This is a genomic window from Streptomyces sp. NPDC002309, assembly GCF_053593375.1.
In genome coordinates, this window is sequence record NZ_JBSFCI010000029.1 from 1 (window position 1) to 57,671 (window position 57,671).

The 57,671-nt window shown below is 68.8% G+C and carries 45 protein-coding genes and 3 pseudogenes (1 of these 48 running past the window's edge); 21 read left to right on the forward strand and 27 right to left on the reverse strand.

Going from position 1 to position 57,671, the window contains the following annotated elements; genetic code table 11:
* Positions 1-549 precede the first annotated feature (549 nt).
* The 14 genes and pseudogenes from ACWCPM_RS23695 to ACWCPM_RS23760 form a co-directional block, all read right to left on the reverse strand.
* A complete protein-coding gene (locus ACWCPM_RS23695) occupies positions 550-1,797 on the reverse strand; it encodes a hypothetical protein (protein WP_450978243.1) in 1,248 nt (415 codons plus the stop codon).
* A 108-nt stretch (positions 1,798-1,905) separates the two neighbouring features.
* A complete protein-coding gene (locus ACWCPM_RS23700; protein ID WP_450978244.1) occupies positions 1,906-3,873 on the reverse strand; it encodes a DUF3732 domain-containing protein in 1,968 nt (655 codons plus the stop codon).
* A gap of 4 nt (positions 3,874-3,877) precedes the next feature.
* Entirely contained in the window at positions 3,878-4,354 is a 477-nt protein-coding gene (locus ACWCPM_RS23705) for a three component ABC system middle component (protein ID WP_450978245.1), read from the reverse strand.
* Positions 4,347-5,531 (reverse strand): ABC-three component system protein, encoded by a 1,185-nt coding sequence (locus ACWCPM_RS23710; protein ID WP_450978246.1) that lies wholly within the window; start codon positions 5,529-5,531, stop codon positions 4,347-4,349. The genes ACWCPM_RS23705 and ACWCPM_RS23710 overlap by 8 nt, the downstream gene beginning before the upstream one ends.
* 46 nt (positions 5,532-5,577) lie before the next feature.
* Positions 5,578-6,672 carry a TniQ family protein gene (locus ACWCPM_RS23715; protein ID WP_450978247.1) on the reverse strand — a complete coding sequence of 365 codons (1,095 nt, stop codon included), beginning with the start codon at positions 6,670-6,672 and terminating at the stop codon, positions 5,578-5,580.
* Positions 6,673-6,718: 46 nt separating this feature from the next.
* Positions 6,719-7,021, reverse strand: coding sequence for a hypothetical protein (locus tag ACWCPM_RS23720; RefSeq protein ID WP_450978323.1), 303 nt, complete (start codon positions 7,019-7,021; stop codon positions 6,719-6,721).
* Between the two features lie 124 nt (positions 7,022-7,145).
* Positions 7,146-7,544 (reverse strand): annotated as a pseudogene (locus ACWCPM_RS23725) (TniB family NTP-binding protein); the annotation flags it as partial.
* 170 nt (positions 7,545-7,714) lie between these two features.
* On the reverse strand, positions 7,715-9,811 hold the full coding sequence (locus ACWCPM_RS23730; RefSeq protein WP_450978248.1) for a transposase: 2,097 nt from the start codon (positions 9,809-9,811) through the stop codon (positions 7,715-7,717).
* Positions 9,808-10,566 (reverse strand): TnsA-like heteromeric transposase endonuclease subunit, encoded by a 759-nt coding sequence (locus ACWCPM_RS23735; RefSeq protein WP_450978249.1) that lies wholly within the window; start codon positions 10,564-10,566, stop codon positions 9,808-9,810. Before ACWCPM_RS23735 ends, ACWCPM_RS23730 begins: the two co-directional genes overlap by 4 nt.
* A gap of 224 nt (positions 10,567-10,790) precedes the next feature.
* Positions 10,791-12,251, reverse strand: a complete 1,461-nt coding sequence (locus tag ACWCPM_RS23740; RefSeq protein ID WP_450978250.1) for a Wadjet anti-phage system protein JetD domain-containing protein — start codon at positions 12,249-12,251, stop codon at positions 10,791-10,793.
* Positions 12,244-15,315 (reverse strand): hypothetical protein, encoded by a 3,072-nt coding sequence (locus ACWCPM_RS23745; RefSeq protein WP_450978251.1) that lies wholly within the window; start codon positions 15,313-15,315, stop codon positions 12,244-12,246. Before ACWCPM_RS23745 ends, ACWCPM_RS23740 begins: the two co-directional genes overlap by 8 nt.
* A gap of 110 nt (positions 15,316-15,425) precedes the next feature.
* Positions 15,426-16,052: a hypothetical protein gene (locus ACWCPM_RS23750; protein ID WP_450978252.1), complete on the reverse strand. Its 627-nt coding sequence runs from the start codon at positions 16,050-16,052 to the stop codon at positions 15,426-15,428.
* A 2-nt stretch (positions 16,053-16,054) separates the two neighbouring features.
* Entirely contained in the window at positions 16,055-16,615 is a 561-nt protein-coding gene (locus ACWCPM_RS23755) for a hypothetical protein (protein ID WP_450978253.1), read from the reverse strand.
* Entirely contained in the window at positions 16,612-17,907 is a 1,296-nt protein-coding gene (locus ACWCPM_RS23760) for a hypothetical protein (protein ID WP_450978254.1), read from the reverse strand. Before ACWCPM_RS23760 ends, ACWCPM_RS23755 begins: the two co-directional genes overlap by 4 nt.
* A gap of 245 nt (positions 17,908-18,152) precedes the next feature.
* Here ACWCPM_RS23760 and ACWCPM_RS23765 point away from each other — a divergent pair, with 245 nt between their 5' ends.
* Entirely contained in the window at positions 18,153-20,546 is a 2,394-nt protein-coding gene (locus tag ACWCPM_RS23765) for a Helicase associated domain protein (protein WP_450978255.1), read from the forward strand.
* A gap of 194 nt (positions 20,547-20,740) precedes the next feature.
* On the opposite strand, the gene ACWCPM_RS23770 is transcribed toward ACWCPM_RS23765, so the two are convergent.
* The 4 genes from ACWCPM_RS23770 to ACWCPM_RS23785 all read right to left on the reverse strand — a co-directional run bounded on the left by ACWCPM_RS23770 (position 20,741) and on the right by ACWCPM_RS23785 (position 23,934).
* Entirely contained in the window at positions 20,741-21,781 is a 1,041-nt protein-coding gene (locus ACWCPM_RS23770; protein ID WP_450978256.1) for a helix-turn-helix domain-containing protein, read from the reverse strand.
* A 16-nt stretch (positions 21,782-21,797) separates the two neighbouring features.
* On the reverse strand, positions 21,798-22,049 hold the full coding sequence (locus tag ACWCPM_RS23775) for a hypothetical protein (protein WP_450978257.1): 252 nt from the start codon (positions 22,047-22,049) through the stop codon (positions 21,798-21,800).
* A 711-nt stretch (positions 22,050-22,760) separates the two neighbouring features.
* Positions 22,761-23,660 carry a helix-turn-helix domain-containing protein gene (locus ACWCPM_RS23780; RefSeq protein WP_450978258.1) on the reverse strand — a complete coding sequence of 300 codons (900 nt, stop codon included), beginning with the start codon at positions 23,658-23,660 and terminating at the stop codon, positions 22,761-22,763.
* Between the two features lies 1 nt (position 23,661).
* Positions 23,662-23,934, reverse strand: coding sequence for a hypothetical protein (locus tag ACWCPM_RS23785; protein WP_450978259.1), 273 nt, complete (start codon positions 23,932-23,934; stop codon positions 23,662-23,664).
* 465 nt (positions 23,935-24,399) lie between these two features.
* On the opposite strand from ACWCPM_RS23785, the gene ACWCPM_RS23790 reads away from it, so the two are divergent.
* The 6 genes from ACWCPM_RS23790 to ACWCPM_RS23815 all read left to right on the forward strand — a co-directional run bounded on the left by ACWCPM_RS23790 (position 24,400) and on the right by ACWCPM_RS23815 (position 29,078).
* Positions 24,400-25,680 carry an RNA-binding domain-containing protein gene (locus tag ACWCPM_RS23790; RefSeq protein ID WP_450978260.1) on the forward strand — a complete coding sequence of 427 codons (1,281 nt, stop codon included), beginning with the start codon at positions 24,400-24,402 and terminating at the stop codon, positions 25,678-25,680.
* Between the two features lie 29 nt (positions 25,681-25,709).
* Positions 25,710-25,904 (forward strand): hypothetical protein, encoded by a 195-nt coding sequence (locus ACWCPM_RS23795; protein WP_450978261.1) that lies wholly within the window; start codon positions 25,710-25,712, stop codon positions 25,902-25,904.
* A 206-nt stretch (positions 25,905-26,110) separates the two neighbouring features.
* Positions 26,111-26,473, forward strand: a complete 363-nt coding sequence (locus ACWCPM_RS23800; RefSeq protein ID WP_450978262.1) for a hypothetical protein — start codon at positions 26,111-26,113, stop codon at positions 26,471-26,473.
* A gap of 221 nt (positions 26,474-26,694) precedes the next feature.
* Positions 26,695-26,874, forward strand: a complete 180-nt coding sequence (locus ACWCPM_RS23805; RefSeq protein ID WP_450978263.1) for a hypothetical protein — start codon at positions 26,695-26,697, stop codon at positions 26,872-26,874.
* Positions 26,871-27,563 (forward strand): hypothetical protein, encoded by a 693-nt coding sequence (locus ACWCPM_RS23810; RefSeq protein ID WP_450978264.1) that lies wholly within the window; start codon positions 26,871-26,873, stop codon positions 27,561-27,563. Before ACWCPM_RS23805 ends, ACWCPM_RS23810 begins: the two co-directional genes overlap by 4 nt.
* A gap of 138 nt (positions 27,564-27,701) precedes the next feature.
* A complete protein-coding gene (locus ACWCPM_RS23815; RefSeq protein WP_450978265.1) occupies positions 27,702-29,078 on the forward strand; it encodes a hypothetical protein in 1,377 nt (458 codons plus the stop codon).
* A gap of 241 nt (positions 29,079-29,319) precedes the next feature.
* Here ACWCPM_RS23815 and ACWCPM_RS23820 read toward each other — a convergent pair whose 3' ends face one another.
* Genes ACWCPM_RS23820 through ACWCPM_RS23830 form a run of 3 tightly spaced genes read right to left on the reverse strand, consistent with a single transcriptional unit; the run spans position 29,320 to position 31,546 of the window.
* On the reverse strand, positions 29,320-30,627 hold the full coding sequence (locus tag ACWCPM_RS23820) for a hypothetical protein (protein ID WP_450978266.1): 1,308 nt from the start codon (positions 30,625-30,627) through the stop codon (positions 29,320-29,322).
* Entirely contained in the window at positions 30,624-31,235 is a 612-nt protein-coding gene (locus tag ACWCPM_RS23825) for an RNA polymerase sigma factor (RefSeq protein ID WP_450978267.1), read from the reverse strand. Before ACWCPM_RS23825 ends, ACWCPM_RS23820 begins: the two co-directional genes overlap by 4 nt.
* Positions 31,232-31,546, reverse strand: coding sequence for a hypothetical protein (locus ACWCPM_RS23830; protein WP_450978268.1), 315 nt, complete (start codon positions 31,544-31,546; stop codon positions 31,232-31,234). The genes ACWCPM_RS23825 and ACWCPM_RS23830 overlap by 4 nt, the downstream gene beginning before the upstream one ends.
* 605 nt (positions 31,547-32,151) lie before the next feature.
* Here ACWCPM_RS23830 and ACWCPM_RS23835 point away from each other — a divergent pair.
* The 3 genes from ACWCPM_RS23835 (at position 32,152) to ACWCPM_RS23845 (ending at position 37,579) form a co-directional block, all read left to right on the forward strand.
* Positions 32,152-32,322: a hypothetical protein gene (locus ACWCPM_RS23835; protein WP_450978269.1), complete on the forward strand. Its 171-nt coding sequence runs from the start codon at positions 32,152-32,154 to the stop codon at positions 32,320-32,322.
* Positions 32,319-32,960, forward strand: coding sequence for a hypothetical protein (locus tag ACWCPM_RS23840; RefSeq protein WP_450978270.1), 642 nt, complete (start codon positions 32,319-32,321; stop codon positions 32,958-32,960). Before ACWCPM_RS23835 ends, ACWCPM_RS23840 begins: the two co-directional genes overlap by 4 nt.
* A 947-nt stretch (positions 32,961-33,907) precedes the next feature.
* The gene (locus tag ACWCPM_RS23845; RefSeq protein WP_450978271.1) at positions 33,908-37,579 is read left to right on the forward strand and encodes a tetratricopeptide repeat protein; all 3,672 of its coding nucleotides are present in this window, start codon (positions 33,908-33,910) and stop codon (positions 37,577-37,579) included.
* Between the two features lie 126 nt (positions 37,580-37,705).
* Here the strand turns inward: ACWCPM_RS23845 and ACWCPM_RS23850 are convergent, their stop codons facing one another.
* A complete protein-coding gene (locus tag ACWCPM_RS23850; RefSeq protein ID WP_450978272.1) occupies positions 37,706-38,617 on the reverse strand; it encodes a transposase family protein in 912 nt (303 codons plus the stop codon).
* A 153-nt stretch (positions 38,618-38,770) separates the two neighbouring features.
* Here ACWCPM_RS23850 and ACWCPM_RS23855 point away from each other — a divergent pair, with 153 nt between their 5' ends.
* The 3 genes and pseudogenes from ACWCPM_RS23855 to ACWCPM_RS23865 form a co-directional block, all read left to right on the forward strand.
* On the forward strand, positions 38,771-40,771 hold the full coding sequence (locus ACWCPM_RS23855; RefSeq protein ID WP_450978273.1) for an ATP-dependent nuclease: 2,001 nt from the start codon (positions 38,771-38,773) through the stop codon (positions 40,769-40,771).
* Positions 40,771-42,669 carry an ATP-dependent helicase gene (locus tag ACWCPM_RS23860; RefSeq protein WP_450978274.1) on the forward strand — a complete coding sequence of 633 codons (1,899 nt, stop codon included), beginning with the start codon at positions 40,771-40,773 and terminating at the stop codon, positions 42,667-42,669. Before ACWCPM_RS23855 ends, ACWCPM_RS23860 begins: the two co-directional genes overlap by 1 nt.
* A gap of 215 nt (positions 42,670-42,884) precedes the next feature.
* A pseudogene (locus tag ACWCPM_RS23865) lies at positions 42,885-43,043 on the forward strand (transposase family protein); the annotation flags it as partial.
* Positions 43,044-43,351: 308 nt separating this feature from the next.
* Here ACWCPM_RS23865 and ACWCPM_RS23870 read toward each other — a convergent pair.
* Positions 43,352-44,449, reverse strand: coding sequence for a hypothetical protein (locus ACWCPM_RS23870; RefSeq protein WP_450978275.1), 1,098 nt, complete (start codon positions 44,447-44,449; stop codon positions 43,352-43,354).
* Positions 44,450-45,003: 554 nt separating this feature from the next.
* Here ACWCPM_RS23870 and ACWCPM_RS23875 point away from each other — a divergent pair.
* The 3 genes and pseudogenes from ACWCPM_RS23875 to ACWCPM_RS23885 form a co-directional block, all read left to right on the forward strand.
* A pseudogene (locus tag ACWCPM_RS23875) lies at positions 45,004-45,237 on the forward strand (zinc-ribbon domain-containing protein); the annotation flags it as partial.
* Positions 45,238-45,255: 18 nt separating this feature from the next.
* Positions 45,256-46,566 (forward strand): zinc-ribbon domain-containing protein, encoded by a 1,311-nt coding sequence (locus ACWCPM_RS23880; RefSeq protein WP_450978319.1) that lies wholly within the window; start codon positions 45,256-45,258, stop codon positions 46,564-46,566.
* Positions 46,567-47,021: 455 nt separating this feature from the next.
* A complete protein-coding gene (locus tag ACWCPM_RS23885; protein ID WP_450978276.1) occupies positions 47,022-47,549 on the forward strand; it encodes a hypothetical protein in 528 nt (175 codons plus the stop codon).
* Between the two features lie 544 nt (positions 47,550-48,093).
* Here ACWCPM_RS23885 and ACWCPM_RS23890 read toward each other — a convergent pair.
* The 3 genes from ACWCPM_RS23890 to ACWCPM_RS23900 form a co-directional block, all read right to left on the reverse strand.
* Complete coding sequence (locus tag ACWCPM_RS23890) at positions 48,094-48,912, reverse strand: hypothetical protein (protein ID WP_450978277.1); 819 nt, start codon at positions 48,910-48,912, stop codon at positions 48,094-48,096.
* A gap of 87 nt (positions 48,913-48,999) precedes the next feature.
* Positions 49,000-49,686, reverse strand: coding sequence for a DUF488 family protein, N3 subclade (locus ACWCPM_RS23895; RefSeq protein ID WP_450978278.1), 687 nt, complete (start codon positions 49,684-49,686; stop codon positions 49,000-49,002).
* Positions 49,687-50,047: 361 nt separating this feature from the next.
* On the reverse strand, positions 50,048-51,079 hold the full coding sequence (locus ACWCPM_RS23900) for a hypothetical protein (protein ID WP_450978279.1): 1,032 nt from the start codon (positions 51,077-51,079) through the stop codon (positions 50,048-50,050).
* Between the two features lie 851 nt (positions 51,080-51,930).
* Between ACWCPM_RS23900 and ACWCPM_RS23905 the strand changes: the two genes are divergently transcribed.
* The 5 genes from ACWCPM_RS23905 to ACWCPM_RS23925 all read left to right on the forward strand — a co-directional run bounded on the left by ACWCPM_RS23905 (position 51,931) and on the right by ACWCPM_RS23925 (position 57,097).
* On the forward strand, positions 51,931-52,227 hold the full coding sequence (locus tag ACWCPM_RS23905; protein ID WP_450978280.1) for a hypothetical protein: 297 nt from the start codon (positions 51,931-51,933) through the stop codon (positions 52,225-52,227).
* 286 nt (positions 52,228-52,513) lie between these two features.
* Positions 52,514-54,106: a transposase gene (locus tag ACWCPM_RS23910; protein WP_450978281.1), complete on the forward strand. Its 1,593-nt coding sequence runs from the start codon at positions 52,514-52,516 to the stop codon at positions 54,104-54,106.
* On the forward strand, positions 54,103-55,230 hold the full coding sequence (locus ACWCPM_RS23915) for an AAA family ATPase (RefSeq protein ID WP_450978282.1): 1,128 nt from the start codon (positions 54,103-54,105) through the stop codon (positions 55,228-55,230). Before ACWCPM_RS23910 ends, ACWCPM_RS23915 begins: the two co-directional genes overlap by 4 nt.
* Entirely contained in the window at positions 55,227-55,982 is a 756-nt protein-coding gene (locus tag ACWCPM_RS23920; protein ID WP_450978283.1) for an AAA family ATPase, read from the forward strand. The genes ACWCPM_RS23915 and ACWCPM_RS23920 overlap by 4 nt, the downstream gene beginning before the upstream one ends.
* On the forward strand, positions 55,979-57,097 hold the full coding sequence (locus ACWCPM_RS23925) for a hypothetical protein (protein WP_450978284.1): 1,119 nt from the start codon (positions 55,979-55,981) through the stop codon (positions 57,095-57,097). The genes ACWCPM_RS23920 and ACWCPM_RS23925 overlap by 4 nt, the downstream gene beginning before the upstream one ends.
* A 124-nt stretch (positions 57,098-57,221) precedes the next feature.
* Here the strand turns inward: ACWCPM_RS23925 and ACWCPM_RS23930 are convergent, their stop codons facing one another.
* On the reverse strand, positions 57,222-57,671 hold the 3' portion of the coding sequence (locus tag ACWCPM_RS23930; protein WP_450978285.1) for a hypothetical protein. 255 nt of this gene lie beyond the right edge of the window; 450 of the gene's 705 nt are visible here — the last part of the coding sequence; the start codon falls outside the window, past its right edge — the gene reads right to left on this strand; it ends in the stop codon at positions 57,222-57,224.

The window sequence follows — 57,671 nt, forward strand, 5'->3', positions numbered from 1 at the left end:
GCATTCGTACGTCACGCACCTGACGGAGGACGGGGTGGACCGCCGCTTCATCCAGCAGCAGGTCGGCCACGAGAGCGACAGCTCCCTGGCCATCTGTCACCGGTCAGTGGATCTGAGCAGGCGTTGGCTCTTTGATCTGAGACTTCGCAGGTTGACTGGTTGAGTTCCAGCCGGTGTTGCTCACTAGATCTGCGTAGTTGTGGGGTGGGTAAGTGTGTTGGCCTGGGCTTTCCTGGTCGGTGGGGTGGGCTGCGCAGGTTGGCTGGGTGCTGTGCCGTTTCGGTGGTCCTCGGTATGTGACGTGGTCCTGGGGCCGCGGGGTGGGGCTGGGACGTGGTTCCAGCGGTCGTTCCTTCAGCGGCAGCAGTCCCGCCTGTGCAGCAGCATGCGGTACGGCGGGTAGCCCGTCCCGTTGACGGACCGGTCAGCTACACATCCAGGCCGGCGAGCTGGCAGGTCGGACCGTGGCAGGCCTCGAGGTTGGCGGTGGGGCCGTATGGGGCCTGAGGCCGAGACAGGCGAGTGGCTCCACAGTTCTCAATGCTGGCGTCAGAAGGCCGAATTGATAATCGCCTCAAGAATTTTGCGGATACCGTCCCAGTCCTGGGTCTCGATGACTTCCGGGTTGGCTCGGGCTCGGGCAAGTTTTTCTTGGGAGGCGACTTGGACGTCCTTCTTTCCGGTGATCTCTCCCTGGTACTGCTTGCTGCCGTCGATGTAGCTGCGCCATTGCACGGGCCGCATCCCGCCGTCCGGTAGCGTCAGGACGTCGCGTCCGAGGTAGATCTCGATGGATCCAGCAGTGCCGTTGATATCTGCGTGTGACAGGTGGCCTGCGGGGGATTCAAGGGTGGGCGGTCCCAAGGTCGGATAGTTCGAGGCCATCTCCAACGGGGGGCACTGGAGGACTTTGATGTTGTGGGGCAGCGCCGCTCGGTCGAGGGGACGTAGGGCGTCGCTGGCGGCCGTGTCGTTGTCGAACAGTGCGATCACCGGATTGGCGATTCGGGCAGCTGCGAATGCGCGCACCGTGGCCACCAGGGCGGGTGCTCCCCCTCTCGGGCTGTTGGAGTAGTCCATGAAGCGGATCAGATCGGTGAGGTGGGGGTAGAGCAGAGCGAGGGTCGGCTCGAGGATGGCGACATCGCTGTGGCCTTCTGTGAGTACGACGACTGGTGCGTGGGCGGATGCTGTGGCCTGGATGTGGTCGAGCGCGTCAGCGCACAGGTTCTGCAGGTCGGGCTGCTCTCCGGCATCGTCGGGGTCACCGTGGTCTATGACGAAGACCACCTCGGCGTCCGGCGTGGCCAGCAGTGCCGCTCGCAGCGCCATACATGGGTTGCTGTCGGCGAGCATCCGCAGTGGATCGGCCATGTCACCAAATGCTGTTGCTTGTGGCCCGGCAGCCTGCGATGTCGTAGCAACATCGCGTACCCAGTCCGCCGCGGTGTAGTGATCAGGAAGGTGCAGCTCAGCGGGCCAGTCGCTGTCCTTGGAGGCAAGCAGCCGCCACATGCTTCGCTGCTTATCGACTGCCTGGGCGAGGAACTCCAGCGCGGCGGCCTGGGTGTAGCCCAGCAGGTTGAGGCGCTCCGCGATGATCCTGCCCGGCGCACGCAGGGAGTACTCGATCACGTCCTCATTGCCGTACACGGTGCTGCTCAAGAATTCTGGATGCCCGTTGCGGTAGGCGCACAGCATGTCGTCTCTGAACGCCGCTACGAGGTCGGCCTCCCACCCATCGGACAGGCGGCTAACCCGACGGCCGCCCACCCACAGTCCCTCACCGGAGCTCATGCTCCATGATCGGTGATGTCGCGCTCGTCCGTTATCGGTTTCCCCAGTGCGGAGCCCGGTCCATGGCCAGTGGACGGGAGTAGCAGAACTGCATGCAACCGAACTGTTCTACTGGCTGGCGGGGTTGGTGTCGAGCCAGGTGGTGGGAATGAGTTTTTTGCCTCCGCGCCAGTTGTAGCGGACGGATGCCTGATACCAGTCGTGGGGCAGGTCGGCGTGGTCGCTGACGATGATCTGGAAGTCGGGGGCGAGTTCGGTGACGACTTGGTACATCACCTGGAAGAGGTGGGTGACGGTTACGCGGTCCTCGTCGAGTGGGATGTCTTCCAGCCGCCCGCGTGCTTTGGCCATGTCGGAGGGGTAGTAGGGCTGGGTGGGCTGGTCGAGCATGAGGAAGCGGGGTACGGGCCGGCCGTTCGCGACGAGGTACTGATGGAGCGCGAGGTGTGCCACTAGGTGGTAGCCCACGTGGTTTTCGCCGCTGCCGATGCGCAGCAGCTCTGTTGCGCCTTCGGGTTTGTCGGTGACGACGGTGAGCTTTTTGAGGTTCAGGCGGACCAGCCCGTCGCCGTGCTCGAGTTTCAGGAACCGGGCATGGCTTGTCATTTTCCCGCTGATGAAGCTGAGGCTGTGGGTGAGTTTGTCGTCGGTGGCTTCGCTGTCGAGTTGCTCTTCGAGGCCGGCGACGAGCTGCTGCGCGACGGCGACGTCTGTTTCCAGGCGTTGGAGGTGGCCGCTGTCGGTCGTGGCGCTGATCTGGCTCAGGTAGGCGTTGATCCTGCCGCGGGTGTATGCCTGGGCTTCGGCTTGGCCGAGGAGGCCGGCTTGCTCGGAGCGCTGCTCGGCGATGATGCTGAGGGCGCCTTCGATACCGCGGAGCTCTTCGCGTAGACGTACCGCCGCCTGTTCGATCTCACGTAGTGCCTGTTCGCGGCGCGGCTGTACCGTCTGCACGCTGTCGAGCTGGCTGCGGAGGTCCTGGAGGGTGGTGTGCATGGCGGCGACGGTCGGGTCGGGCTCTGCCAGTCCGCTGCCGCACAGGGGACAGCTTTGTTCTCCGGGGGAGGCGTCGGGCACGAGGTTGAGGGCGGACAGTCGGGACATGCCGCGCGTGATGGCTCCTTGGTAACCGGCGGCCTGGGATTCCAGGTCATTGAGAAGCTGACGCTCTTCAGCCAGGGAGCGGAGCTGTCGCCGGAGGGCTGCAGACTGCTCGTTGAGGAGGATCTCCTGCCGGCGCTGCTCCTCGTCTCCGCCAGGCCGGGCGGGTCGGAAGGACGACGCTTGCTGGAGAGCTCCGATGACTGCGTCCCTGTCTGAGCTGCTGAAGCCGTCCTGAGTCAGGAGCCCGTGTACGCGGGCCTCGCCCAGGAGGGACTGGAGCTGGGCTTCTACGCCCTGGCTCGCTTCCTGAGCTGCCTTGAGACGGTTCTCCGCGCTACGCAGGGCTCGCCTGGCTTGCTGCAGCTGTTGTTGAAGGGCGGCCTGGTCTTCGGGGACAGCGCCGAGGAAGTAGGGGAGCGTGGCCTTGAGGCTTTCGGGGATTCCGCGCTCGCTTTGGCGATGGAACAGGAACCGCTTGGAATCGACTTCGTCCTGGTTTTGCAGACAGAGCAGGGTGGCGTGGCCGAGGTGAGCGCTGAGTGGCTTGGCCAGGCTGCCGGGTGGCGGTTCGCTGCGGGTGTCCCCGATGCCGATCCGGCGGCCGATCTGCTGGCGGAGCTGCGTGGAGTCGGTGTTGATGCGGAGGTCTGCCAGCTCCGGGACGCCGAGGTCGTTGCCTACTTCCAGCATGGCGTTGGTGACCGACTTGGCCCCTGGAGATGGTGCTGGCCGTGCGGCGAGGATACGGGTGTCGGGCAGCTGCAGGATGACCGCGTACCAGGCCACGGTGTTGAAGATCGGGCTGATTGGGAGGGTAGCTTCGTCTCTGCCGAGGCAGTAGTCAACAATGTCGAGCACGGCACTTTTGCCGGTCTTCGATGTGCCGGTGACGATGTTCAGCTCACCGAGGCGGAAGTCCAGGACGCGCTTCTCGCCGCTCTTGCTGTAGAGGATGATCGACCGGATTTGCACCCGCTCAGGGTCTCACGCCCAGCAGCGCAAATACGGTGGAAGGGTTGTCGGACTTCGCGGTCCAGCGGCCTATGAGCGAGGCGGCCTTGATGAGGTCGCCGAGCTCGCCTTGGGCGCGGGACTTCGAGAGCTTGCCTTTGAGGTGGCCTTCCTCGATGGCGAGCATCTGGTGACGGAGCCCGAAGCGGAGGCCTTCCCGTACTGCGGGTGCCAGCGAGCTGCTCCGTGGGGCGAGACCGGCGACGAGTGCCGCATGGTCGGCCACCCAGTTCGTCAAGTGTGTGCGCGTTGAGGAGGGCAGCGCCCGCCGGGTCGGCCGGTGCAGGACCAGTGGGGCCACGACGAAGGCCATCGGCCATGGCATCAGCCTGCCGGAGGACTCCCTCTCGTAGTCGCGTGCCGCGGTGGCGGCAATGGCGGCCATGAGGGCGGGGTTGAGGAAGGCGGCACTGGCCTGGGGCCGCTGTGTCCAGCTAGGCACGGGCAGCCCTGATCAGGTCCTTCACCCGTGCCTCGAAGTCGGGGTGCCATCCGATCCGGCCGCGGTCGGCCAGCTCGTGGTGCTTGCCGCGGGAGAAGAACGCCTCGTCGTAGGCTTCGCGGATCCGGTAGCGGGTCTGGTCCAGGGTCTTGCGCAGCAGTGCTCTGCCTGCCTGTTCCTGCTCGCGGTCCGTGGCGTCATCGGGCAGGTCGTCGAGCATCCAGTCGAACTCACGCTGCCATTCGTCGGAGAGGTTGTCTTCGAACCGTGCCAGCTCGTCGAGGTCGACCAGGTCGTCTTCGAGCCAGGCGACCGTCTGGGTGTAGGCGCGGTAGTAGTCCACCATCGCCTTGTTCAGCTGGCGGCCTGCTCCTACCCAGTGCATCTGGTGGACGAAGCGCGCGTCGGAAAGCTCGGCCTCTGCCTCAGCGGGGAAGTCCTGACGGTCCACCAGCGTGGGCAGTCGGTCGGAGGTGTAGTCGTCCCGGATACGGCTGATGCGCTGCATCAGCCGGGTCACGGAGACGCTGGTGTGCCGCTTCTGAAGCATCTCCACGGTCTGCTCGTACCACCATGCCCAAAGCTGTCGCATAAACGAGTCGCCGTGCCCATCTGGGAGCGCGGCTCTGAGCTTGGCCCGCACCTGTGCGTCGAGGTCGTCGATGGACGGTGTGCCGTCGATGACGCGCATCCTTTGCACGAACACGGCGCGCTGAGCCGGCGGGAGCTGCAGGAAGGCCGCGCGCGCGTCTTTGGTTCCCTTGGCCTCGGATTCCTCGGCCGCAGTGATCAGCAGCTCCAGAGCCTGGGCGGGCTGCGGGGCGGGTGCTTTGAGCGCGGCCATGGCAGTGCCCGGGCGGGCTTGTTGGGTGGTGACCAGGGTGAGTGTGGGGCCGTCCTTGTCGCCAGGCTGGTGGGTGTCCATCCATGACTGGATGGTCCGCCACACGTCGTCGTCCTTGTCGCCGAGTGCGCGTACCCCGCGGACGTGGTGCTTGACCTGGAGGAGATCAACGGGCCGCCCGTCCTCTTCCCACGCGACGTCATCGTGGAGTTCCAGGCTGATCGCCCCGTCAGGGCGCTTCTCTTGTCCGCGTAGCAGTTCGAGCAGGGCGAGCTGCGCCTGGAAGAGGTAGCCCAGGGCGGACGCCGATGCCTCATGTGCGGAGGACGCCATGCCCTCAGTCTCCCGATACCGATCTCAACCTGTCCAGGACATCACACTAATCGAACATAGTTCCGTCGGGTAGGTGGGGTTCCACGCCCGCCTTGGGTGCTGACTTCCGGCTTGGCTTCCTGTCCTTTCGGCGTGCCTGGATGTGTGATGAGGGCTGCTGAGGGGGTGGTTGGTAGCCGAGTTCGGTGAGCTCGGTGGGGCCTGGGGCGTAGGGGCTGTGTCGGTAGGGCCATCGTTCGCGGGCGCGGGGGTTGCGGCCGGGTGTGTAGCTGATGCGGTCGCCGAACCGGTCCGGGTACAGGGCGGGGTTTTCGAGCCAGGGCCGGCCCAGGAGGGAGGCGACGGCGGTGTGGAGAGGGTGGGTGTGCCCGGGGCGTTCGAGGACGTGGAGCGCTCGGGGGTGGTGGGCGAAGAATCGGGCGAGGGTGATGGTCTCGGGGTAGGTGACAGCTTCTCGGGCGAGGGCGTACCAGAGGCGGGCGCGCTTGTTGTTGGCGATGCGGCGGGCGCGTGCGGGCCAGATGCGTTCTTCTGGGGGTGCGGCGCGTCGCCAGTTCTCGGTGAGGTTCATGGCCAGGGTGAGGGCGTGGTCGGCGGCTGCGCCCCAGCGGCGCAGGAACCGGATGTGGATGCGGTGGGCGGCGAGGATTTCGGGGGTTCGTGTGAGGTCGGCGTGCTCGATGGGCAGCGGCGTGCCGGTGAGGGTGTGGCGGCCGAGCATCCAGGTGTGGTGGCGGCGGCAGACGAGGCGGGTGTCGGGCAGGTACTGCGGGACGGGGTGGGGGCCGCCGGTGCGGGCGATCGTGCAGCGGGAGCAGCCGGTCACGGCGTGCGCAGAGGCCAGGCGGAGCCGGGCGCGGGCGGACTGCGGGTCGGGTTTGTCGCGGTAGCGGTTCCATTCGGGGAGCGCGTGGGCGAGGTGTTCGTCCGGGATGCCGGCGAACGCTGCGATCAGGCGGCGGCTGGGTGCGTTGAGGTAGAGCTCGATGCTGGTGTAGGGGCCGTGCGGTTGGGCGCATTCCTTGTTCGCCTGGGGCCGGGGGATGCCGAGGGCGTGGAGGAGTTCCGCGGTGGTCAGGTGATGTCGGCGTGCCAGGCGCTGGATGTACGAGGTGGTCGTCTCCCACTGCAAGGGGGCCACACGCCAAATGCTGGGGCGCGGGAGGGGGTGGTGCGCGCGCGGCACCTCAGGCCTGTGCCGGTGGGCGCGCGGCCTGTTCGGCGAGTTCGTCGAGGTCGATGTCGTCGAGCAGCTGCTTGGTGATCTTCTCACTGCCGTCCAGGATGGCGGCGATCGCTGCTTCCCGGACGAGGGCGGACAGGCTTCCGATGCGGCCGCCGGTGCGCTGGTGGAGGTAGGGGGCGTGCCGGGTGAGGGTGTCGGGGCGGTGTGCTTGGAGGCGTAGGGCTTGGTCCATGCCGCGGACCAGGCCTTCCCAGGCGGTGCGCTGTGTAGGGCTGCCGTACGCCAGGGGCAGGTTGCGCACCATCTTGAACCGTCCGGCGAGCTGGGCGCCGCGGGCTTCCCGTCAGGAGCGGGGAGGCCTCGATGGCGACGCCGGCGTAGACGAATGTCGCGGGGAGGCGCTCGCTGAGGTGCTTCATCTGGTCGGAGGTCTCCGCACCGGTGCGGGTGCGGGTATTGAGCAGATGGACGTCGTCGACGAGGACGAGCTGGGTCGACAGATCACGTAGTACACCGCAGACGATGTCGGTGATCCGTGCTTGGTTCATCGCTTTGCCGATGGGCAGGTCGAGGAACCGGGCCAGTTCGGACACGAGCATTTTCGGGGTTGCGGCCGGGGGGACGGACAGGAAGGCCACCGGCAGTCGGTCGTCGAAGCTGTTGTGGCGGGCCCGGTCGGCGAGGTGGAAGGACCGGCCGAGCTGCTGCAGAGTGGTGGTCTTTCCCGTGGTGGGCGGCCCGGAGATCAGTAGTCCTCGCCGGGCGGTGCCGTTGTGCCGCCGGTTGAGGATCATGAGCCGGCGCAGGGTGAGGGAGATCTTGGCCATGGCCGGGGTGGAGAGGATCACGAATTGGGAGTGGTAATCCAGACGCTCCTCGGCGTTCCATGGTCCGGGCCCAGGCAGGCAGGGTGGTTCGGTGTCGACGAACCGTGTCCATTCGCGCCAGGTCGTCGGTGACGCGTACGGGCCGTTGTCCGTCTCCTGGTCGGCGGCCGTCACCACTGCTGCGCCTCCTGGTGGGCGTCGAAGACGCTCCAGGCCCCTGCCGATGCTGCTGTGCCGGCGGAACCCGGGACAGGGGGCGTGTTCTCGTCCGCAGGCGGAAGGTGCCCGGCGGGGCCTTTCGGCGGGCCGGTGTCCGCGGTCCGTCGCCGTGCGCGTCTGGTTCCTGCCCGCCGGCCCGGGACGTCGGCGAGGCTGCTGCTGCCCTTGTGGGAGTGGGCGGCGCTTGTTTGTCCTGTGTGGGCGCGGCGGAGTAACTCGTCGAGGTGACGGGCGAGGTGCTCTTCGTGCTCGGCCCGGTCCGTATGCCGTGTGGCCACGGTGCGGATGTGCTGCCAGGTGGTGTCGGTGAAGGGCCTCGACACCAGGCTCCGGTGGATCCACTCGGCCTGCGCCCAGCCGTCTGGGAGCCTGACCCAGCACTGCCAGGGCTCGTAGGGGTTGTGGTGGACCTCCCATTTGCCGTCCGCAGCGGGAGAGCGGTGCCGGTGTCCGTTGAGCGCGGGGCCGTCGTAGGTGCGGTACTCGAACCGGATGCCTTCGTCTGTGATCGCGCACCTGCGGGAGGGCAGCAGCTCGATCCAGTCCGCTTCGGTCAGAGGGATGGGCACGTGTCCCGCGATGCCGGTGAGCGCGGCCCACATCTCGTTGGGGGTGAGCGTCAGCCGGGGCATGAGGGGATGCCGCAGCCGCGCATGGCGCCGTTCCTGCCACCCGCAGACGATCCACTCGTCCAGCAGGTCCTGCAGCTGAGGCATCGTCCAGCATGCCTCGTCCTCCACGCTGCTGCCGCGTGTGGCGAGGCGGTTTCCGGTGTAGCCGGCGACGTACTGAGCGAACAGCGTGCCGATCGCCCCGAAGCCCCGCTCCACATGCCCCTTGGCGTGCCCGGACGCGGGGGGACACGGCTGGACGGTGATTCCCAGGTGCTCGGCGGCAGCGAGGAAGCAGCGGGACACGAACACTTTGCCCTGGTCGATGACCACGGTCGACGGCCGGATCACCGGCCTGGCCGCGGCCCCCTCCACGCGGGCGTCGATAGAGGCGAGCCGCGTGTAGGGGATGACGGAAGCGGCCATGGACAGGTACTCGGGCCAGTCGGGCCGCATCGGCTGCGGCACCAGCGTCTGGGCCAGGAGCACGGCCGCGTCCACTGCCTTGGTGCCCTTCGGGCGCAGGACGGCGGCGGTGATGCTGCGGGTAGCCACGTCCACCGCCATGGTCAGCTCCGGCCGCCGAGCCTTTCCGTCCTCGCACACGACCATCACGTCCAGCAGAGTGCTGTCCATCATCACCATCTCCCCGGGCAACGTCGCGGCCGTGGGAGTGAACACCGGCACCGGCCGGGACGCGCGCCGGCGCTGCCCTTCGGCCGTCAATGCCAGTCCTTCCTGCTCGGCGACAGCCCGTACCAGCCGGTTGAACGTGCCCACCGGGGGCACCGCCACCTTCCCGGGCCCTTGGGTGCCTTCCAGCAGCCACCCCACCTGGTGCCGCAGCCGGCTCAACGTTCCAGTCGAACGCCCCTGCTGCTCCTCCAGCGCCTGTTTGATCGCGGCGACCACACGCGGATCGGCACGCCCGAACACAGAGCGCTCCCGCTTCCTGCGGCCGTCGACGAGACCCCATACTCCCTGCGCGCGGTAGCGGGCTCGCATCCTGCGCACGGTGGCCACGCTGACCTGCTCTCCGGATGCGGTCAGCTCAGCGGCCTTGGCCGCCTCCCGCTGGGCGAGCCGGTACACGGCCGGGTCATAGCCGTCTCGAGGCAGCTGCTCCCGGCCGGGGCCGGGGTAGCCGGTCTCAACTTCTAGGACATGCCGCTCCCAGGCCAGGGCTCTGTCCCGGACCGCGCTGTCGCACCCGTCCAAGGGGCCGTGGACCGGTACACGCCGTCGCTCTGGCAAGGAGCGGTCCAGGATGGTGAAGTCCTGCGCGGCAAGCACGTGAGTGAGCAGGAGCACCTGCACACCTGCACCTTCTTCGGCCACCAGACGGCAGCGGGGTCCGTCCAGACCGGCCAGGACGTGGACCTGTCCGTCGAACCGGATCCGGTCCCCGACTTCGACGACGCCCCACGGCCTCTTCACCGCCTCGCTCCTTCACAGCGACGCCTGGCTGGCACGGCGACCACGGGGGTCTCCTCGCTCAGGACGTGGTCCCAGGCCATACTGAGCAGGCCGTGCCAAAGCCCGTGGTAGACGGCGGGCAGCGTTGCGATTGGATCCCCGAGCCGCAGCGCGCCCTCGAACAACGCGACAGGCGAGGCGAACGCCTCGCGCAGCCGGGCTTCAGGGATACCCGCCGAACACCGGGGATGCCGGTAGACCGACAGCCAGCGCCCGTTGGCCAGAGCCACCGGATCTGCGGCATCCGCGAACCGGTGCTCCCAGCCCGCGTCCTGCGCACACAAGCCGGCCACCCGCGCCCGGCTGGCAAGCCGTGCGGACGGTCCGCTGCTGCCAGGGCAGTCCACCAGACGGATGCCCCCGTCCACCAAGACAACAGCCAGGTCAGGAGCGTGTGTGACGGTCCGCCCGCCTTCCTCCCACACGAACTCCACCGGACGGCTCACCATGCCTGTCACTTGCGGATCCTGATCGAGCATCATGACCGCGTCCCGCATGGCTGCGCTCCCGTACCCCACCAGACGACTCGTGGTCGCCGACCACCACCATCCCGGAGCCAACCGTCGGCCCCGGCGTAGTGGGAAGCTACGTACCATCGGGCATTCCATGAGGCACAGCCCCCCTGCAGCGCTTTGCCACGGCTTCTGGAGCATGACCCCGTCCGGCCCGACGAACCGCACGTCCACCTGCCGCAGATGCACGCTGGCCCCTCCCATCGACCCCAGTGGTCCACTGGACCCAAAGCCAGCCTCCGTCTGATCAAAAACGAATCGGCCAGCCTGCGCAGTGCGCAGATGGACCGAGCCACACAATGCGGTGAAGCCTCTCCTGGCCAACCCGCACCCGCCTCCAGACTCTGCTAGAGGCCCCTGCGGAACCGGCGTACTGGCGACTTGACGCCGGCCCAGGTAGGAGCGTTTCCCAGACGTAGAAAGGATGATCAGGCGGCACCGTCGGTGCTGGATGGCCGGACGTCCGGCGCGGGTCCGTCAGTGATCTGACCCAGCGTGCGCGCCAGGGTGGGCAGGACTTCGTGGTAGAGCGTCTCGTGCTCGCAACCGTCGCCGCCGCTTACAGCGATTGCGGCGGCCAGGGCGCGCAGGGAGAGCGGTCCGCTGGCTGCGAGCCGCTCGGCGAGTTTTCGGTTCGCCTCCCTCTTTTCGGGTTTCTGGCGGTACTTCGTTCCCTGCCGGTACAGGTCGACGTCCATGCCGACGGGGGTGATGGGCCGGCCGATGCGTTCGGTGAGGTTGGCGATGATCTGGATGCCGTGAGCGTCCAGGTCCTGCCAGGCGGCCACCGGCAGCGGTGCCATGGCCTTGAGGAAAGCGGCCAGGCCGTGCGTGGCGTAGCCGGCGCCCCATACACACAGCCACTGGTCTGCGACATCGGGGAGTTTGCACACCTGGGCGAAGGCGTCCTCGTTCTCGACCAGGAGCACGCCCACCGCTGAGCTGTCGATGAGCCCGAGGCTGCGCAGGCCGCCTGCGGGCAGGCCCAGCCAGGGGCGGCAGGCTGCGGCGTCGGCGATGACGGTATCGACGCGCCAGCGCAGGGGCCCGCGCATGCGCAGCTCGGTGTCGGTCTCTTCCACCGCCTGGTCGAAGGGGCGGCCGACGAGGTTGGCGAACGCCTGCCGGCGTTGCGCTGTCCACGTGTACTTGGTGTCGCGCATGCTCTTGCCCGCCAGGACCTTGGCGGTCATCGGCTGCGGGTGGGACTGGGCGGCCCACCACACCGCGGCGGACCTGACGGCCACCTCGTACACCCGCCAGTCCTCGGTTCCGGTGGTGCTGCCCGCGGGGACCTGCAGGGTGCGGGCCGGGGCGGTGGCGGCCAGTAGGGCGTGTTCGCTCGCGAGCTGGGGGATGCCTGCCATGGCCTGCAGTAGTTCGGCGTGCAGCCGTGAGGGGTCGGGGTGGCCTTGCAGCTGGGCGAGCTTGTCCTCTCTCAGTGATGCCCAGGACGGGGTCAGCTGCCAGGAGTCGGGGGTGAATCCGGTGGTTTGCACGACCTTGCAGCGCAGGACGACGGCGCCGCAGCGGATGAGCGACACGGTTGTGCGCCACGCCTGTTCTTGGCCGAAGTCGGCCTCGATGGTGGTCCACCGCTTGCGGGTCCGGGTGGTCAGGACCTTGATCAGGTCACGGTCGGTCAGGCCGGCCGGCGGGTCGTAGGCGGGGACCGGGTCGGAGGCGATGAGGTCGACGACGGCGGGGTTGACGCGTCGTTTGCGGTCCACGGGCACGCGGGTGAGGACCTCGTCGCCGTCTTTTCGGGTGCGGGGCACGGTGACGGCGATGATCCCGGAGGGAAGTCCGTGCAGGGGCACTTCCCGCCGGCCGTGGGCTTCGCTGACCAGCAGGGCGGGGCGGGGGAGGGGCACGGTGGGCTCAGGCATGGGAGCGTCCTGCGGTGATCCAGTCGGCAGTCAGTTCCACGCGCTTGCCGTCGGAATCGTGTCCCCAGGTACGGGTGGGCTGGTTGTAGGCGTCGGAGGAGGAGGCGTGGACGAACCACAGCAGTTCGTCGCACACGTCGGCGGCATCCACCAGCACACTGTCCTGGCAGGTGCCCAGGATGGTCAGGTGCTGGCGGCGCGCCACGTCCCGCAGCGCAGCGAGCATGTCCTTGCGGTTGACCTCGCCCAGGCTGTTGCCGAGCTCGTCCAGGATCAACACCCGCCCCCTGGTCTCGGCGTCGGCCAGTACCGCAGCCAGGACCAGCTGGATGGCATGCACCTTCACCTGGGCGCCGTTGGCGTTCTCCCGGTAGTGCACGAAGGCGCCGCGCGGGGAGCGTTTCCAGCGCGGTGTCACCTGCCACCGCCAGGGCCTGGCGCCCTCGGGTCGCACGCTGGTGTAGTCCAGGCGCGCACCGTCACCGCCCCGCTGCCGGTCCAACGCATTGAAGGTGTCGCTGATCTGCGCGAACAGCCCTTCGACGTGATGTTCGATCATGTCCTGCAGAGCCTGGAGAGTGTGCCCGCTGCGCTCCGCCGCACGAGTGAGCTTGGCCAAGGCCTCCTCGCGCAAGGAGCGGCCGGAGGTGATCCGGGCGGCTTCGACGGCATCCTTGTCGCTGTGGCCGTCCAGCCGGGTCTGCAGGGGAGCGGCCACCTCGTCGAAGCCCGTGCGCGGCAGCGCGGACGCCTCCTCCTCTTCGAAGGCGTCCCGCAGGTGTTGCGCCAGGAGCAGGTCTTCGTCGACGACGCCGGTTACAGCGCCGGCCGGCAGGCCGTAGTGCTCGTACGCGTTCCGCAGATGATCCTCGACGTTCCGCCGCAGGCGGCCGGGCCGGGGCACCGGTGTGCCGGGGGAGGTAGCCTCCAGGAGTTCGGTTGCCTCCTCGGCGGGGGCGCCCCACAGAAGATGCCACTGCGGGCAGGAGATCTCGGTACGGGCTCTGACCAGCGCTGTGTGCTCCTTGGCCCGCTCCTTGTATGTCTTGGCGGCCGCGTCCCGGGTGAGCTTCGCGGTCGTCACCGCCTGGGCGTGGGTTGTCAGATCGTTCTGGGCCTGTTCCCACGCGTCGTGGCGCTCCTCCTCTGCGCTCCGGGCGGCGGTGGTTTTGTCGTCGGCCTCGGCGATCGCTTCGTCCAAGGCGGAGGCCTGTTCTTCCAGGGCGGTCAGATCCCGTGCCGCCACGGCTGCCTTGTGCTCGATCTCGGTGACCTCGAACTCGGACTCAGCCGCGGCAAGGCCCTCAGCCGCCGTAGACACTTCCTCCTCGCAGCGGCGGCGGTGCGCGACGGCCTGGGCCACGCGGGCATCCCGTCCGGCGATCGGAGCCTGGAAGCCGCCGACGACCGTCAGTGACAGTCCTGCGTCGTAGGCCGCGGGCGGGTCGTCCAGAGCCGTCGTGCGCTCCTGCAACGTGCCGAAGAACCCGGCCAGCGCCCTGCCACTGCGCACACCCGGAGGCAGGGCACCCCCGCCACTGCCCGTCCCGTCGGCAGGGTCGGCGGCGACGACCTGGGCACCGGGCAGGCCGCGCAGAATCTCCCGGGCGCGTTCTGCCTGCCCGCACGGCACCACCACGGCGTCGCGCCAGGGCCACAGGCGCGCCTCCCACTGCGCACGGGCCGACTCCTCCAGCTGCAGCTGGTCCATCAGCCCTGCGGCGCTGACGCCGTGGCCGTCGAGGATCCCCAAGGCATGGCCCGCGGCCCCGCTGCGTCCCTGCCGGGCCGCTTCCTCCAGCCGCTGAGCCCGGGACAGGGCGCTGTCTGCGCCGGCCTCCTGATGCCGCGCCGCATACAGCACGTCTGTGGCGGCTTCCAGCGCGCTGCGGGCATCAGCGACCGGCGATCCCCGCCATACACCCGCGCTCGGCCGAAGGAGGGCCATGCTCTGACGGATGACGTCCCGCCGGGTAGCCGCCGATGTCCGTTGCGCGGCGGCCTGCTCGGTGACCTGCTTGGCGTCCACCCACTCCTGGCGGGCGGCGGCCGCTGCCGCGGCCAGACCGGTGGCCGCCATCAGCTCGCGCAGCTTCTCCTCGGCACCGTCGAGTAGCTCCTGCGCCTGCACCACCTGCTGCTCTTTGTCCTCCAGGTCCGCTGCCAGTTTCCGGTCAGCCTGGGCTGCCTCCAGGTAGCAGGCAGCCAGATAGCGCCGCCACGCATGGCGTCCTTCCTCAAGCGCGGTGCGGGCAGCAGCACGTGCCCGCACGCCCTCCAGTACTGCCTCTTCGTCCGCCAAGGCCAGGGCGTGCTCGTCGCGCGCCTTCTCCAACTGCGCAGCGTGCTCGAGGGCCTTGCCACGGCGGGCAGCCTCCTGCTCCAGCAGATGAGTCATACCGGACAGGGCGATCAGGGCCTCTCCGATGTCGTGCGGTTCCATCGCGGTCATCTGCTGGCTCAGCAGTGAGGGAACCGCCGGGCGCAGCGGCGTGTCGAGGTAGGTCAGGCACCGCGGTGCGTTGCCGTAGAGGGCGTCGGCCATGCGGTGTGCCGACAGCCTGGTCGCACTGCCCAGCTCCTGCCAGAGAGTGTCTGCCTGCGCCGCCCGCTCGGCATCGTCGGCCGCATCGGCCACGTGGATGCCTTCGGTCCAGTTGGCCAGGACGTACGGGGCGGACGCGGCGATGCGCACCCACACCGTCAGCGCCCCTTGCAGGGGGCCACTCGCAGCGAGCGCCTCGCGCCCGCCGGATGCGTCGGGCCTGTCGTGTGCGAAGACGCCGACCACGTAGCCGTGCGAGGCGGCTGGAATCTGCTGGGCCCGGTCCACCCCGGCCGCGTCGGGCTTGAACAGGATTCCGCTGGCGTCCCGCCCGTGGTTGGATTCCAACCGCCACTGGGGATCGGCCAGCAGCAACGAGACCGCGATGAGGAACGAGGTCTTGCCCGAGCCGTTGGAGTCGTCCTTGGGGCCCATCCCGGACACGGCGACGAACGTCTCGGGCACCACCGGCACCGCGTGGGTGGTCAGTCGGGCGATATCGAACGTCTGGACCGCCACCAGATGACGGTCACCGACGATGCCGCGGTGCTCGACGAGCTCGGGCAGTCCCTCCTGCTCGTCCTCGTCCTCGTCCGGCTTCTCGGCGCCGCGCTCGTGCCAGGTGCCGTTCATCGTTCCTGTCCTTCCTGGCTGGCGACGCGGGCCCGGCGCCGCCAGATCGACTCGGCCATGACTCCCTGCGGCTCGGCCAGCAGCACCAAATGCTCGAACAGGTCGGCCTGGGCCGCCGACGTCAGCCGCAGCAACTGGCTGCCCAGCACGATCCCCGAACCTGTTGTCCGCACCAGGTCGGCTGCGGCGAGACGGCTCAGCGCGGCATCCACAACCCGGTCGGGGACCGCGGACTGCTTCAGCCGCTCCCTGTTCACCGGCATCCCCTGTGTCCACAGGGCCTGCGGCAGGACGCTGCCACCGGCGCGGGGGGCGGCGACGCTGAACAGCAGCACCAGCGTCAGCACGGCCCGGTCTTCACGGGGCAGGACACCGACACCCTCATCGGCCAGCCGGGCTCTGACCATGTCGTCGTAGCCGGACAGGAACCCCTCTCCTACACCGAGCAGCGTCCGGCCCGAAGCGGCGAGTACCTCCTCGACCACCCTGCGCAGCGGCACCTCCGCCAAGGCCCGAAAACGCGCCGCGGGCACCGGCAGCCGCGCGGTCTCCACCGCACACACCGCTGCCCGCACCTCTGCACGGCGCTGCTCCGACAGTGCCTCCAGATACCGCACTTCCATGTCTAGCCCTCTTCCACCTGGCAGGGCAGTAGGTCGTAGCCGCGCCGCAACTCATCGACATCCCGCTCGCTCCACGCAGCCACCACCGGCCCCAGTCGCACCATGCCGTCCCCGGCCAGGTAGCCGCACGCGCGCAGGACCCGCAGCGCGCTGCGATACGCCGATGTCTGGGCGATCAGTGCCATGCCCTCCCGCAGCAGACCGTCCCCCGGCGGAACGCAGGCCGCCAGCACGTCCTCCTCGGCCACCGCGCCCCCCGGATACAGCGCTAGCTCGGGATCGGGCCAGCACAGGCGCACAGCAGCTCCCAGCGTCAGCAATTGCGACGGCGCTGCCTCCCGGTGCGTCAGTGGATCGCCCACCGCACCGCTGACCGGCTCCACGTCCGGCGCCCACCGCACCATGACCGCCGGGCCTCCGGCCGCTTCCACATCTACAAGGCGCCGCTGCACATCATCGGCGGCCCGCCGTAGCACCGACAGCCCATCGGCCGCACCCACTGCCGTCAGCGGCACGATCCGTACGGCCCGAGCCCGGGCCAGCAGATAGGCATCCTCGTTCATGCCGGATCCTCCTGTACGGCCGAAGAGTCTCCGCCCACGGCACCCGACACATCCTGCGGCAGCCGGTACAAGGACAGCGGACTGGCATAGGTGACCGCCCCAGCCGGATCGACGAGGACCTCCTCGCCGATCTCCACGAAGAACGGTGTCGCCGGGTCCGCAGATGCCTGCAGCAGGTCCACCACCGTGGCAATCGCCGCTCGCCATGGCAACGTCCCCAGCGTCGCCGTCAGGTCAGCCTCCTGCCCGCCCCTAACCAGCGAATTCATCGACGCCGAACGCCGCCGGCGCAGCAGCAATGCCTTCTCCCGCGCCGCTTCCACCGGATCGGGGCCTGGCGGGAGCGGCGCCGGCCGCGCCGGCCGCCGCCGAGGAACTGGCGGTCGCCGCTCCCCGGCGGCCACGAGCACCTGTGCCGCGGTGATCTCCACGCTGGCGGGATCAAACACCGTGGCAGCAAAGACCTCCGCCAAGGCGTCCACCGGCGCGCCCAAGGCCGCCGACAGGTACTGTTCCGGCAGCAGCATGCTGAAGTCCCGGCGGGCTCGCACCTGCTGCAGCAGCCGGTCGGAGAACTCATCCACGGCCGCCGAATAGCGAAGCGCCTCATCGATCAACCGGGTCCCCGACGCTCTCAGCCGTGGAAAGCGACTGCTGATGGCTCTAACCAACTGCCTCGCATGGTCCAATAACGCGGCCTTGGACTGGTGGTGGTGGCGTTCACCCACCAGCTCCTCGATGGGCTTGGACCGCACCAGCCGCAGCAGATGCGCGGTGGTGATGGACAGGTCACGTCGCACCCGCCGCAGCCGGTTGGCCAGTTGCTCCTCACTCAGCAAGCCCTGTGCCAGACCGACCTGTGTACGGTCCAGCAGAGTCATGATCTCCTCGACACCGCCGGCTTCCGCCAGCCGTTCGAAGACCAACAAGGCCGCACCGCTGGTCGGACTGAAGACGTAGCGCCCCTCGTAGGCTTTGCCCCGGGCCTGCTCCAGCATCCCCAGCCCCACAAAGACCCGGAACCGGGCATCGAACGCCTCTCCCGAGGCCACCAGAGCACACGCTGCCGCAATCTCCGACCGGGTCAGCCCCCGATCGGAGGCAAGATCCCCGAACGCATCGTGAATCGCCTCAGCCAGTTGTAACGACACAGGATCGTCAACGACCGCACCGGCCGTCGATGCCACCGGCGCAACAAAAGGCCGCACGAAGTCCAACCGGTCATCGCGAGCCCCAGCCGCAGCACCATCGAACAGATCACCCTGCTCGAAGCCGCTCTCCTGCTCAGACAAACTCCCCCCATAACCTGCCAGGCGCCCCCGCAGCCTCTTCCCAGGAGACCGAACCTATCCGCCACAGGCGACTCCTGTTGCCACATCGCCAATATCCCCGCATACGCAACGGATGGCGCAAAACCTCTGCTTGTCAGGCGCTGCAGCGCACGGCCGAATGCGCCTGAAGATGGAGAGGCTGCGCAATGATGTCGGTCATGGTCACACCGGTCGAGTCTGCCGCCCCTCGCTCCGCTGGCCGTGCCATGTTGTTCCCTGACCAGGTGGAGGCGGTCGAGCGGCTGGTGCGGCATTTGCACCGCCCCGGGAGCCGGGGGCTGTTCGTGGCGGCGACGGGGACGGGTAAGACGCTGGTGTCCGTACGGGTGACGGACGGGCTTGGCGCGCGGCTGGTGCTGTTCGTGGTGCCGACGCTGGACCTGGCAGCGCAGACCGCGCTGGCCTGGCGCCGGGACGGCCACGGCGAGCACATGGTGATCGTCTCCTCCCTGGATGTGGCCGGCCGCGACGATCTGGTCGCCGCCCGCGTCATGTCGACCACCGACCCGCACGCGCTGGGCGGGCTGATGTCAGTGGTGGGAGAGGCAGAAGATCAGATCCCGGCCTTGACCGTGATCTGCACCTTCGACTCCCTGAACAAGATCGAGGAAACCCAGAAGACGGGCTACACCGTCCCGCCGTTCGACCTGGCCGTCATGGACGAAGCGCACCGGATCGCGGGCCGCGCCGACAAGAAGTGGGCGATCGTCAACGACGCGCAGCGGATCCGCGCGGACCGCCGCCTCTACATGACCGCCACCCCCCGCATCTTCGCCGCGCCGGAGCTGGCGGAGTCCGCCGACACCACCCGCCCACGCCGCCGCCCCGCCGCCGGAGGGGACGTGGACGCGTTCGCCAACTCCATGGACAACGAGGCCGTCTACGGCAAGAAGGTCGTCGAATACCCCCTCGCAAGGGCCGTGGCGGACGGCCGGGCCGCGGACTACCGCATCGTGGTGCCCACCCTCACCGACACCGACCTGCGCCGCCGCCTGAACCTGCCCGCCACCGGCACCACGACCACCGGCACCGCAGCCCAGGAGGCGACAGACGACAGCGCGCTACGCACCACCGCCCTGCACCTGGCCGTCCTACGCACCATGACCGAGCACAACCTCAGGAAGGTGCTGGTCTACTTCAACCTCGTCTCCGACGCCCGCCGCTTCGCCCGCGAACTCCCGCACACCTTGCGCCTGCTGCGCCGGACGGACCCCCACCTCGCCCCCGGAATCGACCCGAAGCTGTTCTTCGCCCACGGCGAGCACACCCCCGCCCAACGGGGCGACATCTTCACCGGCTTCGCCGCCGCCGACATCGCGATCCTCGCCAACTCACGCCTGATCGCTGAAGGCGTCGACATCCCCAGCGTCGACGCGATCGTCTTCGCCGACCCCACCCGCAGCGTCGTGCGCTGCGTCCAGGCCCTCGGCCGCGCCCTGCGCCTGGACGTCTCCGGCAAGACCGCCAGCCTCATCGTCCCCGTCTACATCCCGCCCGGCACGGACAGCGAGAACATCCTGGGAACCGCGTATGAGCCGGTGTGGGCGATCGCCTGCGCGCTGGCCAGCCACGACCACCGCATCCTCGAACGCCTCCCCGACAAAGCCAACCGCCTGCCCAAGGAGACCAGCGACGTCATCGCACGGCGCTGGCACTTCGACTTCACCGTCCACCCCGAACGCATCGCCCAGGCGATGGACCTGGTCTCCTTCGACCCCCGCGACCCGGCCGTCTCGCGCTCCCGCCGCCTCGGCCTCGCCGCCGCCCGCTCCTACCGCGACCAGTACGGCCACCTCGACGTCCCCGCCGACTACACCGACCCCACCGGCTACCGGCTCGGCACCTTCATCACCACCATGCGCGACGCCGCGAAAGCAGGCCGCCTCGAGCCTGACTGGATCGCCGAACTCGACGCCCTCGGCATGATCTGGGACAAGCACGACGCCGCCTGGCGCGCCCGCCTGGCCGCCGCCGCCGACTACCACCGCGCCCACGGCCACCTCGCCGCCCCCGCCACAACCCCCGTCGGCGCCTGGCTCGCCGAACAGCGCCACCTCGCCGCCAAGAACGAACTCGACACCGCCCGCGCGGACGCCCTCACCGCCCTCGTCCCCGACTGGCGCCTGCCGCACGGCGCGGACTGGCACCGCAAATACCACCTGCTGCGCGCCCACCTCACCACCGGCGCCGACCCCGCCGCCCTCACCCGCGACACCCACCTCGCCGGCGTGAAGATCGGCTCCTGGCTGCACCGCCAGCTCACCACCTGGCCGGCCCTCACCCCCGGCCAGCAGCAACTGATGACCGCCCTCGGCCTCACCCCCGACACCAACCCGCTCACCCCCGCCCGCCGCGCCCGCCGCACCTTCGAGGAGACCGTCCAGCTCCTGGAGCTCTTCCTGCACCGCGAAGGCCGCGCCCCCGCGGCGCGCGAGACCATCCGCGTCGACGGCGACATCGTCAAGATCGGCGCCTGGCTCGCCAAGACCCGTACCAAGCAGCGCGCAGGCCAGCTCCCTGACCATCACGTACGCCTGGTTGCCGCCCTGTTCGAGGGGGACTGGACGGCCGAGGACGACGTGCCGGCCGTCCTGGTGTAGGCACTGCACCGCTTGCTCAAGGGCTGAGTGTTGACCCCGGCTCGTTGTCTGACGAACCTGTTGCGGGCCAGCACACCCGCAGGCGGACGGATACCGCTGATCACGCTCCGCGGTGACAGCATGGCGCGGCTGGGGCCGATCGCATCGGCACTCCAGCCGAGCGATGGCCCTCGCGACGGTGACCGGTCCTGCCGTTACGCGCCTTGGCGCACACCAGGCCGGTGGCCCCTGCGCGGTTCCTGCCACACCTCCGCCGCACGAAGGGGAACCCTCCCCTGAGGCCGCTCCCCACGCCCGTTCGACCCGGAGGGCGGTGCAGCGGTGGACTTGATCTGCACGAGCTGTACGGAGCCGTCGCCGGACACGAGGATGCCGTCGATCCCGGTGTCGGATGCGAGGCCGTTGCGCCGCGCGGGACCCATCAACTCCCGGTACAGGTCGGCGAAGGCAGTGTCCAGCTGGGAATCGCGCATAGGCGACGTCAACGTGTAGTGCGTCAGGCGGTCAAGGGCGGAGCCACCCGCCGGGGTCACCTGAGTGACACGACGGAGCTGCTCCAGATTTCCGGCCCTGGCTCGCACCGGCTGCTGCGCGCTGTGAGGCTCCGTGACGGGACCCGTGGAGGCCCGACGCCACGCCTTCTGCCACTGGGCGAGCGGGCGCTGGCCGGTGACACCGCAGCCTCGCAGGAAGGCCTCGCAGTGGTTCCAGGCGGGGAGCTTGACCTTCCGGTGGACGATCCGGAAGAGGGTCCCGAGGGGGAGCAGGAACACCTCACGCTCGCTGGGGACCCCATTCGGCTGCGGGACCGTGCCGGCACGCTGCTGGACCGTGCGCAGCGGTGGCGCCCCGGCGCCCTCGTAGACGGCCGCCAGTGCGGCGGTGAAGTCCTGGCGGGTGCGGATGTTGTCGACCCCGGGAGCGTGGAGGTGGCGCAGGATGCCGCGGTCCTTGGCCCGGGCCCGTCTCCACAGCTGAAGCGCCTTGTGTTCCTGCTGCGAGGTGGCGTCGCACCCGCGCACATACGCCACGATGGTGGTTTCCTTCGGCAGAGCGTGACCGCCGGCCGCGCGCTTGAGAGTGGCGGCTGAGACGGCCAGGGCCGGATCGCCGAGTGCGGCGGTGCGCTCGGCGAGCTCGGCGAAGGTGAGCTGGGCTCGCTGCCGCAGGTTCTCCAGCATCGAGCCCAGGGCGGCGCCGGGCGAGCCGGCGGGGGCGGTTCGCACCGCACGCATGGTTGTCACCCTCCCTCTACCGGCGGGCGGCGGCGTTCAGCGCCGCCGCGAAGGCATGCAGCAGCAGCCGACCGCTCCCGCCGACGGCGTAGACGGCGGCGCCGATCGCCCCGCACCCGGCGAGGAGGACGAGCACGTCACGCACCGGCATGCCAGTGGCGGCCAGACCTGCGCCAAGGAGGGGAAAGACGCTGATGCCGAAGGCCTGCGCCCGGGATGGGCGGCGATCGCGGGCGGGCGTGGGAGCGCCCTTGAGGGTGGTGGACATGCTGAACTGCCTCCCTGGCAGACGGGCGGGCCGCCGACGACTTCGATGCCGACGACCCGCACGGGTGATGTGCTACTGGCCGCAAAAACCGGCACGCCTACGGCAGTTGACGCTGCCGCGCCCCGGTGCACTGCAGGATGCCACGCCCCGTCACACCAACGTGGTTCCTCGGCTCACGCGCGTTCCAGGCGTCCTCTCAATTGCTCAACGGCCGGAACGAGAGCGTCCGGCCGACCCGCACCTAGCCGACCAGTGCCTTTGCCGAGCCCGAGAGACAGGTCGCCCCGCCTGCGGGCTCACCGGCGTTCCACGTTGCCTTGCTGCGGCGGGGCTATGACAGCAATCTGGATACCAACCACGTTCGAGCGTCGGGGCGGTGTGGGGGTGCGGCCCCAGCAGGCCTGCTGGGGCCGCACCCCACACCGCCCCGACCTCGAGCCTCCCTGACACGCTACTGGCCGCAAACCGAAGCACCCAGGGACACCGCAGACCGGTTGACGCCGGGCCTGCACCGGCGGGACCGGCCCGACAGCGGGCCGGTCCCGCCACACTTTCTCGACGGGCAACTCGCATGCCCGCAGTGCGCCCCCCGGTGTGGTGCCGTCTGCTCCCGCCTGCTCACCACCAGGGGTCTGGGCAGCCGACCGCGAATCTCACGGTGCGGGGCCGGGATCCGCCGTCCCGGGCCCGCACCGTGTATCCGGCGGGCAGTCAGGCCGGGGCGCTGCGGTCGATCATGGTGCGCAGCTTCTCGCGCAGGTCGACACGCTCCTGGACGGAAAGCCGAGCCGCTGCCTCGGCCTCCCGGGCGGCGATCTCCTCATCGTTGTACTCCGGCCACAGGAAGTCCGGCGCGGGGGAGTTGAGGTAGCCCAGGCCGAGGACTTCGTAGTCGTCCGGCTCCTTCAGCTGGCCGGTCTTCCGTTTGATGTCCTCGTCCTGCTCCAGGCGCGGGAGTGCGCGTTCGGCCGCCTCACACGAGTTGATGGCAGGCGGCTCGTCGCGTACGACGGGGGGCGGCTGTCCAAAGGGGCGCCGCGCCGGGGCGTCGGCGAAGAGACGGTGATGGGCGTCCAGCCAGTTTCGCCGGTCGGCGGCGGGCACGGACAGTGCTTCCATGAAGGCGGTGAACAGCGTCTCGGGAGGAGGTATCCGTCCCTCCAGGACCAGATGGAGGGTCGAGTGGGGCAACCGCGTCCGGCCGTCTGGAGCGCTGCCCGCGTCCTTCTCGAGCTGGTGCAGCGGCGGATAACCGCCCGCGATCCGCATGAAGATCATCGACTCGACGAGCTGGGCACGCGAGGAGACCATCTTCGGGCCCAGATCCCGCGCGCCCGGCAGGATCTCCTCCGCCTTCGCGGCGTGCCAGGCCCGTGCCATGTCGTCCTCCGTGCGGCCGCAGGCGCGGGTGATGGCCTTCACGGTCTCCAGCGAGGGCACCCTCTTGCCTGCGAGGGCGCGGCGTACGACGCTCTCCGAGACCCCGCCGTCCTTGGCGAGTGCCTCGAAGGTCTTGCCCGAGGCATCCTTGGCGTTGCGCAGCCGCACGACGAGAGCGCGCAGCTCGGGGGGCGTGCTGTCCGGGATGGGGCTGAGCGGTCGGCCGGCCATCTCAGAGCGCCCCGACGAACGCGTGGCGCAGGTCCAGGCGCAGCACCGGCCGGGCCCGCGCCAGCCGGCAGGCGGCCGCGGCCGCCAGCGCCCCCAGCACGGCGGGCACCTCGTGGCCGGTCGCGGCCAGCGCGGTGACGGCCAGGACGACGATGACGATGACGACGGCGTCGCCGGCCGGGAGACGGTCGGCGAGCGGGTACGCGATGCCGCACTCGGCGGCCACCGTGACGACCGCACCGGCCGTGGCCAGGCGGGCGGAGAAGACGAACATGGTGCTCCTCGAACTGATGACACAACAGATGCACCTCGCCGGGCGGCTGTTGGGGGCGATGCGCCCGCGGGCCTTGACGAGGCCTCGATCGTGGCACCTGACCGGCCCGGCGGGCCAGGCTGATCACCCGCATTCCGGCACCTGTATCCACACGGACGTGCCGACGTCACGCGAGGCCTTCAACTGGCCCCACCGCAGGTCAGCGGCAGTACGGACGCTGCATTCCGTCTCTTTATCCAATTCGGCAGGCCCGAAGCGGTAACACCCTCAGCCACACCCCGCGAGACCGCCCGGTCCGCCCTTCACACCCTGCCGGTCACCGCGGATCCAGAGCACGGGCAACTCGCCACCTCCGTCCGGGCTGGGTGGTCCGCAACAGCCCACGCTCTGCGGCGAGCCGGGGAGGTCGTACCTTCCCCTCAAGACCGGCCGGCGTTGTCAGTGCCGCGCCGTAGGGTGCGGGGCATGGCCCGTTCTTGGACACGACTGCATGAGCACCTCGGGGCTGCGCCCGGCCCGTTGGACTTCGGCATGGTCGCCAAGGCTGCTGCCGACCGGCTGGCGGAGTCCGACGACCTGGACTGGAAGGAACAGCTTCCGCGGTCCCCGATCGAGGGGCGCTGGAACGAGCTGGCCAAGGACGTCGCCGCGATGGCCAACACCCGCGGCGGGCTGATCGTCTTCGGCGTGCGGGACGCCACGTGCGAGCTGGTCGGCATCGACCCGGAGAAGGTGAACGTCGAGCAGTACGCCCAGTGGGTCCGCAACCACGTCCAGCCCTACCTGCCCGATCTCACTTTCACGGTTCTCACCTCGGCCGACGGTGCCACGAGCGTGCTGGTGGCCGATGTCCCGGCCAGCCCCATGGCTCCGCACCTCGTCTACGGCAGCGCCGCCAAGGACAGGGACCAGCAGGCCGCCGTCGCCCCCTACCGTGACCGCGACCACACCGCCTGGATGGCCGAGCACCAACTCGAACGCGCCTACCGCGACCGTTTCACCCGGGCCCAGCGCGCCGAGGACGAAGCACACCGCCTGCTCGCTCACGCTCAGGAGATGGTGTCCGCCCAGCACATCGATCCGGCCGCCTACTTCGTCGCCTTGGCCCGCCCCGAACGTCCGCTGCCGCGCACCGCTCCCCGCCTGACCCGCGAAGAGACCACCGCCGTCGCCGAGGCCGCCCGGCGCCGGGGCCGTGACCCGATGCGACCCGGCCCCCTGACCAGTCTGGAGATCGTCACCGGGAACCCGCGGCCTGGACTGCGCCGCTGGGTCCTCAGCACTCTCCTCCTGCCGGGTGCCCGCGAGGTCTACGCCGAGCTGCACCACGACGGGACCGTGCTGCTGGCCGCCAACGTCTCCTGGAACGCCGCACGCAACCTGGCCGCCGATGATCTGCCTGACGTGGGCGTCGCGGTGTCCGAGGACTTCATCGGTGCCTGCTGCCGCGATCTGACCACCATTGCCTGGGAACTGGCCCGTCGGCTGCGGGTGGACAGCGCGCTGCAGGTGACCGCGACCCTCACGCCCGTCACCTCCTCTCCCACGCCGCCGCCCGCCCTGGTCCCGGTCGTCACCGGCTTCGGCGGCTTCACCGACGTCCCTGACCACGCCCGCCACCCCCGCCGGATCCAGCCCGTCGCCGCCACCCTGACCCCGCTCGACGAGGCCGAAGCAGTGCAGGAGACCGCACAGGAGCTGTTCACCGACGTGATGAACCAGTTCGGCCTCGACCCGCAGCTCTGAGCACCCGAAGCCCGCCCCACCCGGACGAAATGAGCAGGCCCACTGTGTTCCAGGACACCGCCATCTACAGCCGCCTCATCGCCGAGCACGGCGACATCCCCGCCCAGGTACGAGGTGAAGCCGACCGCATACACCGCCACCTGACACAGGTCGTGCGCCTGCCCGCACCGCACGGCGCACCCAGCCCGGGGCCGGGGCTGCCGCACGCCGCCCCGGCACCGTGACCCGGCAGGACGACCGTCGTTGTCCCGGCTGGTGCCGCCCCTTGCCCGCGCTGTGACGGTGCCCGGCTGAGTGCCGCGTCAGCCCACGACTGACGCGGACGGTAGGCCCCAGACGCGCCGCGTCACTCACAGCGCCCCGCCCGTGGTGGGTTACGCCACCCAGCAGGCGCCGGAACGTGGGACCGGCCATAAGGGACGGCACGGCCATGACCTCCACCCACCCGCGCAAGCGGCCCCAGCGGCGCAGCGAGATCCCCCACGGCCCGCAACAGGACGAGGGCCTGCAGCAGATCCGCGACACCCTGCCGCCCGCGCCCGCCCCCTGCACGGTCAGCACCGACGCCCTCGCCCACAACCACCTCCTGGTCGGCACCCTCGCCGCCTACCTCCAGCGCCAGGACCTCGACGCCGACCTGCTGCGCCGCTACCTGCAATCCCCCGACCCCGACCGCTACATCACCCGTGAGGCAGTCCAGCACCTCGACGGCCTCACCGGCGCGGTGCCCGAGGAAGTGGCAGAGCCGGTCTGGACCGCCATCGGCAGGCGGATCGCCCGCCACGGCGGCTGACCACCCGCCCCAGGTCACACGGCCGCACGGGACGACTCCCGTCCGCCTGCAACAGCGAGGGCTTTCTTCCTGTGCACGGCCTCAGCGGGGTTCGGTGAAGCCGGGCAGCTCCAGCGGCACGGGAGTCCACCCGCTACCGGGTGCGGCATCGTGCAGGCCGCCCGCCCGGGACCGGCACGCTCATCCCGAATACGCCGCTGGCTCGGAGTCGGGTGCCGTGCATGTTCCGGCTCGGCTGGGTCCTGGGCGCGTCCGAGTGGCAACGCCAGGTGCTGGAGAGCCTGTTCAGTCCGGCCGTCGCCGTGGAGCCCGACGGTGAGGGCGGTGTCTCGCTGTCGGACGAGGCCGCGCGGACAGCGGGCGACGTTAGCCGCGACGTCCTCTACGGTCCGCGGCCATGACGAACAACTACACCCTCAACGACCTGGATCGCGTGCGGTCCGAAGCTGGCCGAGCCCGTCTCGCGCTGGAGGTTGGCCCGCGCCCGGAGCCACTCGCGCGTTTCCCGCGCGGAGCGTGCCGGCTCACCTCACTGGCCTTGGCCGCCCATCTGAAGCGGTCGGGCCTGGGCGAGTGGCAGCTGCACAGCGGCGTCCGGGTGGACAACGTCACCGGAGCGGCCCCTACCCACGCCTGGCTCGAGCGCGGCCCGCTCCTGCTCGACATCACTGCCGACCAGTTCGATGCCCTGCCGCTGCGCCTGGGCCCCGTCTTCCTGGGCACGTCCCGGCGCTGGCACGACCAGTTCGAGCAGTTCAGCCCCGTCGCCGGTGTACCGCGCGAACACGAAGAGCGGGCGGGCGCGGCCATCGCCTGGCTGGCCCACGCACTGCGCCGTCCCGCCGTCCCCGCGTTGCAGACCCCAGCCCCCACGGCGCAGGCACTGCCGCGCGAGGAGTGGGAGACCGAGACCGGGCACGACCGCGGCTGTGTCCGTGCCCGGTGGCCCGTACGGGCGCATCCAAAGCACGCCGCCGTACAGACCCGTCAGCCGAGCCAGCCCGGCCGCGGTGCCACAGGATGCCGGTGCGTTCGCCAGTCGCGGCACCCGCCACCCGGCGCGGGCCCGGGTACCCGCCGCGCGGAATAGCGGGTCGGAGGAGTTGCGGTGAGAGAGGGCCGGTTCGCGGGTGCGGGCCCGCGCTGGTGGGCAGGGTGAAGTCGGTGCGCGATCTCGGGGCTGACCGACCCCGGTGGAATCGTCTGATAGTCCTTGGGAGGGAATGGCGTGGGAGGGTTAACGCGGGGCGCTCCGGATCGCGGCAGCGACGGCGCAGAGGGGCCGTGGATCCAGCGGGCGGCCGCGGCCGGGGACGTCGTCTTCGACAAGGCTGAGTTCGTCGACGACTATGCGGTGCTGCGGTGGGAGACCGGCCAGGGCGGGGTCGGGCTGATGCACTCGCTGATCGACGGCAACGCCAGCCGCAAGATGGTCATCCGTGCCCTGTGCCGACGTTACGGCGAGCGTCTTGCCGACTGGTATGCGTGCGTGGTGGTGGCGCAGACCGGCACGCAGGTGACACAGCCGTACGTGCCCCAGCTCCTCGCCCACGACACCCGTGGGGACGGCCAGCAGTACGAGACGACCTGGGCCCAGCTGGCGGCGGTGCTCGGGCACCCGGCGCCGTATTGGTACCACCACCTGCGCGACCGCGGCGCGATCGCCGCATGGCGCCCGGGCGCACCGCCGGCGGTGGTGCCCGCTTGCGACATCGTCACCCCCATCACGGCGCTCGTCGAGCTCGCGGCCGACGAGCCGGACGGTTCCCCGGCCGCCGAGCTGTGCTGGCACCTCGCCCGGGAGGTCCGCCGCCGCAGCCACGCCTCAGCAACCCGCCAGATCACCGAGCTGCGCAAGAACGCCGCCGACGGCGGCGACGGCACTCACCTCGTCCTCGGCGCGGTGCCGGCCCCGCTCAGCCGGCCCGACCCTCTAGAACCGGCAGAGATGGTCCGCCGCGCCGGCTGGCTGAGCATCACCGAACGCCGCGACGTTCTCGCGCACCGGGTTGCGGACTTCGCTCAGCGCTGGGACGGCGGCCAGGACTGGCACACCGGCGCCGTGGTCAGTGCGGACCCAACCTCCTGCGCCACCGCGCGCGAGTGGTCCCAGCGCCTGGTCCCCGCAGCTTCAGACCAGCCGCCCACCGTCCTGGAGAAGATCCTGTCGGATCATGGCCGTGACGCCGACACCGACGTCCTCCTCCACGACCCCGTCGCCGGCGTCCCCGTGCTGCACCGCGCCCCGGGCACCCGCAACGCGACCCTCTTCACCTATGCCCTGCAGCGCCTGCCCACCCGATCGCCGCTCGAGGCCTTCACCCTCAGCGGCGGCCGCAACATCTGCTGGGTCCGAACAAAGGACGGCACTTTGTGGCTCGCGCCCGAGCGTGAGGGCTGGGGGATCGGTTTCGGCTACTCGGGCAACGGCTGCCACACCCTCGCCCGCCTCGTCGACGTCCTCCTCGACGACATCTCCGCCCCCGCAGTCCAACCACAGGGTCCTGCGGCACCGCGCGGCCTGTTCGAACTGCTGCGAGACACCCCCACCGGCGCCACGACCACCTACACCCGGTCGCAGTTGCTCGCTGCCCGGGCCGGCTGACGCAGATCGCCTCGGTGGTATCGCGCATGGTCGTGTTCCTCACTGCTCAAGAGAAGACACGGTGGTACAAGGCTTGACCGCCTGGGGTGACGTACTGGTCGTCGTTGCCGCTGCGGAAACGGAGCCGCAGCGGCAAGCCCTGACCATCGCTGATGACGGTCAGGGCTCCTGCATCTCCTGCACCATGACGTTGCGGCCGTATTCGTTTCGCTCGTAGCCCCTAGAGAATGCACCACGTGCTTCACCGGCCTGCCGCACGCGTCGCCTCCTCCGCGTCGGCAGTGTCTGACGTGCTGCTGTCCGCTCCTTCCTCGGCACAGCCCAAGGCGAGGCGATAAACCGTGCGAACTCCTCCGTCTTGCTGCACGCAAGCGGCGGCATAAGCCGCCAAGAGAAGTTCATCCACCCAGGCCGCAGCGCACCTGGTGAGGCTCTTGAAGCTCGCCAAATACGCGGCGTTGTCTGCAGCCCGGGAGACGAGCACCGGCCCAACGACGAAGCGAGCTGCGGAAGTGCTCTCCTGCTGCGGATGCCAGTCGTCTGCGACCGTCAGCGTTGCGCCCTCGCTGCAGCCCACCCACAGGACGCCCGAAACAGCCGGGCGCGTCCCGGACGTCCACAGGGGACGCCGGACGTCACTTACGTCCGCAGGCAAGGAACGCTCCGGCAGGTGGTCCGAAACGGCGGTGCAGAACTCGCCGGCGGCATACAGCCATGCCTGCCGACTGTCCACGCCCGCCTCATCCAGGGAAGCGTTCAGCATGCGTACCCCGCCACGCGCCCGGTTCGACCCGTCGACGACCTTCCGGCGTGCTTCCGCACCGGTCTGAGCGGCCTGGACGAGAGCTTCGTCGACAATCTGCTGCGCCTGACGGCGTGCCTCGTCCAGGAGAGTCTCGGCTGCCCAGCGGGCCTGCTCCTGGATCTGCTTGGTCTCCTGCTGTACCTGCTGTGCCTCACAGAGCAGCCTCGCGACCGCACGGCGCTTCTTCTCAAGCCCCAGCTTGGAGTCCAACTGTTCCCGCAGGGCCTTTTGCCGTGCTTCGGCAAGCAGGTCCTCGGCTGCCGAGCGGGCCTCCTCGGTGATCTGCCTCGCCTGTTCCCGGGCAGATGCCGTCACGTCCAGGCAATCCAGGACCGCGGCCCACTTCTCGGAGCCACCGCCGGCCGGGGTAGGCGATGGGATCGTCGCGCTCGGAGCCGGGCCGGAGAAGTCGACGGCCGTGGCCCGACCGACAGCAGGGCTGGCCGGCTGGCTGGCATCGATCTCATCGAGGGCCTCCTCGGCACCGGGGACGCTGTGGTCGGCGGCCACGCGCAGCCACCGCTTCGCCGCGACGTAGTTGCCGCGCCGGTGGTACTCGTGGCCCAGCGCGTACGCCTCGTGGCCCAGCACCGCTGCATCGGCCTGTGCCTGCAGCCGGGCCTGCTCGTGCGGGCTGTGGTCCTTCAGCCGCCGCATCACGGCGGCGAAGCCGTCCGCCTTCTCGGCCGGGCTCAGGGTGAGGGGCTCGTGCTGCTTACCGTCGTGTTCCTGTCCGAAGTTCACCGGTGCACCTCCTTCGCCGTCCCGGCGGTCTCGTAGCCGTCCAGGCGTGGTGACTGCCGCAGTTTGCGCAGTGCCGTCTTCAGGATCTTCTTCATGTTGTCGATGCCGGTCCCCAGGACCTCGGCGCACTGCGCTACCGGCAGATCGGCCACGTACCGCAACAGCAGGGCCTGCCGCTCGCGCTCGGCCAGCCCGGCCAACGCCGCGCCGAGATCGACGCGCTGGACGACGTCCGCGAGCTCGTCGCGGGAGCCCCCGTCGGCCGCGGCCTCGGCGAGTTCATGGGCCTCTACGGTCAGGACCCGCCCGTTCCGGCGGAGATGATCGTTCAGGCGGCAGCGGGCGATCTGATACAGCGTCGCCACCGGCTTGGGATGCTCGGGATTCTCCGGCCACCAGGTGAAGAACTCCTCGAAGACCTGGTCGAGGATCAGCTTGCCGTCGTCCCGGCCGGCCTTGCGGGCCAGGAACCTGAACGCCCTGTCCACCTGCGCTTCGTAGAAGGCGGCGAGCGCCGCCTCGTCGACCACCGGGATACCGGCGCTCGGCCCGCAGGGCCCGGCCACGTCCCGGCCGAGCCCCGCTCCTGAAGGGTCTTGCACGGTCACCGGCGCCGCCTGGCTGCGACCGTACGGCCGTCCACCGGCGCCCCGCGCCCGGCAGACGCCTCCGGGCGAGGCACCGCATCGGACCGGGTACCCGTCAACGACCACACCCCGGCCACACCGCGGTGCACCTGGACCTCCCGCTCGCCCCCGGCGACCTCCGCCACCATCTCGGCCAGCAGCTCCTGCTCCCGCTCGCGGCGCTTCTCGCGGGCCAGCTGCACCCGTCTCCACTCGCGCGCCCCGATGGCGACCAGCGTGACCAGGAGGACGATCACCCCCTCGGGCATCAGCATCTCCTGCACCGACTTCACCGCCCCGTTCCTCGACTCACTTGCCCTTCCACCGTGTTCATCGCACCAGCAGCCCGCGGCGGGTACCGAAGATTCCAGGATCTTTTAAGCGGCCATGCACCGGCCCCGGCCGAACAGCCCTCGCGTCCCGCTCCCGGCCGCGGTCTGCTCACGCAGAGTGCGGATCCAGTCGCCGAAACCGGCCCCACCACTCTCGCCCCCGGGAATCCGGGAAACGTACGGATCGGCCCGAGCACGTTCGACGTCGGCGTCTACACCGTCATCCTCGACACCGTCACCCGGCGGGCGTTCCCGGCACGCCTGGAAGCGGCGGCCGGGAGTACCCGTTTGCGAACCGGTTCCGGTCCCTCGGGCCGGTGCCGCCGACCGGTCACCGGCGTCGTCTCCGGCAGGCCGGGGACGGACGACCTGCGGCGCGGGCAGCGAGGTGACCAGGGCGAGCCACTGCGCCTCGGTGCCCGTGGGCCCAGCGGCGCGTGCCCATGCGGCCGCGTAGCCCCCGCCGACACCCGGGGCCCGCGAGGTTTTTCCCGTTCCCGCCCGGCCGGTGTGACCAGATAGAAGCGTCGCCCCCACCCCGGGGCCGGCACGAAAGGAGTCCAACCGTGAACGGAACGCGACGGCCCGGGCCGGATGCCGCCCGCCGGGTCCTGCTGTGGCTGCTGGTGACTGCCGCCGCCGTGCTGGCCGCCCAGAGCCAGCAGTGGACCAGCGCCGTCACCACGGCGACCGCCGTCTACGCCATCGCCGGCCCGGACCGCAGGAGCCGACTGTGACCCGCACCCCGCCCACTGCCGCGGAACTCGCCCTGGTCGCCGAGGTCAGCCGCTGCGGACTGACCGTCACCCCCCACCAGCTCGAACGCTGGCGCGCCAAGCGCTGGCTGGCCCCGGCCGACCAGTGGACCGACTCCGCAACCAGCGCGCTGCGCCCCGACATCGTCCACCGAGCCGCATGGCTCGCCGCCCTGTCCAGGCCAGGCCGCGGCATCAGCTGGATCGGCTGGACGTTCTGGGCGATCGACGGCACCGAACAGACCGCCGCAATGCTGCGCCAGGCTCTGATCCGGACCATCCAACTGCCCCTGCGCCGGGCGGGCATCACCCTGGCGCAGATCCCGCAGGGCGACAGTGACACCGCTTTCGAAGCCCGCCAGGACCTCGCCGAGCGGATGCTGCAGGGGCGGCGAGCCATCGGACGGGACCTGGACGGCCTCCTGCGCGACTACGCACGCACCGCAGGCATCCCCCTGCCCGAACCCCGCACGGTGTCCAGCCCCTTCGACGCCACGCTGATCGGCGTCGGCGCCCGGCTGCTGACCGGCGGCATGGCCGACGTCAGCCCCGAAGAACTCACCGATGCCTGGCGCAGCGTGTGGACCGGCTCGCCCGAGCAGTGTGAAGTGCCGTCATAACGTCAGCGGCTACATGCTGCTTCTCTGACATGGCCGGATCCTCTGGATTTGCTGTGTGACCTGGTATAGCTGCCCTCGATCTACTGGCCTCCAGTGGCATGAGGCACTGACAGGAAGTGGCATCAGCCCAGGACAGCTTCATGGCACTTCCTACGGGGGGCCTGTTGAGGGTTGATCGCCTGGGTGCGTGCCGTAGGCGGCATCAGCGGCTCTGAGTCTCGGGGTGGTTCCGGCCGTGACGATCAAACACAAGGAAGCGTGGTTGGTGCCGGTGTCGGATTCGCCACCCAGCCCGAGGGGCCGTTCGGCTCCGGTACCTCCGCATGCCGGAGAGGTCACGGTTTCGCTGTCCGGGGGAACTGTTCGGTGGCTGAGGCGCGCAGCGTTTTGCCGGAACAGACAGTTCCACTGCATGCCATTCCGGCGGACGGGTGTAGCGATTCGTTGGCTGGCGGCGCTCTACTGGATTTCGTCTGCCGGACGCTGCCTTGCGCGATGGAACATCCCCGCGGCAGAAGGCAAGGGCCCGCAGACGCGGATGGGTCTGCGGGCCCCTCTGTCAGAGCAGGCTGCGTAGCTGATCGAGGAGGAAGCGTACGAGGGTGGATACGACGGCGCCCAGGGCGATGTTGCGCACTTCGTTGGAATGCGAGCCCGGGCGTGGCGTGCGCCGATTGCGCGGCATGGTTGGGTCCTGACGTTGTAGGAGAGGGGAGCTGGCCGGCCTGCTCACCATGCTCAGGAACGCTGAAGGCCCTACGCTGAAATGCGATGGCGCCCGTGTGCTGGTCACAGATTGCTGAGTTCAGAGGCACGCCGCGTCCCCTTCCGGACACGATGGTGCGATGAACGGCGACGGGACACGGGCAGGGCAGAGCCAAGGAGCTGTTGCAAAGCGAGGAAGCGGCAAACGGCTCATCTCACGGCCGGCGGTGGCACCAGGTCCCTTGCGTGCCCTGAAGGACCTGATCTACGGGGCGTACGTGGCCGCCGGCGCGCCGACGCTCGACACGATGGCGCTGTCCGTAGCCGAGGACGATGCATTGCATGCTTGTCCGTCCCGCGACACGATCAACCGTTTGATTGGCGAGGTTGCGACAGCCGGCAAACAGGCGGACGTCGTGGCGCTCGTTTCGGTGCTGACGCGGATGGCCGGCGGAGTCGTGGAACAAGCCGCCGAGGAAGCAGCTTTGCTGTGGACCCGAGCACAGCTTGCGGAACCGCTCGGCCGCCCCATCACCGAGGTCGATCCCTACACCCTCGAAGTCCATCGAGCGATCACTCTGCGGGGCGCCAGCGGCCTGCCTAACTACGTGGAACGAGGCCATGACCGGGAGCTGCGCCGACTGGTTGGCGAGGCGCTGCACGGCGTCAGTCAACTTGCCCTGCTGGTTGGCACATCGTCCACGGGGAAGACCCGGGCCTGCTACGAAGCAGTCCGAAACCTCCCTCCGGACTGGAGAGTGTGGCACCCCATCGACCCGGAAAGGCCCAGGGCTGCACTGGCCGCATTCGACCAGGTGGGCCCCAAGACCGTGGTCTGGCTCAACGAAGCCCACCACTACCTCCTGCACCGAGAGCACGGCGAGTCCATTGCCGCAGGCCTGCGCACTCTCCTGTCAGACGATACGAGGGCTCCGGTCCTTGTCCTTGGCACTATCTGGCCCGGCCCCGGATACTTCGACGACCTACGCAGTACACCCTCTCCTGGACAGGCGGACCCGCATGCCCAAGCACGCGTCCTTCTGTCCGGACGAGCCATTCACGTTCCGGCAGCCTTCTCCTCTTCCGAGGTCGACTTACTCAAAGAGTCACCGGATCCACGTCTTGTGGCCGCTGCCGCCTCGGCCCAAGACGGGATGATCACCCAGTACCTGGCAGCGGCCTTCGAATTGATCGACATCTACAACACGGCACCCCCTGGCAACAGAGCTCTCCTCAATGCTGCGATCGACGCACGCAGGCTCGGCCACCCGATCGGCCTCCCGCTGCCCTTCCTTGCCGCGGCGGCTGAGGGATACCTGACTGACAGCGAGTGGGAGCTTTTGCCGGACAACTGGCTGGAACAGGCACTGAACCAGCTCACCAATCCCATCAAAGGAGCGTTAGGCCCTCTACACCCGCAAAAGCGCCCGCGCGGCTCCACCGCGCAGGCAGGCCAGGTTCCGGGACAGACCTATCGACTCGCTGACTTTCTTGCCGACCATGGTCGAGCTCAACGCCGCTTGGAACGGATTCCTCCACTGTTCTGGCAAGCCGCCGAGCACCACTGCGGGGACGACGGCGCGCACGCCCTTGCATCAGCCGCGGCGGACCGCGGGTTCGCAGAGATTGCCTGCCGCCTGTGGGCCTCAGCCGACGCCTATTGGGAGGTGGCGGGCGCGCTGACAGAGATGAAGCGACTGGACGAGGCTCTGCCTTGGTACGAGCGTGCCGCAGCGGAGGGAAATACTCGCGCCCTCCGTACCGTCGGCAACCGCCTCGTTGAGGCGGGACGCCCGGACGAAGCCCTGAACTGGTACGAACGGGCTGCCGCCGGCGGAAACGCGGATGCTCTCCTGGAGGCGGGTGACCAACTCGCCCAGCAAGGCCAACTGGACCAGGCCCTGCTCCGATTCGAAGGGGCAGCCGCCGGCGGAATCGACGACGCACTCTTGATGGCAGCCGGTCACCTTCTTGCCGCGGGGCGGCCGGAGGAGGCACTGACCTGGTACGAGCGGGCGGCTGCCGACGAGAGCCCGAAACCTCTGCGATGGGCCGCAACAGATCTGACCAGCGCCGGATACCGCGACGAGGCAGTGGTCTGGTATGCGCGGGCTGCCGCTGCGCAATCGACACCAAGCGCGTATCGCTGGGCGGCCGACCGCATGGTGAAGGCGGACCATCTTGATCAGGCTCTCGTCCGGTACCAGCATGCGGCCAACGCCGGCGACAGCGAGTCGCTGCTCATAGCGGGCGACCGACTGGCAGATGCCGACCGCCTGGACGAGGCTGTGCTGTGGTATGAGCGTGCAGCTCAGGCCGGTGACGTGAAAGCCCTTCGCTGGGCGGCCCGCCAGCTGGTGACGGCAGGCCGAGGAGACGAGGCCCTGCTCTGTCTGGAACGGGCGGCCGATCTCGGCGATGAGGACGCTGTACGTCTCGCAGGCGATCAGCTCGCGGAAGCCGGACGACTGGATGCGGCTTTGGTCTGGTACGGGCGAGCTGCCGATGCAGATGACGCCGAGGCACTGCGCAGTGCTGTCGATCGGTTGACACGCGCGGGGCGCCTAGCCGACGCCATGTCCTGGTACGAGCGGGCCGCCACCCGGTGGGGCTCGCACTATCTCCGCCTGGCCGGTGACCGCCTGGTTGAGGCAGGGCGTCTGGACCAGGCGCTCGAATGGTTCGATCGAGCCGCCAGAAACGGCGACGCGGAGGCCCGGCACAGTGCCGCATACCGGCTGATAGGCGAGGGGCGTCTGGATGAGGCACTGGAATGGTTTGAGCTTGCCGCTGACCAGGGTGACGCGCGGGCATTCCTGCTGGCAGGCGATCAGCTTGCGCAAGCCGACCGTCTGGATGAGGCCCTGCTCTGGTACGGGCGGGCAGCCCAAGCGGGGGGAGTGGCTGCGGGAGATGGCCACGTCCTGACTGCGGTCGCTGACCAACTTGTCGACGGCGGCCGACTCGACGAAGCGCTGCAGTGGTACGAGAGGGCAGCTGACTTCGGCGACGAGGACGCGCTTCTGGCTGCGGGCGACCGGCTGGCGGAGGCAAATCGTCTGGACGAGGCGTTGCCGTGGTTCACTTGCGCAGCAGAGGCGGGGGACACCGATGCGCTGCGCTGCGCAGCCGCTCAGCTGGTCGAGGCGGGCCGTATTGACGAGGCGCTGGAGTGGTTCACCCGCGCAGCAGAGGGGGGTGATACCGACGCCCTCTACTGGGCAGCCAGTGCGCTGGCCTCCGTGAACCGTTGGAAAGCAGCAGAGAGCTGGTTCGAGCGTGCTGCTGCTTGCTGTGGCCCTGATGCTCTGGAGTCAGCGGCAAAGACGCTTGCGGCAGCCCACCGTCTGGAAGACGCTCTGGCATGGGCAGAGCTGGCAGTGGGCGAGGGCAACACCAAGGTGCTCCGGTGGGCCGCAGACCAGTTGGTGGTGGCAAATCGTTTGGACGAGGCGCTGGCCTGGTACGAACGCGCAGCCTCCCACGGAGACGCGAACGCGGCGAGGAAGGCCGCGCATGAACTGTGGAATGCGGCGCGTTTTGGCGAAGCGCAGCTTTGGTTCGAACGTGCGGCTGCCGACGGGAGCAACACAGCGCTTCGCTGGGTGGCTGATCGGCTCGTGGTAGCGGGGCGTTTGGACGAGGCGCTCCCCTGGTACGAACGCGCAGCCGTCAATGGCGATCTCGATGCCATGCAGGTAGCAGTTGGTCAATTGGTCATGACAGAGCGGAAGGCGGAGGCGCTGGCCTGGCTATGGCGTGCTGCCGATGCGGGGGTGGGTTTGGGCACCGGCTGGTTCCCTACTCTGCGTCAAAGGCTCCTCGGGGACCAAGACGATCTTCTACTGCGCTACGGGCGGGACGCAACCGGGTACCTCTCTCAGGCCTGGCAGATGGACCCTGCCAAGAGTTGATAGGCAAGACCGCCCGCGCCAGGGGCGAACACGTCCCGACCAGCCAGAAGATCATTTACGGGACAGCCCTTACGAGCTCGTGCACGGTAGGCGGTGAGACGTCGCGAACTTCGGTGTGACCCCGGTTCACGTCTGCCGTGTCGGCTCCAGGTCCATGGCCTGCTGGTGGGACAGCAAGCCAGCAATTGCTTGGATGGTGTCGCTCATATGCTCGCGGCGGCCGAGGTGGCGGGCCAGGGCCCGCCAATTCTTCAAATGCGCGATGCCGTGCTCGACACGGATACGGCGCGAAGAGTGTGCCTTGCGCTGGCGCTCGTAGACCTCCTCGTACCAGTCCGGTGCGTTCTTCTTGAACTTGCGGTGCGGTGGTGTCACCACCCGTCCGCCGGTCTGAGCACCCAGCCCCTGGTAGCCGGCGTCGGCAAGAATCTCAACTGCGGGCCCGTCGGCCAGGAGGCTGACCAGCCCCAACTGGCGGGCTTGGGTGATGTCCGCGCAGCTTGCGGGCTGTGCTGGGCTGCACCACAGCACGTGGCCTTTGCCGTCCGTGACCACCATGGACTTGACGGCGTTCTGCTTGTTCTTGCCGGAGATGAACTTGTCGCGGTCCTGGCGTCCGGCGGACGGGCGGCGAACCCGGATCTCGGTGCCGTCGACGATGCCGGTCTTCCCGCTCGAGCCGAGATGGTCGAGGACCTCGGCCAGAGACCGCAACCGCACGTCGGGGCTGACGGTGCACCCTCGCTCGGCGAGCAGGGGCCGCACTTCACCGATAGCCCGGGTGATGGTGGAGCGGTCCACGCCGAACCAGCAGGCCAGCACGTCATGGGTGACCCCGTGGCGAAGATGGACGAGGGTGGCCAAGAGCCGGTCGACGAAAACCAGCCGGTACTTCGCGCCCGCGCCCACCGCCCGCTTACGCGGGCGAGCGGCAAGCCTCGCTTGGTGACGCTCCTCCCACAACGGGCCCACCTCTTGGACGAGTTCAGCAACCACTCCGGCAGCCAGACCCGTGATCCGCCGATTGCTGATGATCACCGCACGCGTCGAGTTCCCCACCACCCAACCATGATCAACCATCCGGGACCGACGTCTCACCGCCTACCGTGCACGAGCTCGTTAGGCTGGTGCGTCCGCAGATGGGGCGCCAGGAACGCGTGGGGCGGGGCCCGTGTACGGGGGAGGGGAACGATGCGCCTTTCAAAGGTCAGGATCGCCAATTTTCGGAACTTCCGAGATCTTGTGATTGACCCTTTCCCGACTCCTGCGGTGATCGTGGGGGAGAACGGGGTCGGTAAGAGCAACCTGCTGTATGCCTTGCGCCTGGTCCTCGACCCAGACCTGTCCAACCGGTGGCGCAGGCTCCAGGCCGACGACGTCCACGACAGTGCGCCGGCGTTGTCTCAAGGCGTCGACGTCAGGATCGAAGTCGAACTTGCCGACTTCGATAATGATGACGACGCCATCGCGACCCTCGACGGCGCGATCATCACCGAGGACGGGCAGCCCCGCATCGCCCGCCTGACCTACCTGTTCCAGCCCAAGCTGGCAGTTGGCACAGTCTTCGGCGCCCAGCCCAGCCAGCCACTGACCCCCGACGACTACTCCTGGACCATCTACGGCGGCGACGATGCGGGCGTCGACATGCGCCACGCCAAGGACTACATCCCGCTGTCCGTGCTGCCCGCCCTGCGCGACGCCGAAGGCGACTTCTCCCGCGCCGACCGCAGCCCCCTGGTGCGGCTGCTGCGCGAGCGGCCTCCGGCCCCCGACATCGTCGCCTCCACCCTGGACGCCCTGAAACAGGCTCGCAACCAGCTGACCCAGGACGGATCCATGCAGCAGGCGGTAGACGAACTCGCCTCCCGCCTGGCTGCTATGACCGGCCCCCAACTGCCGCTGACCCCTTCGCTGGACTTCGCCGGCCGGGAAGACGACCTGATCCGCAGCGTCCAGCTTCTGATCGACCCGAGCAGCAGCCGCGGCATCCAGCACACCTCTACCGGCACCGCCAACGTCGTCTACCTGGCCCTGCTGCTCGAACGGCTGAAACTGCGCCGCCAGGCCAGCGACGGCGAGGACACACTCCTGGCCGTGGAAGAGCCCGAGGCCCACCTCCACCCCAGCTTGCAGCGCAAGGTGTTCGCCCACCTGCTGCACGAGCCCAACCGGCTGCTGCTGACCACCCACAGCCCGCACATCGCCGCCGTCACCCCGCTGTCCAGCATCGTGCTGACCAGCAGCCAGGGCGAGCACACCGTCGGCTCCGTGGTACCGCCCGGCGTACTCACCGACGCCGAGACGGCCGACCTCGAGCGCTACATCAACGTCACTCGCGCCGAGATCCTCTTCGCCCGGGGCACCGTTCTGGTCGAGGGCGCAGCCGACGCCTACCTGCTGCCCGCCCTCGCCGAGGCAGCCGGCTTCCACCTGGACGATCACGGCATCGTCGTCTCCAGCGTCGAAGGCACCGACTTCGCCCCCTACGCCACCCTGCTGGGTCCCCGGGCGCTGCGGCGCCCGCACTGGATCCTCACCGACGGCGACGCCGCCGACGGCGAGCACCGCTACCAGAAGGAACCTGGCCTGTGGAGGGCCCGCGACCTGGCGCGCATCGCACACGAAGACGTCCTACACCAGGAAATCGACCAAGGCATCGACACGATCACAGTCCAGGACCTGCCCGAGCGCGGCGTACGCGCCGGCCGACAGCAGGTAGTGACCGCCGCGACCCAGGTGGGCGTTTACGTCGGCGACCACACGCTGGAACCCGACGTCGCTCCTTTGCTGCACCCCGAAATGGCCGAGGCCTACTGCGCCTTCCGGCAGCGCGAGAGCAGCCGGTCCGCCTTCCGTGAAGCCCTGGCGCCCTTTGAGGACGGCACCGCCACCGACCAGCAGCGCGACACCCTGGTGGACAAGATCGAGGCCATCGGCAAGGGCCGCTACGCCCAGCGGCTGGCTGCGCATGTCGCCCGCGCGACTGGCCTGCACGGCCGCGTCCTGGACCTGCTCGGCCGTACGGCAGGCCCCATCACCCACGATGACCTGCTGACGATCGAAGGCCCAGGAGCCATCCTCGCCCTGCTGGACGATCTCAGCTGCACCTTCCGCGGCCGGCCCCTGTTCCCCGCAACCTCCACCGCCCAACCCCTAGCACCACCAGCGGTCGCCTCACCGGACCACAGCTGATGACCGCCACCGACCAGCACACGCCTGCGACCGTGCCAGCTCTGCTGCCGCCCCCCCTGGCCGCCGAACTGGGCGCGCTACACCCCGATCAACGCGCCGCCGCCACCCATCACTCAAACATCGCCGTGCTCGCCGGCCCCGGCGCAGGCAAGACCCGAGCCCTCGTCGCCCGCGTCGGATTCCTGCTCACCACCACCAGCCGCCACCGCGGCGTCGCCGCTCTGACCTACACCGAAACAGCCGCCCACGAGACCACCGTTCGCCTGCACCACCTCGGACTGCACCCGGGCCGGCGCCTGTCCAGCACCACCGTGCACGCCTTCTGCCTGCACCACATCCTGCGCCCCTACGGCCGCCTCATCGGCGACCCGCTTCCCGAGGACCTCACCATCCCTGACGCGTCCGCCTGCACACAGCTGTGGGACGCCGCCGCTTACGAATCCGGCCTGGACGTCAACCCGAACAACCGGACCACGCTGGAACGCCTGCGCCGTCTGATCGCCGCAAGGGAGCCGATCGCTGACTACCCCCGCGAATACCAGCGCGCCGTGCGCCGCTACGAACAACTGCTCCGAGACAACAACACCCTCGACTTCGAGGCCATGACCATCCGTGCCCTCGACCTGCTGCGCGAAAGCCGCACCGCACGCGAGCAACTCGTGGCGCGCTTCCCGTACTTCGTCGTCGACGAATACCAAGATCTCGGACCCGTCCTGCACGCTCTGGTGATCACCTTGCTGGATGCCGGCATGGGCGTCACCGCCGTCGGCGACCCCGATCAGGTGCTCTACGCCTACCAGGGCGCTAGCCCCCGCTACCTCCAACAGCTCAGCGACCGATCCGACTTCCGAAGACTGCGCCTGCGCGTCAACTACCGCAGCGGCAGGGCCCTCGTTGCAGCCGGCCACGCAGTCCTTGGCGAAGACCGCGGTTACCACGCCGCTCCCACCCGCGACGACGCCGGCACCGTCACCATCCTCCACGCCGACGGCGACGAAGACGCCCATGCGTCCCGCACCGTCGAAGTCCTCACCAACCGCCTGGCAACCGGCACACCGCCAGAAGACATCGCCGTCCTCTACCGCTCCAAAGGCCCCCTGCTCAACGCCCTGACCGCCGCCATCCGGGCCGCGCAGATCCCCCTCGACAGCGAAAAACAGCGCCGCCGTCCCAGCGGCCCCCTCGCGGACCTGATCGCAGCCTGCACCACGCGGCGACTGACCGGGCCCCTGCCCGGCCCCACCACCACAGACCTCGCAGCACCGCGCCGCAGAACAGCCGGCATCGCCCCCGCCCGAACCCTTCGCGAGCTGGCCGCAACCTGGCACCGCCAACTCCAGCTGGCCCACAACAACGACCCGGCCGACACTCAGCGCACCCTGTCACGACGCCTGGCATCGCTCCTGGACGCCCCCGACCGCGAAACCCCAGCCCACCCGGCGAGAATCTTCCTCGCCGCACTGTGGGACGCCTTGGGAGTCACCCACCTCGCCGATCACAGCCCCGACCAACGCGACCGGGACACGGCCCAGGCCCTGGCCGATCCCGGCGACCTCACCATGGCCGAACTCGCCGGAGGACAAATCCCCGGCCACATCGCCCTGACCACCTACCACAGCGCCAAGGGCCGCGAGTTCCGCATCGTCATCCTGCCCGGCCTCGTTGAAGGACTGCTCCCACGCCACTACCCCGGCAGGCCCCCCGCCCCCAAAGAGGTCGCTGACGCCCGCAGAGCCTTCTACGTCGCCCTCACCCGTGCCAGGGACGAAGCCGTCCTCATCGGAGGCAACCATTACACGATCCCTGCCAACAAGTGGTACCCCGCACGCCCACGAGACACCAAGCGCTCCAGATTCGTCGATGAAGTCGAAGCCCAACTGCCGGACACGCCCAACTGACCTACGCATGGCCGACAACCACGTATGCGGGGTCCGACGCCATGACAGGACCACCGGCGGGGCCGTGACCAGACCTGCCTGCGTGTCGACTGGTGACGGTTTCTGGGCCCACGAGCCTTCGCAGATCAACCGGGTGATCGATAGGTAGGACCGGGCTGCCTTCCCCTGTCCGCATGCGGACAGGCGGGGTGCTGTGGCTAACCGTGGTGTTCGAAGCGGCAGTTCGCACGCGCCGCCACGACACCCTCGCCCGCATCGCGGCCGGGTTCGGGATATCCGTCGGAACTGCCCACGCCTACGTCACCGCCGTCACCGGCCTGCTCGCCGAACTCGCTCCCGGCCTGCTCAAGATGCTGCGCGAGCACGATCCGGATCGACCCCGGCGGCCGGGCGCTGTACGACCCGCGCCCCGGCGACCCGGCCCGCTGGGACTGGGGCGCGACAGCCTCTGACCGCCCGCCTCCCAGGCGTAGTGCCGTACATCCCCACCGCTCCCAGGCAGGTCCTTCCGACAGCCTGCGGCGTCTGCCTGCCACCGCCCAGGCTGTGGCTCTCTGTCTTGCAGCGGCCTTGAGACCGTTTCGCCGATGCTGCCTGCCCGACGCCAACGGCATCGTGATGTCGGGCAGGCACATACCCAGTGGCGTGCGGTGAGGGAAACGGACCATAAGTTCTGCGGATTTCAGTTGTCGCACCAGGCGCTCATGTGGTCTGCGACGTGAGCGGTGTAGAGCGTGAGGGCGTCGCCGAGCAATCCTGCTTCACCTGCTGGGAAGTAGGCGTCCAGAAGGCCGTAGAGCGGCGCGTCAAAGGACAGGCGTTCCTGCACGTCATGCGCGGGGCGGTAGTGGACCAGGGTGTTCCTGAAACCTCTGTGCGTCTGAAGGATCAGGTTGCTCATCGGGGCGTCGAGGATGTCCTTCAGCAGTGCTCGGTCCGGCGAGCGGAGCCCGGCTCCGTACTCGTCGTGGAGTTTGCGGAGGCTGGAGAGGACGTGATGAAGGGTGATGTAGCGCAGCTTGAACAGCGTTGTCGCCGAGGCTGGGGTGATGTCGCCGGCGAGGAGGACGTCGATGGTGTTCAGTGCACAGGTCATGGCCGTCAGGGATGCCTTGATCTCCTCTGGGAGGGAGGGATCGAAGCTTCGGCGGTAGTGCTTCTCGGCACGCACCTCGTTCTCGGTGAGGTCCGTTTTCTGCATCGTGTCGAGGGCGCTCTGGCCTTTCCAGGGAAGTCCGTCTGCCGCCGCGCCGATGTAGCTGCCCTGTTCCACGGCTATGGCATGCAGCCTGGGGCCGAGATCGTCCTTGTTCTTGAAAGCCTGCGGAGGGAAGGCGAGGAAGAAGCTGGCTGTGTGAGAGGTCGAGACAAGCCTGCCGCGGAGGCGCCACAGGACAAGATCCCTCTCCAGCGGCCGCGCCAGTGGCAGCCACGTGTTGCCGAGGAATTCCTGACGGTGTTCCTCGATGATGCGCCGGAAGTCGGTGCCTACGTCGTCCAGTTCCTTGTACTTGTCGTCGTAGAGCTTGACCGAGTTCCGAGCACGCTCGATGGCGGGCGCATAGTCGTAGGCGAGGGCTTCCGCGAGGTCGGGAGCGACCTGAAGAAGTGCCCGGTGGGACTCGTGAATGATCAGGCACATGTAGTTGTGCATGCAGAAAATCGGGATGACAGCTTGGTCGGGGACAGCCGCCACACTGTGGGCGAAGCGTCGCAGGAACATGATGTCCTGGGCGATCAGTGCCAGGGCGATGTCGTTGCCGGGGGCTGTTGTTGTCACGGCCGCGCTCTTCTCCAGGTGCTGGGGCGAGGGTCGCCTCCTGTCGTACGGCGCCGGTCCAGACCCGGTGTCGGCAAGGGGCCCGGGCAGGTGCTGACGGCATCGTGTCAGCTGTCGACGCCGGGACACATCAGGTTTTGTCTCCGCCGACCAGCGCGGAGCCGGAAGGCAGTGCTGCCGGGGTGTGAACGGCCGCAGAGCCCGGAGCGGCGGCGGGGCCACTGCTGAGAGGCGGGGATGCCCCGGCGGCAGCATTACGGAGGCGTACTGCGGCGCCTTTCCGGTGCCGGAGCGCGGCCCGGTGGGTTCTGTGCGCTGTTCGCGTCAGCGGACTACTGGCGCGGCATCGGCAGGGTCGTCGGGCGGGTGACTGGGAGGTCGGGTGGGTGGTGGTCTTGTGCACGTGAGCGCCCTGGTGTCGGCGCGGGGGAAGAGCCGCGGTCCTAGCCGGGTGAGAGCCACGTTGTAGGGCGGTGCCGCCGAGCATGACGTGGTGAACGCTGCTGCCATTAGCGCAGCAGCTCTGTCAGTGCCGGGAGTTAACCTCCACGGTCATGACATCTGCACATCATTCCGGCGTCGACAGTCGCGAGGTGAGAGCGACTCGAGGAACCAGTCTCAGGGTGGCAAGGCCGCAGATCGCTGGGGAATGGCATCCGACCCGCAACGGTGACCTCACACCGGATGTGGTCGCAGCAGGGTCGAGCCGAAAGGCATGGTGGCTCGGCGTATGCGGCCACGAGTGGCAGAGTGTGATCCACACCAGGAGCAGTGGATGCGGATGTCCCTACTGCGGGAGCCGCAAAGTGGGATACGGCAATGATCTGGAAGCGCAGTTCCCCGAGGTCGCCGGCGAATGGCATCCCACCCGCAATGGTGACGTGCGTGCCGACCGCCTCGCTCCCAAGTCGAACCGGAAAGTCTGGTGGCTGGGATCGTGCGGCCACGAGTGGGAGGCAGTTGTAGCGAACCGCACAGCCAGGCGCTCTGGATGCCCGTACTGCGCCAATCAGAAGGTCGGGTACGGCAACGACCTTGCCACGAGGCACCCGGAACTCGCAGCTCAATGGCACCCCACCCGTAACGGAGACCTGACACCGCAGCAAATCCCTTACGGGGCACGGCGTAACGCATGGTGGCGCTGCGCCAGCGGCCACGAATGGCGCGCCATGGTCTTCAAACGGTCGGCCGGAAGCTCATGCGGCCAGTGCATCCTCATCGGAGTGTCCGAGGTGGAGCTGAGAGCCTTCGCTGAACTCCGCCACGTGCTGGAAGGCCACCTGGCGCCGCTCAGGCGTGACGCGCGCCTGGTCACGCCTCACAGGCAACGCCTACGGGTGGACATGATTCTCGGCGACGTTGCTGTGGAGTATGACGGTTCTTACTGGCACAAGAACACGGGCGCACGTGACCGGGAGAAGACGCAGCGGCTGCAACGTGCTGGCTACAAAGTGATCAGGGTGCGCGAGCAGCCGCTGGCCCTGACCGGACCCGGCGACACCGCAGCACCAAGGGCCGCGACGCCTTTTCAGGTGGCAGCGGCAGTGCTGCAGAAAATGATCGATGAGAACTTCCTCTCCACGGCGGCCGCGAGAGCAGAGGCCGCGACGTATATCGCCAGCGGTCGGCTCGTCGCCCGGGAAGAAGCGGACTGTGCCGTGAACGCGCTGCGCGCTCGGGACCTCGGAGCCAGATCGCTCGCAGCACAGTTCCCCCGCATCGCCGAGCAATGGCATCCGCACCGGAACGGCGAACTCACTCCGACACAGGTCACCCCTGGCTCCGGCAAAGAGGTGTGGTGGCTTTGCGCAGCCGGACATGCATGGCGCGCCAAGATCGACCAGCGTGTCGGCAAAGGAAACGGATGCGGCTTCTGCTCTGGCCGCTACGCCACCGAGACCACCTCGCTTGCGGCACAGAGACCGGATCTTGCCGCCCAGTGGCATCCGACGCTCAACGGGACCCTTCTGCCCGTGGAGGTGACGCCGCATAGCGGGCGGGTGGTGTGGTGGCTTTGCACGCAGGGACATGCTGCCAAAGATTCCGTGGCAAACCGGAGCAAGGGGATGGTCTGCCAGTACTGCCCTCGGTCACGCAGAGGCCGCAGCGCCTGCTGAAGGCATGGGCGTGTACGCGACCTCACAACGCCGGAGAATGCGTGTGATCAAGGCAGAGAGCGGTCTGGCCACGCTGCACTGTGGTCGGACCTGCGGTACAGGGCACGCCCGGACGGCCACGGCCGGAATCCTTCAGTCGATGCGCTGTGAGTGACGCCGACTGCGCCACCGCCAAGATTGCTCCCCTGGGGAAGCCGATCGGCTTCAACGCCTCCGCGGCGGGATGCACCTACTCGACACCAGCCTGTAGGAGCCCATCGACTGAACGTGGGCGCCACAAGGAGCTGGGGGAGGCGAGGCACAGCACGATCAACGGGCTGAAGGATCGTTCAACGATCCTGCGTCTGCAGTGGCCCAGCATGCGTCGGTTGATCTCAAACGGCGACTGTCTCGGTATACATGACGACGACGGCGCGGCAGGACGACTGGGGACTGCCCTGTGCTGAAGAAGGCGGGTGGACGAGACGCTGCGTGTGGTGGTCGCGGCCGGAAACGGCATCCTACGCGGCCTTGCTGAGGCTGGCGCCCCGGCATGGTTCCGGGTCCGGAGCGCAGCAGGGCTGATTGCAGACGGTGGGCAAGGAGGGGCGGGCATGGGCAGAGAACCAATGGCGCAGGCGCAGTCGAGCGGGGTGACGATCACCTACGACGCTGACGGCACACGGGTGGTGTCGCGGCTGCTGCCGACGAATGAGGAGGGCCAGCGTCTTGAACTGGTCCATCGGATTCCCGATGCCATCGAGCACCTGTACCCCCCGCGGCCGATCGAGGACGGGCCCCTCTTCGCGGGCAAGATCGGGTTCACCAAGGAGCCGAATCAGATCTACGACGCGCAAGTTGTGTACCGCTGGGCACCGCGACCGCGGATCGACGTGCACGGGACACGGCCCGCAGCGAGCTCAGACCTCTCGTGGTTCGAAGCGGCCTCGAGAGCCGGAGGCATGTGGTCGACTCTTCCCGGCATCGCGATCACCGCTCGATAGCGGAATCATCCCAGCTCCGCCGGAGGTACAGACTGACCCTGACAACGCGGACGTAAGCATCGAGCGCCAAATCGATGCAGAAGTCGGCGATGGCTGTCAGTTGGACCAGGTCACCTGCCTATTGCCCAACGGCTGGCCCACGGAACGTGGCACCGGCATCTGTGATCCCCACGATCTCGCTCACACCTGGTACGGCAGGACCACGGCCGAGGGCGACGGCTGCCGTCTACACGACCGCTTCGCAAGAAGAGTGCTGGGCGGTGAGTGGTTCGACTTCACAGACGTCGCAGACCCCGTCGCAACGATCGCGGAAGCCGCGCGAGGTCTGTTGAAGAACGCCAGAGTCGTCGAGCCCTCGACGTGAAGAAGGGACATGAAGCTAACAAACGGCCCGTCCATCGGAAACAGCGCCTGGGTGTGCCGACCCGCGATCGGAAGGGGCGGCGCACTGCGGAAACTGCTCCGGGCGCGTTGGCCAGGGCGATCGCGAAGGCCGCTAGATCGTCACTGTGTTCCACAGACCGTTCGAAACAGGAGCTGCCCGCTATACAGGGAAGAGGTCTTCCTGAACGTAGTCGGCGATGGTGCGCAGGGGATAGGCCAGGCCGAGCAGCATGAATGTGCGGGGGCGGGCGGCGATGTTGCCGACGAAGGCGTGGACGGCGCGTTCGGCGGTGAACATCCGGGTCAGCCAGCGCTCGTAGAGCTTGTTCCGCACCTGCCCAGGACCGTAAGTGCGCAGGAACTTGCGGTACGACTCGCCGGCCTCCCAGTCCTTGAGGTGCATGTCGTGGCCGGGGCAGTCGCCATCCGAGCAGGTGAAGGTGTAGCGCAGTTGCACCGGCACCCATTCCAGGCGGGTGAGGTCCTGCTCGAACAGGTCCATCTGGTCGGCCAGGGCGGCCTTCGAGTCCGGCCACGGTTCGGCATCCGTCAGTTTAAGCCGGGGGAGGGAAGGGAGCCGGAAGAGTCCCAGCGAGGTGTTGCGGAGTTCTTGCTCGCGGCGTATCACGCACAAGGACGGCGCCACCAGAGGCCGCAGGTACTGCCAGCGCCTGCCCCAGCCGTCCGCGGGGGAGAGGCGGTCGGTGACTTCCAGCGTGTCGAGGATGGGGCGCAGACTTTCGGGACGCCGGTCACGCCGGTGGGATTCGACGTCGACTTCGATGATCGAGTACTTAGCGAACTGCGCGTCCTGTTCCAGGAGCCGGAAGGGGACGGGGAACAGGCGCACATGCTGCGGCCGGCCGAGATCGAGACGGACACCCGCCACACAGCTGGTCTCCTTGTACTTCGAGGAGAGCTCCGGATACGTCTTGACCGTGATCATGATGCGGGCCCGCTGCCGTCTGCTGTCCACCATCGCCTCCCCAGCCCGATGTGACACCTCACGGCCAGATTGGACGCAACCACGCAGTTTGTTAAGAGGGCACACCACTCGGTGGAAGGCTCAGGCCAGTGCAGTGACTTCCACGTCGCAGTACTGCCGGATCTCCTCGATGACCACCGTGCGATGGCAGCGCTGGGCATCCTGTTCGAAACAGAGCACCGCCACCCGCGACGTGCCAGCGAGCTCCGCGAGTTGCGTGAGTTCGGTGCAGGCCTCCTTAGCCTCCAGCAGGCTCCGATAGCGGGCCTGGCCCTCCTTCAGCCGCCCCTCCCAGAAGGGGGCACGGTTGTCCTTGGGATTACCCAGGGCCCGCAGATGCACGTACTCGACCCCGGCCGCGTGCAGGGCCTCGCGCAGACGGGTCTTGCTGAAGCCCGGCTTGCGGCTGATCGGTGTCAGACGCACATCCACCACGGCATCGATCCTGGCAGCCCGCACGGAGGCGACGAACGAGTCGATGTCCCGGCCCTCGTACCCGGCCGACCAGATCTCCCGGGTTCGCCCGGCACCGTGGAAAAGATCGTCCAGGCTGACCTCAAGCGCCGCCGCCAAACGGCCGACGGTGAAGAAACCCGGCTGGACGGGACCTTCGCTCTCCAGGCGCACCAGCGTGCGGGTGTGCAGACCCGCCTCCTTCGCCAAGCGCTCCCGTGTCCATCCGCGCGCCTCACGCAACGCTCTGATCCTTCGGGCCAGTTCCTGGGCCTGCGCTCGTTCCTGACGGCTTGCAACCGGTCGACCTGCCATGGCCAGTGATCCTAACTTCCATTTGAATGGAAGTGCGAACCGGCGCCCGCAGCCATCAGCGTCGACCCCCGCAGCCGACCACCCGCTACCGTGCCCGCGGGCCGAGACGAGAACGGAGGCTCTCGTGCAAGGCCACGTCCGCTATAAGGCCTGCGTCCTCGGCAGCGTCACGGGCGGCACGGCAGGCGGGTGATCAAGCCGGTGCGTGGGTGATCCGGCATCCAGGAGCAAGATCGCCTCCATCGTGAGCAGGTCGGCGTGGAAAGGGGACCCGCCCGCCCAGGCGCCGGGCACGCCTGCCAGGGCATCGGCTGTCGGTGTGCGGCTGCGGGGAGGGCTGCACCCGCACTCGGCCCCCGGCTCAGCCCAAGTCGTCGAACAGCATCTGCTGGGAGACGGGCGCGGAGCGGGGCCGGGGGAGTGGACGGGAGGGGTCCGGGGGCGGCAGCGGACTGCCGTGCTGGCCGTCGGTCAGCACGTGGCGACAGGCGTCCCGCAGCACCGGCAGCTCGTGGCGCGTGCCGAGGAGGCCGAGGAAGTCCTCCACGCTCCAGTCGATCAGCGCGCCCTGGCGCGAGAGGTACAGGCCCACCGTCTCGATGGTGTGCTGGTTGCTGTAGTCGAGCAGAAGGTAGCCGGCGAGCTGGTAGATCTCTGCGCGGCTCATGCGTTCGGGCCGGATGGTGGCTTTGCAGTCGATCAGGGTGTTGTCGAGGATGAAGTCGGCGTCCGCTCCGCCGACCTGCAGGCTACCGTCGAACACGGGGCCGCAGATGCGGGCGTTGACGGGCAGGTGACGCAGGTCCTCGAAGGGGCCCGGCCGGGCCGCCAGGTCCATCTGCTGCCGGATGTCGTCCACCACGTAGCCGGCGACAGCATCGATGAGATTGTCCAGGGTCGCTTCGGGAGTGCAAGCCCCCAGAGTGTTGCCGCGCATCCAGCCGCAGTGACGGAAGATCGCCTCGAAGCTGGAGGCGACATGACACAGCCGGATGAGCCGGTCCTCCTCGGCGTCTGCCAGGCGCAGAGGCTGCCCCGCGTCGCACTCGTACCGCGCGAGCTCCTCCACCATGGCCTCGCCGGCCATCTGCACGGCACGGATCACCTCCCGGCTGGGCCAGCCGTTGTCGTCGAGAACGGCCCGCACGATGCCTTCCCTGATGGGGGACCCGGTTGGCGCGCCGAGGGAGATGCGTAGGCGGTGGTCGATGGTGTGGCCGAGCATCCGGTATTCGGGCTGCATGCCGGCTTCCGCCTGCGGCTTGAGCGGTGCCGGAAAGCGGGCTAAGCGATTGCGGTAGTCGGCCAGGACTGCTCTGGTGTCGGGAAGTTGCTCCGACAGAAAGCGTGAAATGGCGGACTGAGGTTCCTTGAGATGGGAGGTGAGACTCATGAAGGGCATCTTGGAGGACCGCACTGACAGCGCATCCGAGCCGAAACCTTCCTGCGGTAGATGCCTCAATGCATTTCAAGCCGAGCTCAGCCCACGCGTCCGCAAGTCCCACTCTTCTGACCAGCAAGGGCGGGTGCGACCGACTGCTCGGCAGTGTCCGGAGGGCGAATTAGAGCCAATCGCTATGGGCTGGAGCAGAGTTGGCCGCTCCAGCCGGTAATCGCCTGTCAGACCTGAGCGCTAGGTTTCTGTTGTCCTGCGTCGGCACACAGTCAAAGAATGTCGTGCTCATGCTCAAATGGGGTGCGGCCGAATGAGTACTCGCGAGTAGGCTAAAGGCGTCCCGTCGGGGAGTCGCATTCACCGCTGGCTGAAAACGAGTTATAGACGGCAAGGTGGCCTGCCCGTTTGCTTCAGCGGTGCCGGAAGGGCGGTTCGCGGTGGCTGAACTCCTACCTTTCGTCAGCGTATTTCGAGGATCCGGGACGTGGGGCCATAGCTCCCACCTTCGGCCGGCGTGACCGCCCGTTGAGCCGACCGGTGGCGGCGGTCTCAAGGGTGTGAAATGCCTGAAATGCGCGGCCATTTCAGCGTCGACCTGAACTCGTTCCGTCAGATGCCTGCCGACCTAAGGTCCCGTACGTCGGAGCCCACCCGGATCCCGACCAACGCTCAACCAGCCCACCAGGCAGCCGCATTGAGCGATCCGTACCGCACAGCGCCCGCTGCGACGCGGTGCTCCTCAACCCGAGAAGGCACCTTCCAACCCGCACGCGCAGGCCCACACCAACGTCACATGAGCTCTCGGAGAAGAACCTCACATGGGATTCGGACGGCTAGGAGCCAGGGGAATGCCCGCGGCCATAGCCCTCACCACCACACTCGACGAACTCGCCGAGGTCACCAACCCTTACCGAACACCGCCGCCTGAGCGGCCGAGGAACAACCTGCTCTACCTGACCCGCTCCCGCACCGGCTACACGATCATGCAGGACTGCGGCATCCGCATGGACCGCTGCATGATCGCTGCCTGGCTCGCTGAAGAACGTATCCCCGCAGCCGATCAGCAGCGACGTCTTGAACGCGCCTTCCGACTGCGCCGCAACATGGCAGTCAGCCTCACCCGCCGGCTCAGCGCAGACGGCTGACTCAGCGTGGAGATCTACCCCGTCGATCAGAGCGAGGTGGACCCCCAGCACCAGCGCGTGGCGCTGGCGTCACGAGAACATCTTCCGCTGGGACGGCATCGTCGAGGCGTGGTCGCGCAGCGACCTGCATGAGCTGACCCATCGATGGCAGTACGTCATCAGCGACCTGGATTCCGACTGGCGCTAGGACGAGTACGTAACTCACCTCGGCTTCTGGGCCTAACCGCCCCGGCCCTATCGCCGCTGCTGCACCCGTGCTCACACCTGGAGAAAGGAATCGTTCCCGGTGGCGCCCCCAGACCCCGATACCCTCTCCGACGATCCTGCCGAGGCGGCCCGCCGACGGCGCGAACGCGACGAGCTCATGGCCCCCGCCATCCGGGCCCTGCTGCAGCTTGCTGAGCGCGGTGAACTGACCACCGCCCATGTCGGCCTGTCCGCCCACACCCTGGGCGTCCATGTCCGCACCGTGTGGCGCAACCTCGCCCGGGCCCGGCTCGACCAGCCCCTGCGCCGGAGCCGGGAGCGGTTCGAAGTCACCGACCACATCCGCACCCTGCTGGCCTACCACCGCGGCAACGTCAAAGCTGTCCACGGCGAACTCGTCAAGGATGCCGACAAAGCCGGCTGCGAGCCGGTGAGCCTTTCCACTCTGCACCGCGCCATCAAACGCGACCTGACCCCAGGCGACCTGGCCGGCCTGCGGGCCGGACTGCCGGCCTCCCGAAATCACGACCCGCACCTGCGCCGCCCACCCACCGCACGCAACGAGGAATGGGAAGGCGACCACAAACAAGCTCCCGTCTGGGTGTCGGCCGACGGACGGCTGGTCAAACCGTGGGTGACCTGGTTCTGTGACTGCCACACCGGCATGACCATGGGCTGGGCCGTCACCGCGCACTTCCCGCACCGCGGGTCCATCCTGGCCGCTCTGCGCTCCTGCATCCTGCGGGAGGGTTCCTACGGCCCGGCTGGTGGACTGCCCACCCGAATCCGGATCGACCGCGGCAGGGACTTCCTCTCCAGGGCCGTGCAGGAGGCCCTCGGCGTCTTCGCCGTCCAGGTCGATGTCCTGCCCGGGTACACGCCGCACCTCAAAGGCAGCATCGAAAACCTCAATCGTGCTGCCACCAGCATGTTCTTCTCCACTCTGCCCCGCTACGTCCATGCCCAAAAGCTCGACAGCCGCCGCCGGGTGGGGGAGAAGGACCCCGCGCTGACCTTCGAGGGATTCGTCGAACTGTTCTCCAGCTGGGTGCACCAGCGCAACACCGAACACAAGATGGCCGGCTACGGCGACATGACCCCGCTGGAATGGTGGAACAGCGACCCCACCCCGATCCGCGACGTACCCGCCGAAGACCTGCACGCCTTCCTCCTGGAAAGCGACCGCTCCTCCCGGGTCATCCACGGACATGGCATCCGCTTCAACGGCCGCGACTACATGGCCGGCTGGATGACCGGCCGCTCCGGCACCCGCGTCCACATCCGCTTCCAGCCTCACCACGCCCGCGAGATCGAGGTCTTCGACGCCGACAACCGCCGGCACCTGGGAACCGCCTACCTCGCCGACGAGGCCAGTGAAGAGCAGATCGAAGAGGTCTACGAGGCCCGCGCCGAACGCGCCCGCCAACTTCGCCGCGACCTGCGCAAGGCCGAAGCCCTGCGCCGACGCCGCTTCAAGGCGGTCACCACCGCCGGCCCCGCTGTGGCCGAAGGGGCCATGACCCGTAAACAGGCCGCCATGGAACTGCGCAGCTTGCGCCCCCGCCGCCACGCCGACGACCTGCCCGCCGACTACATGCCCCGCCGGATCGTCCCCTCCAGCAGGTGGGCCGTACCCGATGCCCCTGCCTCTCCGCCCGAGGAGAACGCATGACCACCCCGACCACCGCCGTCCCCGACCCGCCCCCCGGCCGGGCCACCCGGATCATCCACGGCCACGGCATCCGCTACAACGGCCCCACCTACACGGCAGCCTGGATGGCCGCTCACACCGAGCGCGCCATCCGCGTCAGCACCCGAGGCCCCGACACCGTCGACGTGTCCGACGCCGCAACCAGCCACCTCCTGGGAACCGCCCACGCCCAGCAGCCAGCCGACCCAATCCGGCCCGCCCACTGCGACCCTGCCCGCCCTAACTCCCCAACGACAGCGAAGGACACCGACGTGCCCGTATCCGACCAGCCGACACCGCTCCGCCCCGACGAGGACGAAGTCGTCGGCGAGCCCGACTTCTACCTCAACCTCGCCGACGCCCGCATCGTCGCCACCGAAGCCCTCCTCGAGGCCAGCGAGAACATCGCCGACACCATCGAAGCCCGCGCGATGTCCTGCATCTACGGAGACGCAGGCCTCGGCAAGACCTTCTCCGTCCTGGCCGCCCTGAAGGAAGTCTCCGCCGAACGCGTCCTGCTGCTGCAGTTCCGCTCCCGCCCCACCCCGCGCGACATCCGCCAGGAACTGTTCAACGAACTCCATCTCGAAGGCGAACCCCCCTCGCACCCCAGTGAGTTCGACCGCCTCCTCAAACGGAACCTGGCCCGCAAGCCCTACGTCCTGGTCTGCGACGAAGCCCAGCAGTTCAGCCGTGAATGCTTCGAGTTCGTCCGCCACCTCTGGGACACCGGCAAAGGAAAGAACCGCCCCGCCGTCCTCTTCGTCGGCGGCGAAGAGGCCTACAAGACCCTCTACAGCGAACCCGCCCTCGCCTCCCGCATCTACATCTGGCAGGAATTCGCGCCGATGGAGGCCGACGAGGTCCAACGGAACATCCCCCTCTTCCACCCCGTGTGGGCGGACGCCTCACCCGAACTCATCGACTACACCTACGAGGAGGGCGCCGGCGGGACCTTCCGCGTCTGGTCCAAGATCACCTACCACGTCCTCGAAGGCATGAAGCGCCGCGGCCTCAGCAAAGTCGACGAGACCATCGTCCGCTGGGCCATCCGCCGCGCCCTGCCCCACCGCCGCACGAGCCGCCGCCAGAAGGACGCGGGTTGAGCGACCCCACGAGCCCGCCGCACTACCTCAACCTGCCCGGCGCCCGCACCGTCAACACCCAGGCGGTGCGGGCCGCCGCCCGCACCCTGGACGCCGCCCTGCACGCACAGAGCATGGTCTGCCTCACCGCCGAAGCCGGCGTCGGCAAGACCTTCACCCTGCACCTGCTCTGCGAACGGCGGCCCGCCCTAAACGTGCTGCGACTGCTGCCACGGCCCCAGGCCCGCCCCGACGACCTGCGCCGCAACCTCTACCACGCCCTCAGCCTGCCTGGCGCCCCACCCCAGGACGCCGGCATCTGCGACGACTACCTCCGTCACGCCCTGAGGCAGCCGCACCGCCTCATCGCGGTCGACGAGGCGCACCAACTCTCCCCCTCCTGCATCGAATACCTGCGCCACCTCCACGACGACCCCACCCCACAGGTCACCATCCTGCTGCTCGCCAGTCGGCCCCGTCTCAAAGCCCTGCGCTCCCAGCCGACCCTGATGAGCAGGGTCACCACCTGGCACCACCTCGAACCGCTCGGCGAAGACGAACTCGGCACCGTCCTGCCCGCATTCCACTCCCTGTGGCAAGACATCCCAACCACCGTTCTCAGCAGCCTCGATGGCCAATGGGCCCACGGCAACTTCCGCCGCTGGGCCGCCCTGACCCACCAGCTGCACACCAGCCTGCGCCGCCACCCCCACCAACCACCCGACCCGGCAACCCTCCTGCACCGCCTCAAGCCCAGGACCCACACCACATGACCTCACCTGCCACCACACCGGACGACGCCCACGGCAAGTGGACGCCACATTGGTCACCTGACCACACCGATCCCGCACTGCCGCCGATCACCCTGATCACCGACCCGCACGACCAGACCGCCCACACCACCACGGCCCTCGCCGCCCACCACCCCGAACACGGCCGCATTGCCGTCCATCCCACACCTCTGGCCACCGCCCCCGCCTACCTCGCCCACGACCTCATCCGCGCCCTGGGCAAGCACCTGCCGCCCCCCGAAATCGACCCGCCCTGGTGGATCGGAAACGCCGACGACTCCTGGCGTGTGGCCGTGGCATGGACCCACGCCCTCGGCATCCGCCACTACATCGTCTGCCGCGCTCACCGCATCACCAGCCGTCATCTCGAGCACCTCATGGCCCTGCGTGAACGCACCCGCATCCGCCTCACCCTCATCGTCAGCGGCTCGACCCCAGCGGCCCTGGCCGACACTCTCAGCGCCGTAAGCCACCAAGAAATCGACACATTCGAAGCAGCCCGCCACCACCTGCACACGGCCGACCACAGCACTCCGCCGCCCACCGACCGCTACCCCTGGTGGCAGTCCGCTGCGTTCCCGGTCCCCGACGACGAGCCGTGGTACCAGCTGCCCCCGCGCCCTCGCCGCCCGGCCGGGCGGCCCGGCGAAGTCAACACCAGCACCCGCGGCACGCCCACTCGCCTTCCCTCACAGGACAGCCCGCCGCCTGCCACAGCCCTCACCCCCGCACAGCACGACGTCGTAGCACAGCGCATCCACAGCCGCATCGCCCACCCCGTCCACGCAGCTGCCGTCGCCATCCGCGCCCTGACGGGCTACGAAACCGACCAACTACCGCAACTCACCATCCCCACACCGCAACGCCCGCATGCCGACCTGCCCGCTTGGGCTCGCCTCCTGCACAACGCCGCCCGCATCTACGCCGAACTCGATAGCTCCATCCGCCCCGACCTACCCCAACATCTCTCGGGCGCCGACAGGGCCTTCCGGCTGACGGCATGGGACAGGAACGACGTCGCCCACGCCACCGAGACCTGCCACCTCGTCGCCGATCCCACCGGCCGCCCCAAGCCACCCAAGAGGACACGCCGATGAGCAGCTTCCCCGCTATCGATGCCCCTGCTCGCCGCGCACCCCCTGCCCCGCCCGCCGAACGCGGCCTCCCGCGCTGGGAGCCCGACAGCCTGCCGCGCCCGCGATGAGGGGGCCGGCCTGCCGGTCACCCATCGTGCGGAGGCGGGGGCTGTGTCGGGGCGGCAGGGATGAACACCGCGAGGCACCGGAACTCGCCTGCTGGGCCCTCCAGACGCGAGTACGGACGCCAGGAGAGCGTGTAGGAGCCGCGCAGTACCCGGGTGTTGCCCGGGAAAGAACCGCCAGCCCACAGCAGCGTGCCGCCCAGCTCCCGGCCCTCATGGATGCGGAACTCTTCGTCCCTGGTGGGCGTACTGCGCTGCCGGGGACGCCACAGCGAGGCCTCGTTGGTGATGAGCAGCGCAAGCCCGTTCTGGTCCGCACGGTCACAGAAGCGCTCCAGCCGGGCCACGTCCCGCAAGAATTCCCTGCGTGCAACATCGGGTGCGTTGTGACCGCGCAGGGCGTAGTCCTCGGGAGGCAACCCGGCTGTGCCTGTCCACTGCCGGGTGACGTACTTGAATTCGATAGCTGT

What these genes read in the sequence shown, in the direction of transcription:
- ACWCPM_RS23695 (WP_450978243.1), bottom strand. Translation starts at nt 1,797, where the DNA reads ATGAGCTCCGGTGAGGGACTGTGGGTGGGCGGCCGTCGGGTTAGCCGC.
- ACWCPM_RS23710 (WP_450978246.1), bottom strand. Translation starts at nt 5,531, where the DNA reads ATGGCGTCCTCCGCACATGAGGCATCGGCGTCCGCCCTGGGCTACCTC.
- ACWCPM_RS23720 (WP_450978323.1), bottom strand. Translation starts at nt 7,021, where the DNA reads ATGGTGCGCAACCTGCCCCTGGCGTACGGCAGCCCTACACAGCGCACC.
- ACWCPM_RS23735 (WP_450978249.1), bottom strand. Translation starts at nt 10,566, where the DNA reads ATGGGAGGGGCCAGCGTGCATCTGCGGCAGGTGGACGTGCGGTTCGTC.
- ACWCPM_RS23740 (WP_450978250.1), bottom strand. Translation starts at nt 12,251, where the DNA reads ATGCCTGAGCCCACCGTGCCCCTCCCCCGCCCCGCCCTGCTGGTCAGC.
- ACWCPM_RS23750 (WP_450978252.1), bottom strand. Translation starts at nt 16,052, where the DNA reads ATGGAAGTGCGGTATCTGGAGGCACTGTCGGAGCAGCGCCGTGCAGAG.
- ACWCPM_RS23755 (WP_450978253.1), bottom strand. Translation starts at nt 16,615, where the DNA reads ATGAACGAGGATGCCTATCTGCTGGCCCGGGCTCGGGCCGTACGGATC.
- ACWCPM_RS23765 (WP_450978255.1), top strand. Translation starts at nt 18,153, where the DNA reads ATGTTGTTCCCTGACCAGGTGGAGGCGGTCGAGCGGCTGGTGCGGCAT.
- ACWCPM_RS23770 (WP_450978256.1), bottom strand. Translation starts at nt 21,781, where the DNA reads ATGCGTGCGGTGCGAACCGCCCCCGCCGGCTCGCCCGGCGCCGCCCTG.
- ACWCPM_RS23775 (WP_450978257.1), bottom strand. Translation starts at nt 22,049, where the DNA reads ATGTCCACCACCCTCAAGGGCGCTCCCACGCCCGCCCGCGATCGCCGC.
- ACWCPM_RS23780 (WP_450978258.1), bottom strand. Translation starts at nt 23,660, where the DNA reads ATGGCCGGCCGACCGCTCAGCCCCATCCCGGACAGCACGCCCCCCGAG.
- ACWCPM_RS23785 (WP_450978259.1), bottom strand. Translation starts at nt 23,934, where the DNA reads ATGTTCGTCTTCTCCGCCCGCCTGGCCACGGCCGGTGCGGTCGTCACG.
- ACWCPM_RS23790 (WP_450978260.1), top strand. Translation starts at nt 24,400, where the DNA reads ATGGCCCGTTCTTGGACACGACTGCATGAGCACCTCGGGGCTGCGCCC.
- ACWCPM_RS23795 (WP_450978261.1), top strand. Translation starts at nt 25,710, where the DNA reads ATGAGCAGGCCCACTGTGTTCCAGGACACCGCCATCTACAGCCGCCTC.
- ACWCPM_RS23800 (WP_450978262.1), top strand. Translation starts at nt 26,111, where the DNA reads ATGACCTCCACCCACCCGCGCAAGCGGCCCCAGCGGCGCAGCGAGATC.
- ACWCPM_RS23805 (WP_450978263.1), top strand. Translation starts at nt 26,695, where the DNA reads ATGTTCCGGCTCGGCTGGGTCCTGGGCGCGTCCGAGTGGCAACGCCAG.
- ACWCPM_RS23810 (WP_450978264.1), top strand. Translation starts at nt 26,871, where the DNA reads ATGACGAACAACTACACCCTCAACGACCTGGATCGCGTGCGGTCCGAA.
- ACWCPM_RS23855 (WP_450978273.1), top strand. Translation starts at nt 38,771, where the DNA reads ATGCGCCTTTCAAAGGTCAGGATCGCCAATTTTCGGAACTTCCGAGAT.
- ACWCPM_RS23860 (WP_450978274.1), top strand. Translation starts at nt 40,771, where the DNA reads ATGACCGCCACCGACCAGCACACGCCTGCGACCGTGCCAGCTCTGCTG.
- ACWCPM_RS23890 (WP_450978277.1), bottom strand. Translation starts at nt 48,912, where the DNA reads ATGGTGGACAGCAGACGGCAGCGGGCCCGCATCATGATCACGGTCAAG.
- ACWCPM_RS23895 (WP_450978278.1), bottom strand. Translation starts at nt 49,686, where the DNA reads ATGGCAGGTCGACCGGTTGCAAGCCGTCAGGAACGAGCGCAGGCCCAG.
- ACWCPM_RS23900 (WP_450978279.1), bottom strand. Translation starts at nt 51,079, where the DNA reads ATGAGTCTCACCTCCCATCTCAAGGAACCTCAGTCCGCCATTTCACGC.
- ACWCPM_RS23905 (WP_450978280.1), top strand. Translation starts at nt 51,931, where the DNA reads ATGCCCGCGGCCATAGCCCTCACCACCACACTCGACGAACTCGCCGAG.
- ACWCPM_RS23915 (WP_450978282.1), top strand. Translation starts at nt 54,103, where the DNA reads ATGACCACCCCGACCACCGCCGTCCCCGACCCGCCCCCCGGCCGGGCC.
- ACWCPM_RS23925 (WP_450978284.1), top strand. Translation starts at nt 55,979, where the DNA reads ATGACCTCACCTGCCACCACACCGGACGACGCCCACGGCAAGTGGACG.